This is a genomic window from Burkholderia sp. Ed8, assembly GCF_040761425.1.
GTDB lineage: Bacteria > Pseudomonadota > Gammaproteobacteria > Burkholderiales > Burkholderiaceae > Burkholderia > Burkholderia seminalis.
The window spans coordinates 171,125-227,544 of record NZ_CP142888.1 but is presented as its reverse complement, the minus strand read 5'-3'; the positions used below and the strand labels follow the sequence as shown (position 1 = coordinate 227,544).

The following is a 56,420-nucleotide window of genomic DNA, read 5'->3' as shown; positions in this document are numbered from 1 at the left end:
GTCCGCCGATTGGCCCGGAGCGAATGCTGCGGATCTACTTCCTGCGACAGTGGTACGGGCTGTCGGACGAAGGGCTGGAAGACGCGCTGTATGACAGCATCGCGCTGCGCGCCTTCGCGGGCATCGATCTGGCGGTCGAGAACGTGCCGGATGCGACCACGCTGTTGAAGTTCCGGCGCCTGCTGATCGAACACGAATTGACACGCAAGCTGTTCGACGAGATCGGCATCTCGCTGTGCGAGCGAGGACTGCTGATGAAGGAAGGCACGCTGGTTGATGCGACGATCATCGAAGCGCCGCCGTCGACCAAGAACGCCGAGAAGAGCCGTGACCCGGACATGCATCAAACGAAGAAAGGCAACGAATGGCACTTTGGGATGAAAGCCCACGTTGGCGTGGACGCCGATTCGGGTCTGATCCAAAGTGTGGTTGGCACGGCGGCGAACGTGTCGGATGTGTCGCAAGCGCATGCCCTGCTGCACGGGCATGAACAGGAAGCGTTCGCCGACGCGGGCTACATCGGAGTAGATAAGCGCGACGAAATGAAAGGCAAGACCGTGAAGTGGCACGTGGCGGCCAAGCGCGGAAAGATCAAAGCGATGCAGGAAGGGCCGCTGAAGGACTTGGTGGTCGCGGTCGAACGAACCAAGGCGCAGATCCGTTCGCGGGTCGAGCATCCGTTCCATATCGTCAAGAACCTGTTTCACCATCGCAAGACGCGGTACAAGGGCTTGGCCAAGAACACGGCGCAACTGTTCAGCCTGTTCGCTCTGGCGAATCTGGTGATTGCGCGCAATCTGTTGCGATCAGTTCAGGGGAGCAGTCCGTCATGTGTGTGAAAAACGCGAGCAAGAGGCTCGTCTACGAGACAAATTCACCGAAATGAGCATCGATTCGAATCGTTATCCTGAAGGTTCGACGCCGCTTCATCTGCAAGTCGAACGGGCAACACATTAATCAGCGTTTCCCTAGGGTCTGTTTACATTCGATGAAATGTGTTTACATCTTGTTTTTTGCACGATCAAGGCAAGATGGTCCGAACATTACTGAGCGACGAGGTATGGGCACGAATCGAGTATGTCCTGCCAGGCAAGGAAGGCGACCCGGGGCGAACGGCAGCCGACAATCGGTGGTTTGTCGAGGCCGTTCTCTGGATCGGCCGCACGGGTTGTCCGTGGCGCGACTTGCCGAAGGAATTCGGCCGATGGCATACGGTGTACATGCGCTTCTCCCGGTGGCGTCGCAAAGGCGTGTGGGAACGCGTGGCACATGCGGTATCCGACGAGACGGAAATCAAACGCGTGCTGATCGACTCGACCATCGTGCGAGCACACCAGCATTCGGCAGGCGCCCGAAAAAAGCGGCCCGCAAGCGCTCGGCCGCTCACGAGGAGGATTGACGACCAAGTTGCATCTGGCCGTTGATGAAGCCGGGCGGCCGCTGCGAATGATTGTCACGCAAGGACAGGTCTCGGACATTTCGTGTGCGCACGAATTGGTCGAGCATCTGCGCACGGGCGCCGTGATTGCTGACAAAGGTTACGACTCGGACGCCTTCGTGAACACCATCCGCGCTACGCGCGCGAAGGCCGTTATCCCGCCGCGTTCGAATCGAAAGACCAAACGTCGGTACAGCCGCGTGCTGTATCGAACTCGGAACATCGTCGAACGCTTCTTCAATCGCATCAAACATTTTCGTGGTGTCTCCACTCGTTACAACAAGCTCGCCGGTAACTATCTCGCCTTCGCGGTGCTTGCTTGCGCCTTTGGACCGCTGGTGAGAATGTGAACAGGACCTAGCAATATTTATTTTGTCTTCGTTGGGGCTGTCGAGAAGCGTGCTTCACGAGGAGGGAGCTCGTCACCTCGTACTTCCGTCAGGCAAGAATATAGCTCCGGACGGCGACCTCTTAGCCATCGCTGTCCGGTACTCATCTCGACCAATTGCAAATCGAGATCGGCCACCACCATCGCGTCTTCATATGCAGTCGTTTCGGCGATAATGCGGCCATAGGGATCAAGAATCATCGCATTCCCCGTCCGAACCTCGTCCTCGTCTTGTCCTACCCCATTGCTGAAGATCACGAAGATTCCGCTATCGTGCGCGCGCGCGGGTAACCATCGCATCAGCCACTCGCGACCATTCGGCCCTTGGAATTCCGCCACAAGAGCCTCGGGATTATGATGTCTGTCATGCCATTTCGACAGAGGAATTGGCTTCATGGCATGAGGGCTTCTGGAATGTGTGCCACCCGTCTGATGCGGGGCAATAAGAATCGTTGCGCCCAGTAGAGCTGTGGCACGGACGTTCTCGATGAGGTTATTATCCCAGCAGATGAGAATGCCGATTTTTATTCCCCACTGCGTATCGAATACCGTATACCGGTCTCCACTGCTGACGAGCTCATGTTCGAACGCATGCAATTTCCGGTGGCTATGTAATTCTCCATTGGGCATGCAGATTACATAGGTGTTGAAAAGCTGCCTGTCTTGCGCCACCTCCAGGAGTCCTATGCCGATTGCCATGTCGAATCTGGCCGCCATTTCTCGCACGGCCTGGACCGAAGGACCATCGACCGGTTCTGCCAAGGCGTCCAGTTCGGCCCGATCCAGCTTCGGTATGTGCCAGTATCCCGTAATGCACATTTCCGGGAAAACAGCTAAACGCGCACCTTGGGACGCTGCTGCCTTGACGAAGTTAGCAATTCGTTCAAGGTTATATGCTTTGTCGCTTGCGCGATGCTGGAATTGAATTGAAACAACGCGGAGCACCGATTCAGATATTATTTCCATTGACTAATTTCGGATATTCCTGCTCACTCATGTGAACGAACGCTGGCGTCGGTATTGGTGAGTGTGGCGGCAGATGAATGTATGCCTGCCAGGGTGAGTATGCCAATGGCGGTCGCAGCGGCGGCTCCCGTATAGAAGATCGCGCCCAGGCCGTAATGCTGGCCGAGCAGGCCGAGCAGGGGCGGAGCGGCAAGCAGGCCCGCGAATCCCATCGCCGAGACAGTGGCAATCTGCACCGCCGGGCGCGGAAGGGCGCCGGCCATACTGAAAAGTACCGGCACGACGTTGGCGAGTCCGGCACCGGCGATCGCGCAGCCCACAATCATGACGAACGGATCCTGGCTCACCGGCCCAGCCAGCAGCCCGGTCGCGGCAATCAGACCGCCTGCGCAGACCAGTGCTCGCGAGCTGAATTTGCGTCGAATGATGTCTCCCGCGAAACGCATGAGCGCCATGAAACCGGCGAAGACGGCGTAGCCCATCAGGGCGATTTCATTGCCGGCACCCAGTGTGTGCCGCATGTAGACTGCCGCCCAGTCGAGCACCACGCCCTCGCAGGCGAAGGCAAAAGTGGCGACCACGCCCAGGAGCAGAGCAGGACCGAACAGGGACAGCCGCGTCTTTCCGGAAGCCTGCTCACTGCTGTCCGCTTGCCTGTCGGCGAGAAGCCCGCGCTGGGCCCAAACAAACATCACGAATATCGCGACGGTGATCACCAGTGCCTCGACGGCCGGGCCGAACGCGCGCATCAGCAAGGCGCCGGCGCTCGCGGCCGAGAGGCCGCCCAGGCTCCACATCCCGTGGAACGAGGACATGTAGGGACGGCCGTAACGCTTTTCGACGTCACTGGCATGCGCGTTCATGGCCACATTCATGGTGCCGCCCGATGCGCCGAACAGCAACACGATGACGCCGAGCGCCACGACGCTCGGCGCCAACGGAATGAGGCCGGCGAGGGAGCAATACACGACGGCGCTGACGCGTATCGACCTGCCCACGCCGATGCGCTGGATTAGCCAGGCGCTGAATGCCATGGCCACAACGGTGCCGCCGCCGAGCATCAGCAGGATCAGGCTGAGCACGAAAGGGGCGAGACCCAACCGTTCCTTGAGACTCGGGATCTGCGTGGCCCACATGCCGATCAGCGCGCCGTTAACGAAGAACATGGCGGCCGTCGGATGCCATGCTTGCCAGTTCTGGCGCATACCCGCGATGGGTTCATGCATGACGTGCTCCTGCGAGGCCCGGGTGGATGACCGGCGTCGAAGGGGATCGGGTAGGTTTCACGGACATGCGCTCAATCTCATGGTGGTTGATATCGACGCAAGGAAGCCCTGACCAAGGCTTCGCAGGCGAACGCTTCCGGTGATGCGCCACGCTTGGCGTCATGATGCTTGCCGGGGCGATGCGCGCCCCGCATCACGAGGACGCAGTGGCGTGAGCGCAAGGTGACCTGCCGGTGAAGGTCTTCCATGATCATGGAAGACACCTGAGACCACCCGGCGGCCATCGATCAGCACCCCGCGAGGCCGGTGGCGGCAGATCGTGTCGAGAATTGCCGCGCAAACGGTGGTCGTGTCTCCATCATCGGCGACCGGGTGTCCGTCGTAGAGCAGCAGATCTGCGCGTTGTCCCACGGCGATTCTTCCCGTTCCGGAAAATGTCAGGGCCTGCGCTCCCTTCCACGTGAGCAGGTCGATGATGTCGCCAGCCCGTTCATTTTGCGAGCGATTCCCGATCGCGGTCAGGCAGGGCAGTGCACCACCCTGCCAACTGAGCGCTATCCGCATTCGGCGCATGTTGCTGGAGCATGCAACGTCGTCACGCTGCGCAAGCTGCCCCGCTGGTTCATGGGCTGGATAGACGATATATGAAGGGCTTTGCCGTAGTCGCTCCCGATCGCAAAACGACATCGGAACGGCCGGCACGATCAGCGTGTTCTCGTCCAGAATGTCGAGGCTGCTCAGCAAGCCGAGGCCGGTGCAACCATACGCATCCTTGAACGCTTCGGCCCACGGGGTGCCACCATCCACGCGAACCACGAATCGGCGGCAGTTTTTCCTGGCCAGATCGTACAGCCCGGTGAGCAGTTGGGTCGATGCCGCCAATTGGGAGCCGACCGCCGGATGGACCACGAATCTCGTGGTGTCGAAACGCCTTGCCGTTTGTTCGTAGTCGCGCAGGCATGCCGCGGTGTCCGATACGACGGGCCCGGGCTTCGGCCCGAGCCACAGATCCGTGTATTCGCGATAAAGGCTCGCGCGCACGCCAACCCGCGTCGCGACGGTGAGACTTTCCTCCACCCGGGCTCCGAACATGCCGACGGTAGTCACGCCGCTCGAGACGGCTTGAAGCAGGAGATCGCCGAGCCGGGTGGCGCGGCGATCGCCGTCGTTCGCCACCATCGCGGTCGCCGAACTGTCGTCGTGTGCGAGGTCGGCCGGAAGGCTGGCATTGACGAGACCCGGTAAGCACAGGAGCGCGCTGCCGTCGACGCGCTCGAAAACCGCCAGGCTTCCCGGCCGTGCGATGCCAACGATCATGCCGTCGCGGATCTCGATGTCTGCGCGCTTGAGCATGCGACTCGCGGTATCGTAGTAACGCACGTTCGAGATCACCGGAGCGACGGCTGCTGCGGTGTGCCAGTGTCCATTGTCGGTTGCGCGCAATTCGTTTTCCTCGTGTCGATGACGAACGCTAACCGGCCGCTACGGCCCAGACGGAATTGGGCGCGTTGCCGAGGCTGGAACCGCGTGCGAGCGCTGCGTGCCGGGCGAGAAGCCGCATCGGGACGGTGTGCACGACGGGTGCCAGTGGTCCGCGGTGTCGCCCGAGCCGCATGACTTCAAGATTGGCGTCGGCGGTCACGTCGCAATTCGCATCGGCGAACACGAACAGCTTGCCGTTGCGCGCGCTGACCTCCTGCAGATTGGCGTTCAGCTTTGCCAGAAGCCGGTCGTGAGGCGCGCTGACTACCACCGGCATGTTGGCGCTAACCAGCGCGAGCGGACCATGCTTGAGTTCGCCGGCCGGAAAGGCTTCGGCGTGGATGGACGCGATCTCCTTCATGTTCAGTGCACCTTCTACCGCCACTGGGTAGTGCATTCCCCGGCCGAGGAATAGCATGTCGCTGCTGGAGGCGAGACGTTGGGCCCAAACCTGGATGCGGGGTTCGAGTGCCAGTACCTCGTCGATGGCTTCCGGCAACTCGCGCAGTGTCTGCAAATGATTCCGCTCGTCCTGCGCGGCGAGCGTGCGGCGCGACCGGGCCAGCGCCAGCGCCAGCAGGTACAGGACGATCAGCTCGGTCGCGAAGACCTGCGGGAAGTGCAGATCGTTCCCGATCACCGTGTTGGCCTCGAAGGCCAGGGTGCATGCGCTCGCGAGTTCGGTGCTCGAGGCATCGCAGATAGCAAGGGAATTCGTCATCCCCATGCGTGCGGCATGTTCGATGGCGCCCAGGAGGTCAGCCAGGTCCCCGCTTCGTGACATGGCCACCACAAGGGCTCGTGGCCTGGCCACGCTGTCCCGATAGCGGAATTCGCTCGCAAGTTCGACGCTGACGGGCAGCGCCGCCAGACTCTCGATCCAGCCTTTGGCCAATAGCGCCAGATGATGACTGCCACCGCATGCAAGAATCAGAACGGAGTCGGCCGTCAGCAGGATACGGTGTGCATGCTCACCGAAGCGCTCCAGCAGGAGGTCACCTTCCAGGCTGTCGAGCGCGCCGGTGATCGCTCGCGGCAACGACAACGCATCAGCCGCCTCGGACGGGCTGTCGTCGTAAACCGATGCGTCCAAGGCGCCTAGATGGTTGCGAATCGTTCCGGGCATAACGGTTTCCTCGAGCAAGGCCACTGGGTCCCCGCTCGGACGAGCGAGCACGGGCGATGGAGCGTGTAGGGGCTTGGGCCGGCAGGCGGCTCGAATCCTCAGGTCTGCACGGTGGCGGTCCGACACTCCACGAACAGCCGGTGTTCTGGCTGACATGAAAGAATCGATCCGTCCGGGCCGTGGGTGTGCAATTCAACGCCCTCGAAATCAGGGATCGCAAGCTTTGCACCATGACGAATCAACTCCTCGCCACCGATGCCGATGCAGTAGGCGCCGGCTGTGACCGCCGAGGTAACTCCACTGACAGCATCCTCGAAGACCATGGTGCGAGCCGGTGGCACGCCGAGACGTTCGGCAGCGAGAAGGTAGGGGTCGGGGTTTGGTTTGCCACGAGCGACGTCGTCGCGCTCGACGATCACCGAAAAGTACGGCTTGGCATTTAGCATGTCGATCACGCGATCGATTTTGTAGCGCCAACCGCTCGTCACGACGCCGATCGTGACGCCGGCCGCGCCGAGGCGCGAGACGAGTTTCGCCACGCCGGGGATTGTCTCGTAGTCTGCGGTGTTCTCGACGTGGATAATGTGCGCCTGCACCCTCTCCTGGTCAGTTCGCGGCAAGTCGTGAAACAGCGCTCGGATGGTGTGTGGTCCGGGCTGCCCATGGATGTGCAGATGCATGTCTTCCTCTGTGATCTCGCGCCCATAAAACTGCGCGGCTTCACGCCATGCCCTTTCGATCACCGCCCTGGAATCGACCAGCACACCATCCATGTCGAACAGGACTGCCGAGATTCTCGCTGCGTAGTCGCTCATTTCGTTTCCCGGGTCAGTTGAAGCTCACTCTCCGCTGTTGAACGGGCGGCCGCAACTACCACTTGGCCAAGCGAGATACCACCGTCGTTGGTCGGCACTAACTGGTGGCAGTATGGTTTGAAGCCGCGCGACTCGAGCGAGGCCAGCGCGTTGACCAGCACGAACTCGTTGCTGAAGACGCCGCCGCTCATCACGATCTGATCGACCCCGAAGCGCTCGACAAGGCGCAAGCACATTTCGCCAATGATATCCACCACGGTCGAATGGAACCGTCGGCTGAGCTCCGCGAGATCGGCATTAGGCGCCAGCAACAGTTCGACCGCGTCGCGGACAATAGGGCGATAGTCGACCTCAAGACAGCCATCGCGTAACTCGATGGCGTAATTGAATGGCTTCGTGGTACGAAAATCCCGCAGCAGCAGCGCTTCCATCTCGATTGCCGCCTGAGCCTCATATTCGATTTTCGAACAGATGCCCAGCAGCGCGGACATACCGTCGAACAATCGGCCCATACTGGTGGCTGTGGCCGCGTTGATTCCGCGCGCGGCCATCTTCGCAAACACGTCGCGGCGTTGCTCGTCGAGCTCGAGCAGAGCGGGCACCTTGAGCTCGACGGCCTGTTCTCCGAAGGTCTCGACCAGAAGCGCGATGGCAACTCGAATCGGCTCCTTGACGGCCTGGTCGCCACCAAGCAGCAGAAACGGCCGCAGATGCCCCACGCGTTCGAAGCCGGTCGCGTCGCCGAGCAGGAATTCGCCGCCCCAAATGGTGCCGTCGGGCCCGTAGCCAGCGCCGTCGAAGACCACCCCGATGGTGGTGCCGGATAGACCGTTTTCTGCCATGCACGAGACCATATGTGCATGATGATGCTGAACTTGAACCACGCGCATCTCGGTTTGCTCAACCGCTGCCCGAGTCGAGCGGAACGCCGGGTGCATGTCGCACGCAAGCGTGTCGGCTCGTACCGAGAGCAGATCCTGCAGATGGACAGCGCAATCGGTATGAGACTTGAAGGTGGTGTCGTTCTTCAGATCCCCGATATGCTGGCTGATGAAGACCTGATTGCCCTTGCTGATCCCGACCGTCGTTTTTAGCTCGGCGCCGAGCGCCATCACCGAACCTACCGAATACGGCAGATGAATCGGATAGGGCGCGTAGCTGCGCGAACGGCGCATGAAGGACATCAGGGGCGCATCCCTGCCCTCGCGCACGATTACGCGAACCACCGAATCGTCCACGCGGGTGCGAATATCCCGGTCGTTCAGCACGAAAGCATCGACGATTTCCCGCAATTGTTCGAGCGCGGCGTCGTTCTCGTAGGCGATCGGATGTCCCGAGAGATTGCCGCTCGTCATGACCAACACCGGCAGAGCCGGGTCCTCGAGCAGAAGATGCTGCAAGGGCGTGGACGGCAACGTGACGCCAAGATTGGGGTTGCGTGGCGCGATCGCCTCCGGGAGCGTATCGGCGCATTTGCGCAACAGGACGATGGGGCGTTGCGGGCTTTCCAGCAGCGCCTGCTCGTGCGGGTTGACGAGGGCCCATCGCGCCGCAGCCTCGCAATCGGCAACCATCACGGCGAGCGGCTTCGCATCGCGCTGCTTGCGGCGACGCAACTCGCGTACCGCAGCTTCATTTCGGGCGTCCACCACGAGATGGAAGCCCCCGAGGCTCTTGATCGCCAGGATCGCCCCCTCGCGCAGCCTTGCAATGGCCTCACGCACCACGTCATCGGTCTCGACCGGCGTGCCGTCCCGTTCGGTCAGCTGCAGGTGCGGTCCGCAAACGGGGCAGGCATTCGGCTGGGCGTGATAGCGACGATCCTCGATATCCTCAAACTCGCGATGACAGTCCGGGCACAGGGTGAACGCGCGCATGGTGCTTTGGGCGCGGTCGTACGGCATGCCGTGGATGATCGAATAGCGTGGCCCGCAGTGCGTGCAGTTGATGAAGGCGTAGCGGTGGCGGCGGTTCCCGGGATCGCGCATCTCTCGCAGGCAATCGTCGCAGACGTTGGAGTCGGGCGGAACGATGGTGTCCATGTACGCCAGATCGACGCTCTTGCGGATCTCGAAACTCTCGTAGCGCGGGGCCGGTACGTCATGCGGCACCTGCCGCACGTCGGTGATCCGCGCGAGCGGAGGCGGACGGAAGATCAGCTCGTCGATGAAGCCGTCGATGGCCTGCCCGGATGCCTGCACCTCGAGCAGGACGCCTTTGGAATCGTTGAGCACCCAGCCGTTGGCGCCATGACTGCGGGCCAGCCGATGGACGAAAGGCCGGAAGCCGACGCCCTGCACGATGCCGCAGACCCGGTAGCGGCGGGTCTGCGGCGCGCCATGGAGCTCAGCAGAGTCGGGGGAGTTCCGCGCCATGGAGTTCCTCGATGGTGACCTGGGTTCCATCCACCTCGACCTGGCGGACCTCGGCTCCGGAGGCGGCCCCGACCTCGCCGATGATGGCCGCCTGCCGTCCCGCCGGATCCTCGCGCAGGATGGCCAGCACGTCGCCGGCCACGTCGGGCTCGACGAACAGGCAGAGGCAGCCCTCGTTGGCGAGATGGATCACGTCGATGCCGAGCATGTCGGCGGCCATGGCGGCTTCCGGCAGGATCGGCAGCGCGTTGCGCTCGAAGCGGATGTTGCAGCCGGTAGCGCGCGCGTGCTCGTGGAGGACGGCGCACAAGCCGCCGCGCGTGACGTCGCGCAGCGACGCGACCTTGCCGGCCGGCACGCCTTTCAGCACCGCATCGACCATGTGATTGAGCGGCGCGCAGTCGCTCAGCACGTTGCGCTCGAAGCCCAGGCCCTCGCGAATCGAGAGCAGGTGAATCGAATGGTTGCCGATATAACCGCTCAGCAGGATCTTCTGTCCCGGACGCACGTTCCGGATGGAAACCGGCGGCCGCTCCAGCACGCCCACCCCGGCCGTGTTGATGAACAGCCGGTCGGCATCGCCCTTGCGGACCACCTTGGTGTCGCCGGCGACGATCTTCACGCCAGCGGCGCGCGCCGTATCGCGTACCGACGCGATGACCGTCAGCAGCTCGTCCATCGGCATGCCGGTCTCGATGATGAGGCTGAGGGTGAGATAGAGCGGACGCGCGCCGCTCACCGCGAGGTCATTGACGGTGCCGCAGACGGCGATCTTGCCGATATCGCCATTGCCGAAGATGATCGGCGTCACGACGAAGGAATCGGTGGTGAAGGCGATCCGGTTGTTCGGCAGTTGCAGCAGCGCGCTGTCCTCCATGGCACCGAGGTAGACATCGCCGAGCGTTTCGGAAATGCGCTCCACCAGCTCCCGGCTCAGCTTCGCGCCGGTGCCGTGATCCAGCACCACCGTTTCGTTCGGGTCCGGCGCGGCGGCGACCGGCGAGCCGCCGGTGGCCGTTACGCGGTCGGTCAGCGTTTGGGCCGTATTCATGCGACGGCCTCCTCGCCGCGGCCCGGGAGATCGTCGTGCTCCTTCAGCCGGTCGAGGATCTCGGATGAGGGAGCGATGACGGCGCAATAGCTGGCGAGCCATTCGAGCGCGCGATCGGTGTCCTCCGGTTTCGGCGCGAACACGCCGTCGCGGGGCACCCAGATCTTGTAGCCGCGGAAGAAGGCGTCGGCTGCCGTGGTCTGGACGCAGACATGGGTCTGCAGCCCGGTGACGATCACCGTCTTCACGCCCCGCTCGCGCAGGGTTTCGTCGAGCTTGGTCTCGTAGAAGCCGCTGTCGCGGCCCTTGACCACCACCAGGTCGGACGGGTGAACCACGTCCTCGATCAGGCGGTTGCCCGGCGTCCCCGCGATCGCCGGGATTGCGCGTCCGCGGTAACGGCTCTGGACCTGCGGGTCGTTGGGATCGTGGATCAGCTGCAGATGCACGACGAGCTGTCCGGCAGCACGGATTCCGTCGAGGAACGTGTTGAACTGCTTAAGCAAGCGGCTCAGTTGTTCGGGATCGGTCGAGATCTTATGTGTAAATTCGTATTGCAAATCATTTGTGAGCACAGCGACGTTTGGCATGGTTCGATTACCTTTCTTTCGTGTTTCTGATAGGCGCCGGCTGATCTCGGCGAAGTGGTGCGACCAACTTCTGAAATCAGTGAAACAGATAGGGAAAAAGCCATTTACGCCAAGCTATTTCATATGCGTATGCAGCGAAATGGTCGCGTGCTTGCATCTGACAGGAACTGCGGTTTCATTCTTATTTTTCCGGGTTCAAAAAATCCGACGACGGCCAAGTTGCCGTGATCGTCGAGCAGACCACCCCGAAGGCTGCTTTTTCACAACCGACGCAATTTGATCATCCGGCAGTCATTTCGTAAAATGAAATTTTTGAAACAAACAAGTCGGAGATGGAATGGATATCAAATTGCTGCGCGCATTTATCCAATTGACCGAAGCCGGGCACTACGGCAAGGCAGCATCGAAGCTGTTCGTTACCCAATCCACGCTGTCGAAACAAATACGCACACTGGAAACCATGATTGGTGGGGCGTTATTTGAACGTGGGCAGCACGGTGCGAAGCTCACCCCACTGGGGAACCTGCTGCTGCAGGAAGCGCGGGCATTCTTGCGGATGAGCGACGAAATCGATTTCAAAATGCGCCGCGCCATTACTGGCATGACCGGTACACTCGATATCGGGTTTGGCATTTCGACGCTGATCACCGCACCGAGATGGATTGCCGGCTTCCGCGACACGACCCCGGATAGTCAGATCACACTCAACGACCTGCCTTCAAAGGAGCAGCACCAACGCCTGCTTGCCGGTCGGCTCGATATTGGCTTTTGCCGGATGCCGGAAGGAATCGATGGGTTACGCTTCAAGCGGTTACTTGATGAACGACTGGCATTGGTACTCCCTCGCGACGTAACGATCCCTTCCCGTGGCCGGATGTCGACATTGAATAGCCTCGGTTTCGTCGCGCTTTCACCACCACGCGGGCCGGGACTCGATGCACAGATTGGTCAATGGTGTGCTTCTGCCCATTTCAAGCCGCGGATCGTCCAACGTGCCGACGATATTCTGACCGTTCATTCCATCGTGGCTGCAGGACTGGGGGCCGCATTTCTGCCCTTGCGCGGAGTCGAGGTGCTAGGTAACCGAACACATCAGCAAGCCTTGACAGGTCCGGCGTCGAAGTGGCCAATAGGTATCTGCTGGCGGAGCGCTGATAGCAACCCGCTGTTGCTACGGTTTATTGACTATGTATCAAAACATCTATGAAAGAGAGCGGGACGTATCATGGAGATATGCTTATTTCCTTTCGACTAGTAAACATCGTGCCGGCCGTGAATTTAATCCCCCCCACATATGCGGCCGTACTCGACGGCCTGCGGCGCGTGTGCCATCGCCAGGTGGTACGCCACCGACACGGCGCGCCGTTTGAGGCGTTCGCCCAACTGGGTTTCATCACGTGGGTCCGGCAGCCGGTGCGTTTGTCCCAGCAGGTCTCGGAACGATCCCGATTCGTGCCTACGCCGGTCGATGTCGCGGAGCTGACCGATACCGGTCGTGCGGCGCTGGACTGGCTCGTCGCGCTCGAAGCCACCGCCCAATGGGAAACGTTACGCGCGCGCCCCTACGGCATGCGCGATGACCGAGGCACGCCGTGAACGCGCCGGCCGAACAACTGGTCTTGCCGTCGCCGCGCACCTATACGCGCACCGACTACGCGGCGCTGCGCGCCTACTTGCAGGGCGTGTCGCCCGGCGCGATCGCCGAGCGCTACTACGATCCCGAGTCCGGTCCCGGCGCGTCGGCCGACGCGCTCGAGCGGCACCTGCGCACCATGCGTGACGACCTGGTGCACCTCGCGCAACTGCACGGTTCGTCGGTACTGGCCGATCACCTCAAGACGTCGATCCGGCAGCACGGCAGCGCGAAACTGACCGCCGTGACCCTCAAGATGGTCGAGGATGCGTCGAAGCTCGCGGTCGCCCGGCCGCTGGCCACGCACCCGGTCGGCGGCTGGTTTCGGCCGATGATCGCCAGGCGGCTGACCGGGGAGGGTGTCGCGACGCTGGGCGACCTGATCGCGCTGTGCAATCGTCGCGGTGGCAGCTGGTGGCGCTCGGTGCCGCGCATCGGCCTGTTACGCGCGCGGATCCTGGTCGCCTGGCTGCGCCAGCACGCCGAGTCGCTGGGCGTCACGGTCGACGCCGACGTCGATGCGGACGAACCCTTCGCGGCGCCGGCCGACCAGCACGTGATGCTCGCGCCCGCCGGTGGTGAGGACCGGCCGGCCGGTACGCTCGCCCCGCTCGAACGCATCGCCTTGCCGCACACGCTGTCCGGCGCGCACGGCGTGAATCGCGCCGGCGGCCTGTGCTACCTGCAGGCGTCGCACGACCTCGATGCGATCCGCGCGTACCTGCATCGCTACAGCGATCGGCCGCAGGCGCTGCGCGCGTATACGCGTGAGCTCGAGCGACTGTTGTTGTGGGCAGTCACCGAACGCGGCACCGCACTGTCGTCGTTGACCGTCGAGGACTGCAATGCCTACAAGGCGTTCCTGGCCGCGCCAACCGATCGCTTCGTGGGGCCGCGCCAATCGCGCCAATCTCCGCGCTGGCGACCGTTCGCGCCGGGCGGGCTGACGCCGACCAGCCAGAAATACGCGGTGCTGGTGATCCGCGGCGCGTTCGACTGGCTCGTCCAGGTCCGCTATCTGGCCGGCAACCCGTGGGCGGCCGTGTCGGATCCGGCCACCGTCACGCCCGAGCACGCCATCCGCATCGAGCGCGCGTTGCCGCTCGCGCTATGGACCCAGGTGCGGCAGGGACTGATCGAGCAGACGCAGCGCTTCGGACCGGATGCGGCACGCTGGCGGGCGGCCGCCGCGGCGATCTTCCTGATGGGCGATTCGGGCCTGCGCATCACCGAGGCGACGCTCGCGCAGCGCGAGCGCCTGCGCTACGTGCAAGCGGATGGCGACGTACCGGCCGGCTGGTCCCTGCAGATCGTCGGCAAGGGCCGCAAGCAGCGCTCGGTGCCGGTCAGCGCCGCGTGCGTGGCCGCGCTGCGCGCGCACTGGGCCGATCGCGGACTCGACTTCGATGCACCGCCCGAGACCGCGCCGCTGATCAAGCCGATCGACATTCCGCCGACGCCGGCCGCGCAGCGCCGGCACGGCGACGAACACGGAGCCGCCGGATATTCGGCCAACGGTCTGCGCGGGCTGGTGAACTGGGCGTTTGCGCAGCTGCGCGAGCAGCTCGATCTCACCGACGACGAACGCCGGCACCTGGCGAGCGCGACGCCGCACGCGCTGCGCCACACGTTCGGCACGCAGGCGATCGCGGCGAACGTGCCGCCCGACGTCGCGCAGAAGGTGCTGGGCCATGCGTCGCTCGCGACCACGTCGATCTATGCGCAGGCCGAGACCAAGCGCGTGCGCCGCGAGCTGGCCGGGTACTTTGCGCAGATGCAGTCGCTCGACTTGCCGATCCCGCCGGCACCGGCGCTGGCGGCCGCCACCGCGATCACGTCGTCGCCCGACACGTCGACGGGCGTCGAGCCCCTACCGGATGCGAACCGGCAGCTCGCACACGTGCGCGTCGCGCTGCAGGTGCGCGCCTCGACCAACCGGCGCGCTGAACGCGCCCGCGATGCGCTCGAGCGCCGGATCCTGGAGTTGACCGATACCGCCGCAGTCGAACCCGGTGTCGTGCTGCTGATAATCCGCTACGACACGCTGCAGGCGCTCGACTGGCAGGTCGAATGCTGGCTCAACGACATCGCGGACCGGGCCGAGGACGGTGACATCACCTGCGCGCTCGACGCGCAGTGGGGCGATCGACGCTGGACCCATTCCGGCGAGCACGATGCACGAACCCGCGTGGTCGGCGCTGATACGCTCGACAAGCCAGGCGCGATCGTGACGCGCGGGCCCGGCACCTCGGGACCGCGGATCTGGCGCATGCGCGTGAGCCTGCTCGGCTTCAAGCCGGAGATCTGGCGGCGCATCGAGATCCTGGCCGATATCGATCTGGCCGAGCTGCACACGATCATGCAGGCGGCAATGGGGTGGGGCGACATGCACCGCTATGGGTTCGGGCTGTATGGTTTTCTGGATCGCATCGATCTCGACTGCGATCGCGCGCGCGGCGTGCGACTGCTCGACGTCGCTCAGCCCGGTGACACGCTCGGCTATACCTACGATATCGGCGACTACTGGCACCACGCGATCAAAATCGAGGCCGAGATCCAGTCCGCGGCCAAGACGCGCTATCCGCGCTGCACGGCCGGCCGCAATGCCTGTCCACCAGAAGATTGCGGCGGCCCGTCCGGCTACGCGCATCTGCTGCGCACGCTCGCCGGCCGGATGACCGGCGAGAAGCGCGAGCTGCTCGACTGGCTCGGTGGTCGGTTCGATCCCCATGCGTTTCGCGTGGCGGACGTGAATCAACGCTTGGCCGACCGTCACAGCGAATGGGAGTGAAGGGCGAGGCTGTGCTGTACGCCGATAGCGATGGATCCTTTGGGCGGTTTCCGAAATCGGTGTTCAGAGACCGAAACGCCGAACAGCGTTTCGGTTGGCGGTGCTGCGGGCCATGACGTTTGGGCGTGTGGCGACGCCCCGCTTGACCGCCAGTCGTCTTCTGGTTGACCATTCTGACGCAAGTCTTCGTACGTGCGACTGCCGCGGCAGGTCGGCCGCCTACGAAAGGCTTGCTCGAACAGGAGGGCTACCCCATGGGGCAAGCGAAGCTACGTGGCACGCGCGAGCAGCGTATCGCTCAGGCACGCGAGCGAGATGAGCAGGTGCCGAGCCTGTCGCGTACCTGCGGATCGACCAGCCGCGATGAGCTGCTGCACCGGATCATTCCGATCTACCAGCAGATGGATGTGCGTCTGGCCCAGTCACCCGTTGCGATCGACTGCCAGGCCGGGTGTTCCTACTGCTGCTATTACCACGTCCTGGTCACGCCCGCCGAAGCCCTCGCGCTCGCCGAATACATCTCAACCTTGCCAGACGACGCACGCATCGCGATTCAGGCAAGGCTGACGGCGACCGCCGCGCGCGTGGTGCCGCTCAGTCAGCGCGACTACATCACGACCAATATCCCGTGCGCGTTCCTCGACGCGGGACGCTGTTCGGTTTATGGGGCTCGACCGATCGCCTGTCGGGGCTTCCATTCGCGTGATGTTGCCGCGTGCCAACGCGCTTTCGACGATCCGCACTGCACGGATCTTCATCCGTACGATGCGGCTCGCCAACACGTTCACGTACGCACCAAGCATGATTTCGCGCTGGCGCATCTTGAAGCGGGTTGCGACGCCGCGGAATACGAAATGCACGGGGCCGTCTCGGCGGCCCTGACGGATCCGACGACATTCGCGCGTTGGCGTGCCGGCACCGTGAGTTTTCCTACGGTGCGCGATCGCACACCGGTCATGAGCGACAATGTGAGCCGAATGTTCTCGCTAGGACACCTGCCATCATGAAGCCCAACATTGAAGCCATTGACGACACCGTGCTCGCGTTGTTGTTCTTGACGCTGCACGACGGCAATCGTGCCTGGAAGAGTTTCGATTGGAGTACGCTGAATCGGCTACATGCGCGCGGATTGATCGCCGATCCTGTTAACCGAGCCAAGTCGGTTGTGCTGACGCAAGAGGGGCTGCGCGAATCAGCTCGTTTGTTCCGCCAACTATTTGAGCGTCCGGCAGACGCTGATACTCCCTCTGAATTTTCTTGATGACGCGTTCTTCGACTCGCGGCCGGCGTCCGCTCACCAAGGCCATGCTGTTGCCGCTCGCGACCGATCACGTCCGGCAGCTGCAGATCAAACACCATCTCGCCCTTGCGGCCCTGCGCGATGGGCACGGCGGCATCGAACCACTCGGCACGCTCCTCAGCGTGCTGTACCTCGCGTTTCATTTGCGCGACGTGGCGGGCGAAGTGGATGTCGCGTTCTATCGCGAAGTCGAGGTGATACTCGATGCGTACACGGCACGAGCGGAATCAGATAACTGGACGTTGCTGGACGCCGAGCGCGGTGCGCTCGAGCAGTTGCTCGCCGTGCATGACGCACAACTTGCCGGGGTGCCGATGCACCGCTATCTCGATGCCAGGGAAAAGGTTATCCGATTTGCCCGGGCGGACGGAAAATCACCGATTCCGCGGCAAGTGGTAGAGGCGAGCTGAATGAATATTTCGACCCGATCCGATTTGCCGATGAGGAGAAACGCATGTCGTTGATCGATCGCATGTTGTCGCGCACCGTTCCACCCACGGGTGAGGGGCGCCGGCATGTCTTGGTGCGTGTCTGGCTTGACGAACACGGGCGCGTGCGAGATCTGAAGGTCCGGCGCAGTTGTGGCGATCCTGCGCGTGACGAGCGGGCGCTCCATGCGATCGCCATCATGCGGTTCCCGCGCGGACAACTCGGTTCGGGTGGCGGCACCTCGCAACGGTGGCACGACCTCACGTATAACGGAGATTGAAGGATTTTGCGTAACGCGACCAACGTACCGCGATGCCCGCTCGCGTATCAGCGGTGCTCGGTGTGCTCCTGGATGCGTTGCTGACACACCTCGACCAGTGCATTTTTGACGATTCGTTTCGACGTCAATTGCCAGACCAGGCTTCGCACAAAATGGCATGCGTAACCGAGGTCGATCATTCGAGCCCAATCCCGGGCGATGGTGATTGCCTGGAATGCACAATACACAATAGACGTCACGACTACGGCGCCAGCGAGCGCCGACAGCGTAGCGACGGAAGCCCAACGAACGATACCCGTCGCCAATATCAAGGTCGAGATGAAATACGGCATGACGGCGCAGACGATGGCCAGGATCACGATCACAATCAGCCGTGCTCCAATGCTGGTCAGCGCGAGAATGGCATGACATTCCAGAATCGTCAGATTTTGAGCGAATTCTTCGCTACTCTGAACCCTTCTTAATCGGTCGTCTATCGAAGCGGGTCGATCTCGATCCTGCCAGGTCATGATGTGCATCTCCATTGTTGGCCGAGTCCACGGTATTCACGGTGTAAAGCGTATCGGCGGTCGTTCGTACGATTTGCCTTCACTCATCCGGCTGACTCGCTCGGTGGCCTCCATCAGCTGTAGATCGTCAACTACTTTGGCCGGTCGAGCGTCAATTACCTTGGCCGGTTGGATGGGGTAATTGTCGTTAGTCAGGTTTCTGTAATTGTCGTTTCCTCCTGTTCGGTTTCGGGTAATTGTCGCCGCCGCGGACGCTTGTTGTCGCTGGCATTGCGACGGCGGTAGCTTTCGACGTTCAGTTCAAAGATGGTGGAGTGATGCACCAGCCGGTCAATCGCGGCGACCGTCATCGACGGATCGGGGAACACGTCGTTCCAGCCCGAGAACGGCTGATTGGCCGTGATCAGCAGACTGCGACGCTCGTACCGCTCGGCAATCAGCTCGAACAGCACGCTCGTTTCGGCCTGGTCCTTGCGCACGTACGATAGGTCATCGAGGATGATCAGGTCGAAGCGGTCCAGCTTGCCGAGCATCGAGGGCAGTTGGAGATTTTGGCGAGCGGCCTGCAGCTTCTGCACGAGCTCGCTGGTGCGCGTGAACAGCACGCGGTAGCCGGCGTCGATGAGGGCATGGCCGATGGCGGAACCGAGATGCGTCTTGCCTCCGCCCGGTGGCCCGAACAATAGGATCGTGGCACCTTTCTCCAGCCACGAATCGCCGGTCGCGAGTGCCATCACGTGGGCCTTCGAGATCATCGGCACCATGCCGAAGTCGAAGCTGTCGAGCGTCTTGGTCGGATCGAGATGCGACTCGGCGCGATGGCGTTCGATGCGTCGTTTGACACGTTCGGCGAGTTCATGCTCAAGCAGCGCGCCGAGCAACCTCGCAGCCTGCCATCCCTCCTGGTCGGAGCGCTGGGTAAATTCAGGCCATAGACGAGCGATCGTTGGTAGCCGTAGCTCGTTGAGCATCAATCCGAGGCGTGCTGCATCATGGGACGCGGGTGCGTTCATGCCATCACCTCCGCGTCGAGTAACGTGTCGTAGAGCGATGCTGCCGGCATTTCGACGACGACCTCCGGACACTGGGCCTGCCGCGGCACGAACTCGTTGCGCAGCTGTTCGAGATCAGGCAACGTACCGGCGGCCAACAGCGTCTCCAGTCGCTCGGCAAGCTCGGCTTCGACGCCGTAATGCGCGGCCAGTTCGAGCAAGCCGACCATCGTCCTACAGGCATCGCGCGGCGTCATCCGGGTTTCGAGTTGTTCCCAGGCGCGACGATATGCTTCGCGAGGGAACAGGTCGTCACGGAATGCCAGTCCCTTGAACGCCTGGGGCTTGCGCTTGAGCTCGTCGACGAAGTGCCGGTAGTCGAGCGCGCGCCGACGGCTGTTGGCAGCATGGGAGCCGCGCGCAGCGCTGTGCACCAACGCCCCCGATAGATAGCAGTCGAGCCGATCGGCGTAAATCCGCACCTTCAACCGATGGCCGATCAGCCGCGACGGCGCGCTGTAGAGGATGCCGCGTACCGTGAAGGTGCCGCAGCGAGTCACGCGGGCTTCTTCCTCGACGAAGTCGGTGGTACGCCGTAACGGCAGATCCTGCAGATGCTCACGTTCGGCGTTGAATGCAGCGGCGTTGCGGCGGTTGCGCCGCATCACGACCTCGCGCACGAAGTTCTCGTAAGCCGAGCGATCGGCGAAGTCTCGATGCCCGCGCAACATCAGCGCCTGATCAATCGCTTCCTTCAGGTGGCGATGAGACGACTCCACGCTGCCGTTCTCGTGAGCCACGCCAACATTGTTGCGCGTACCAGTCATACCGTAATGCTCGAGCAGCGCGGCGTAGCGAGCGGTGAAGTCCTCTTCCTGCTGCAGGTTCTTGAACGCCGCCGACAGGCTGTCGGTGCGATGTTCACGCGGACAGCCGCCAGCCTGCCAGAGCGCATTCTGCAAGCCGCCAGACAGCGCTTCGAAGCTCTCGCCGCTTTCAACAACGCCAGCGTATTCCCAATGCGAGAACTCGAGCACGAAGTGATACAGCCGATGATCGAACGGCGCGCCGGCGATCGTGACACGGAGATCGCGCATGTCGGTAAAGTCCGACAGCCCCTGCACGCCGGGCAGATGCTCCTGAGGGAAGAAGACCTCTTTGCTCGGGCCCTCAATTGCGCGCCACTGGCTGACGCGTCGCTCCAGCGTTCGACGCATGCTATCCGGAAACCGATCGGGGTGAGCTTCCTGCAGCTTGGCCAGCAACGTAACAGCCTTCAGACGCGGTGCATGGCGCAGCAGTGGCACCACCTCCGTCTCCCAGACGTCAGCGAACGGATCGGATCGGGTGCGCCACGTTCTCGACGCTCTCTGCGACGGCAGCGGCGCACCGCGCTCGATTCGACGCGCCGTTCGAACGCTCATGCCAGCCATGGCCGCTGCGACTTCTTGGGTGTGATGTTTGCGCTTGTTCATATAGAGGCGGACCTGCTGGTCCGTAATGTAGGTTCCGGGCATGGCTGTTCTTCTTTTGGAAGACGATCAGCCATCCTAAAACCCCATCCGTCCGGCGCCGCCGGTGGGGAAGCGCCTACGGCGGCTACGCCGCCTTCGTCGTTTCCCCACCGGCCAAGGTAATTGTCGTCAAACCGGCCAAGATAATTGTCGCCGTCTAAGGCTTGCTGTTTCACTCGGATCAAGGCGGCCAATATGCAAGCCGGAAATTCCGTCAGCGCCTCTAGCGCTATCGGATACAGCAGAGCATGAGCCGTCGGGGCAATTGTTGGGACAACTCCCCGATGGAGAGGCTGTTCCGCAGCTTCAAGACCGAATGGCTACCGTCAGTGGGCTACATGTCGGCGCAGGAGGCACACCGGGATATCAGCTACTACCTGATGCACCGGTACAACTGGATACGGCCGCATCAGTTCAATGACCGACTGGCGCCGGCGGTTGCGGAAGAAAAACTTAACGCAGTGTCCGGGATTAGTTGACCACTACACTCGCCGTTCGTCCGCGCGCCGGAACCCGAAGCCGATCTCGAGTTCCACTGGCTGAAGCCGGAGCTCGTTGCCGAAGTGGCGTTTCTCGAGTGGACGCCGACCGGTCAGTTGCGTCATCCGTCGTTCCGCGGGCTGCGTCTCGACAAGCCTGCACCGAGCGTGACCCGCGAAGACCCGCACGAACCGAAACGCCCCCGCAACAGCAAGTGATTTCCCCCATGCAGAAAGACCGCTCGATCGGTGCGCCGGGATGGTCACGAGTGCATTGCGAATTCACGTCGGCTTGTATATGCTGTGGCATATGCTAACCTGATTGAAGAGGGGGCGTCCTGATGCCAACCCATGACACCCGCCACGCGCGCCTGTTTCGCAACGGGCGCAGCCAGGCCGTGCGGATCCCGCGCGAATTCGAGCTGCCGGTCTCGGAGGTCACCATCCACCGGGAAGGCCGCCGCTTGATCATTGAACCCGTGGAGGCCGCGCCCTTGCGTGCGCTGTTTGCCCAATGGACCCCGCTGGACGAGACCTTTCCGGACATCGAGGACCGTCCGCCTGAACCGGTCGACATCGAATGACGCTGTATCTGCTCGATACCAACATTTTGTCGAACGTGATCCGCGATCCGCGCGGCGCATGCGCCACGCGGATTGGAGAGACCCCACCTGAGCAAGTGTGCACCTCGATCGTCGTCGCCGCGGAACTGCGGTTCGGCGTCTGGAAGCGCGGCTCGTCAACGCTCGCGCAGCGCGTCGAGCAGCTGCTCGCAAGCCTGACCGTGTTGCCGCTGCAGCCCGACGCGGACCGGTGCTATGGGCGGTTGCGGGCCGAGCTCGAGAAGCAAGGCCAACTGATCGGCGCCAACGACATGCTGATCGCCGCTCACGCGCTGGCCGTCGACGCCGTGCTGGTCACGGACAACACGGCTGAATTCACCCGCGTCGCGGGGCTGCCGGTCGAAAACTGGCTGCGATCGGCGACGTAACGCGGCGTGGCGGCCGCCGGCGGCACGATGGGAGCCACCGGCCACAGTGCGCCTGAGAACAGAATAGGAGCGGGGATGAACGGATTCGGCGGTGCTGCGATTTTTGCCTTCGCGTTGACTGTTGGGTGCCTCGCACTCGGCTGGAGCCAACCTGCGGTGGCCACGTTCGCCGCGTGCATCATATGCACGGTCTACGCGTCCCGGGGCAAGCACTGAGCGCCGGCCGACCGGCGGGCGCATCCGAGATTCCGATGGACGTCCTGCGATACGCCGGCGCGGCGAAGGAGATGGCGAAGTGACACACCCGATGACGGCCGTCCAGCAGATGTTCCTTGAGTGGTGCATCGGCTACATGAAGTTCCAGATCGCCGACGTGATGTCGGTCGGTCTGATGTCCCTCGAGGCCGAGCGCTACGATGCGCTGTGGACCATGCTGCAAAAGGGGCGGTATGGCCTCCTCGGCGACGACATGATCGAGATCGGCCGGCGCCTGTTTCCGGACGCGCCGAGCGCACCGGAGGGTTCCGGGCTTAATACGGCCTACGAGCGCGTGTGTACAGCCCTGGACGATTGGTTGCCGAGCTTCATCATCCTGCCTGGCCAGGTGTCGTTCCTGCCGGACCCCGAACCGCCGGACGGTGATGCCGCTGCGTGAGCGGCGGGCCCGGGAAGTAAAGCGCGACACCCCATGACGGGAGCGGGCGGGCGATTCAGCATCACCCATAAGGTGCCGTTAAGAGATTCAAAAGGGTAGTGCTTGACGCTTTGGAAGTGGTCCGTGTAATCGCCGAAAACATCCCAGATGGAGAGCGAAATGCCGCTGAACAAAGATTACCTGCAGGGCGCGTACGACGCGTTCGTCAACAGCGCGATCCAACGGGTGGCCCGTTCGGGCAACCAAGTTTACCACTTCAATATCCCGGCGAACGAGCTGAAGGATGCGTTTGACCTCGAGCGCTTGCGCGACGAGACCGTCACGGAAGTGCGCAACTTCTTCGCGCGCAAGGGCGTGGACGCCGACTACGAACAGGGCGAGGGCTTCGACATCACGCTGGACCTGAATCGCGCGTCTTTGAAACCCGCCGATGCGCGCAACCTGGCGATCGCGCTTGAGGTCGAAAGCGGCCACTGACCATGCAGACCCGGCTGCGGCCGGGTTTTTGTGGCACGCGGGCAATGCCGATAACTCCTCTTGGCGGCATTGCCAAGAAACTAAAGTCTGACGATTCTTGACACCCTCTGCGCAAGGAAGCGGCTAGAGTGTAGCTGGGCGTGGCCGGGGAAGTTGCGCCCATAACCTCGTAGATAACTCCGTCTTGGACCCGGTTTCGGCCGGGTCTTTTTTATCCAAACTGACCTATCGACGCACATTCATTGTGCGTTGCCTCTGGCACGCGGGCCATTCCGATCATTATCCACCGGCATAACAGCAAAACCCCGCGACACGCGAACCCCGTTCCGGCCGGTTTTTTTCATGCCCCTGCCGGCGCATCGCAGAGCAGGGCAGAGAAGAAAAAGTGTCACATCTGATAACTATGCTTATCGGATAACGTATTGACCCACCAAAAGTCCTCGAAGCCGTGTTAACAGCAGTCTTCAGATTTGTCGATCTTTAACGTTGCAGCCCCTAAACCCCAGGGCTAAAATAGTGACGGCCTTCTGGCGTGTCCTCCTCGTATGCGCCAGTTGAATGTCCTGACGAGGGGTGTCAGGACATTTTTTTATTCAACCGTGCGGTTTCAGGCCAACCAATCCATGCAGGAGGGGCGTAATGGACAAGTCTTGCGTCATGGCCGAAATGGATTTTACATCCAGTGTGGATGAGGCCAGAGCTCGAGAGGTCGCCGAACTTGTTGTGCGGTCGCGAAACCTGTCCCCGCACTTTGTGCGTGTCGCGCATACGTATGCTGCGAGATGGCTTTACCTGCAAACGCGTTTCGCGGGCATGCGACGGCCGACGACGGAGGCGTCTCTGGGGCGTAAGCTGCTGGTGATTTTGCTGATCCGCAGGCTAAAGGAGGGTTGGCCGGGATTCGTAAAAAATCCGCCACATCTCGGATTAAGTTGCTGATTTAAAAGAGAAATCGATGGTCGGATCGAGGGGGAAAAATGGCCGCAACAGATCCAGCAGGTAGTCGCCGAGCCGGTTGATGTGATCGCGTCGGTATGGGGACAGCGCTTTGAGGACCTCGGCGTCGATCGGATGGCCCTTTTCCTGCAGTTCCTTCAGCTTGCGCGACATCCACTGCACGTTGTACAGGATCACCATGTTCGCCACGAGGTGGTTGTACTTGACGACCTTGCGTTGCTCGTGCCGGATGTTTTCCGCGATTACACCGTCGCCGCCGAACATCAGCCACTGCGCGAAGTCGTTGAATTGCTGTAAGCACGAGACCAGTACCGTCTGTGAACGCTCGGTGACGAGTGCCATGATGTCCTGTGAAGGACACGAATGACCAGTCGTGTCCACGATAGGAGTTGTGGACAGAGTGACTCAGACAGTCGAGATCCCGCCGAAACGGCAAACTCGCCGACATCCCACGGAATGGAAGCGGACCATCGTCGCGCTGACATTCGAGCCCGGCGCATCGGTCGCCCGTGTTGCTCGCGAGAACGGCATCAATGCCAATCAGGTGTGGGCATGGCGTCGCCTCCATGCGCAAGGCCTGCTAACGGACGATGCGATTCCAGACGCAATGCTGCCGGTTGTCGTCAACGAACCGTCTCAGCCGTCGATGGCGCTCGAGGTGCCGACTGCGACCGACAACATACCGTCCGGCTCGATCCAGATCCAGCATGGCAAGACGTCGATTCGCATCGAAGGCGCGCCAGACCCGGACGTGCTGCGTTCTGTTCTCGATCGCATTTTACGATGATCGGTCTGCCTCAAAACACGCGGATCTGGATCGCGGCGGGCGTCACCGATATGCGATGCGGCTTCAATTCGTTGGCCGCGAAGGTACAGACGGTGCTGGAGAAAGATCCGTTCTCTGGACACGTGTTCGTGTTCCGGGGCAAGCGCGGTGACCTGCTGAAGTGCTTGTATTGGAGCGACGGCGGGCTATGTTTATTGGCGAAGCGGCTCGAGAAGGGGCGTTTTGCGTGGCCGCGTGCTGACGCCGGCGTGGTCGCGCTCACAACCGCCCAACTGTCGCTCTTGCTCGAGGGTTTCGATTGGCGGCAGCCGGTCGAAGCCGCGCGCCCACGCAGCGCGCTGTAAACCATTGTTAACTGGTGCTCGCGTGATCATGGGCAGTCGGTAAACTGTCCTCATGGAATCGACCTCGACCGCGCTGCCCGACGACATCGACGCTTTGAAAGCGTTGCTGCGTGAGCGCGACGCCCAGGTCGCCGAGCTGCGGCAGCAACTCTCGTCGCGCTCACTTGAGATCGAGCACCTAAAGCTCACGATCGCGAAACTGCGCCGCATGCAGTTCGGCCGTAAATCGGAGAAGCTGGATCGTCAGATCGAGCAGCTCGAATTGCGGCTGGAGGATCTGCAGGCCGACGAAGGCGCCGCCGATGTAGCAGCCGCTCCCGAGGCAAAGCGGCCGCGCCGCGAAGGTCCGAGCCGCAAGCCGCTACCCGAACATCTTGAACGCGAAGAGCGCGTCCATCTGCCCGCCGATGATGACTGCCCCGATTGCGGTGGACAGCTCAAGCCGTTGGGCGAAGACGTCGCGGAGCAACTCGAATACGTGCGTGCGCACTTCCGTGTGATCCGTCATCGCCGCCCGAAGCTGGCCTGCGCGCGCTGCGATCGCATCGTGCAGGCTGCGGCGCCGAGCCGCCCGATCGATCGGGGCATCCCGGGTCCGGCGCTGCTCGCCCACATCGCCGTGTCGAAGTTCGCGTACCACCTTCCGCTGCACCGCCAGGCGGTGATGTACGCGCGTGACGGCGTCGAGATCGATCCCGGCGCGATGGGCTACTGGATGGGCAGCATCACGGCGCTGCTCGCACCGTTGGTCGACGCCGTGCGCCGCTACACGCTGGCCTGCGGTAAGGTGCATGCGGACGACACTCCGCTGCCGGTGCTGGCGCCGGGCAACGGTCGAACGAAGACAGGACGTCTCTGGGTCTACGTGCGCGATGATCGGCCGAGCGGCTCCGACGAACCGCCGGCGGCCTGGTTCGCCTACACGTCAGATCGCCGCGGTGAGCATCCGCAGCGACATCTCGCTGACTTCACTGGTGTGCTGCAGGCCGATGCGTTCGCGGGCTATGCCGAGCTATATCTCGACGGGCGCGTCCAGGAAGCCGCATGTATGGCTCACGCGCGCCGGAAGATCCACGACCTGCATGCGGTGCGCCCCAACGCCGTGACGGAGGAGGCGCTGCGCCGGATCGGCGCGCTCTACAAGATCGAAGAGCAGATCCGCGGCAAGCCGCCCGACGAACGGCGCAGTGTGCGCCAAGCGCGGGCGGTGCCGCTGCTCGACGACATGAAGCGTTGGTTCGAAGCGACGCTCGCCAACCTCTCTGCAAAATCTGACACGACCAAGGCGATTCGGTACGCGCTGAATCGCTGGCCAGCGCTCGTCTACTACTGCAGCGATGGGTGTGCGGAGATCGACAACCTGATTGCCGAGCGAGCATTGCGAGCCGTCGCTCTCGGACGGCGGAACTATCTGTTCGCCGGCGCCGACTCCGGTGGCGAACGTGCCGCCGCGATGTATAGCCTGATTGGCACGGCGCGCTTAAACGGCCTCGATCCCGAGGCGTATCTCGCCTACGTGCTCGAGCGCATCGCCGACTATCCGGCTAACCGCGTCGACGAGCTGCTGCCGTGGAACGTGGCGCCGTCGCTGCCGCCTACTGCTCGCGTCGACCCCATCCGATAGCGTCGCAGAGCTCCGCAGTCAACAACCTGCACTACGGTACTGCTCGGGCGCTTACGAATTGCTCGCTCTTGTTGGTTTGCGCGTGGATCGTGCGACGCAGTTCCGGATCGTCCAGATACTTGAGCAGAAACAACGTCCGGATCACGCGCCCGAGTTCGCGAAACGCGAAGTAGAGCTTGTTCTTGGTGCTCTCCGAGCCGAGGCGACGCAGGATCGTCGACGGTGTCATCTTGCCGGCTTTGATCGACACTGCGACGCGCATCATGTCGGTGTAGTGGCGCTCGATCAGGCTCCAGTCTATCGACTGCCGGCACAGACTGTCGATGTGCTCGTACTTGCGACGTTTGTCTGCCTTGTACAGGACGAGATCCTTGATGTTCCGCATGCGCGGCATCAACCCGATCCCCATGACATACGACAATCCGAACACGGGACCGCTTTGGGCTTGGGTATCGCCGTGGATCGTGTCCGGCTTGATATCGGCACCGTTCTCGATCAACCCGTCGAGGATGTAGACGGCCTCGTGAACTCCGCACGGAATGAAGTGACTGAACAGCGCGATGTACATGTCCGACACGTGATAGTAGCCGATTCCTCCGTAGCCGCCATAGCGGATATGGTACTCGGAGAGCAGATTCTGTTCGTACAGACTCCATTTTGTGCCATCGGCGGATGCGCGCTTGCCACTCCCCCAATACTTTGGCAGTGCAAACTGGTTGTATGCGTTGACGACTTTCACGATCGCCTTGTCGAGCCGTTCCTCGGTAATGTGCTTCAGGTTTAACCAGGCGACCTGCTTACGGCTGATGCCTTTCACGGACCGAGCGGTCTGACTGGGTCCGAGATTGCAGCCGTAGCAGAACAGTGTGCTGATGAAGCGCTTGCGCGGGTCATCGATCTTCGGGTCGAAGCCAGACAACGGGCCGAACAGCTTGTGGAGATTGAGCCATTGCTCGGTTTCGGTGAGAAGATCCAGGATGCTGACTTCGGGCATTGACGCCTTGATCGCCTGATCGATCAACGCGATATTGGGCGGCTCGGAGTCCTTGGCAGGCTTGTGGATGATCAGTCCGTCGTTGCCGATTTCAATGCTGTCGTTTTCGGGAAAACTCGCATCGGTATGGTCCAGCGCCGCGCTCAATTGTTCACGCAGGTTCTTCACGAATGTCTTCGCGTCCGCAGGCAAGCCAACCGTCTCGCAGTATCGAGGCAAAGCTTGCCGCAACTCTTCGTCTGTGACCTGATGAATACGGTAATCATCGTACTGATCGCTTCCTTCGACATACAGGTCGCCGGAATTGAGTTCGCGCATGATCTGGTGAAGCACACATAGCTCGAAGAATCGTCGATGCAGCATGCGGCTATCGCGGCCGTGCGGGAAAACCGCGCGCATCCACTTCTCCGGCATCCAGTCCAGCGGCAGGTTCGCGAGATCGTTCTCCGTGAGCAGCAGAAACTCACGTCGGACGTCGCGGAAACCATGCAGCCAGGCGAGCGAAATAAGCACCGATCGATCCTGAGAACTCGAGCGCAGTGGCAACACGACCAGGCACTGGAACAGCAGCGAGCGCTGATTCTTGTACGGCGCGAGCATGAACGGCAGGTCGAAGTTTCCCGCATAGGCTACGTGGTCGTTGCACTGCACGAGTACAGCGGCGGGATCGCCGAGTGCCGCCCGAATTCGCGGCAGGCGTTGGCGTTCTGGAACCTCATCATCCTGAAGGATCTGCAACACATCGCGGAATTGTCCGACCAGACCATCGACGGCTTCCGCGTGGTCCAGCCGATATTTCTGCAACTTCGTCTTCGCATACACTTCGTACTTACGCATGATCTTGATGAAGATCTCGGCAACGTCGTCCAGTGCTTTCTGAAGCTGGGCCTGAACGAACAGTACGGCAAGCGCATAGCGTTTGTTGATCTTGAGCGATCGTAGCTCCGCGACGTCGAGCGCGCGCGCCTCGGTGACGAGCTGTTCTCGCTTGCTGATCGACAGTAATGTCGGTGCGTTCGGCAATCCATCAGCAAGATCCCGAATCCCGTTGATGTGCTTCAGAAAGCTGGCGACTGCGCGCGTGGTTGGCTTCTTCGGTTCGCGCTTCAGATCCTCCCAGCCGGATCGGCCATTCGTGACGACCAGCAGTGCATCGAGCCGAGCCCGCAGGGCATCATCGAGTCGGCCGGCGATCTCCCGGAAGATCGCGTCATTGACAGCGTTTCGGTTCTGCGTGGCGATTCGTTGCAGCGTCGCAAGGGGCGGTAACTCGTAGCGGCGCCGAATAAGTTCTTCGATCAGGACGTTGACGATGTCGGGCAATTCCGTTTTCGTTTGCGCTTCCTCACGAGCGAGTTCGCCGAGCCATGTCGTGTCATCGTCGTCGAACGCGTGAATGCCGAGGTAGATGCGAAGCAACTTCTGATGCCTGATTCGCGTGCCCGACTGGTCGTAACGTGTCACCGCTGTCCGCGGCAGTGGACGCGCGCGAAGTGCCGCGCGAACATGGTCGAGGATGACGGACGGTACATCTGACAACATTGGAAAATAGCCGAGTCGCTGTAGCAACTTCAGCTGCACCGCAAACAAGACGGCGGTAGATTCCTGACGAACCTGTCGGCGGACGTAGCGCATCTCCTCGGCCGACGGGGTGAATGCAGCGAGTTCTGCCGTGCTTGGCACGGCAGGCAAGACCGGATAGACGGAATCGTGGGCGATTGTCATGACGATTCTCGCCGGGGGAAGATTGCCTCGATCTGGCGCGTGCGCTGTATGTCGTCGTCATCCAGGTAGACCGATGTCGTGGTAATCGAGGCGTGACGGAGGTTGTCGCGCACGGTCGTGAGCGTCGCGCCATTAGCCAGAGCGTGTGTCGCGTGCGTATGCCTCAGCCAGTGCGGCGTCGCGCGCCGCAGCTTATCGGCGAGCGCGGGGTGATCGGCGTCGATAGCGTCGGCTGCGGTTCGAAAGAACCGGCGCAACACATCTCTCAGGCGCGGCGTGGTGATGCCGCCGGGCTCGTCGAGATGTCCGAGCAGCGGCGTGTCCGGCGCCCATCGTGCGGGGTTCACGGCCAGATCGCGCTGCATCAGGTACTGATCCAGCGCGAAGCGTGCGAGCGGCGGCAGCACGACCTTCCCGATTTTCGCCCCCTTGCCGGTCAGGTGAAGCCATCGCTCGCCACGCGGGCCGCTCTCAATGCCGCCAAGCGTGACGCTGACCAGTTCAGCCGCACGTAAGCCGGTTGCATAACCGAAGTCGAGCAGGAACCGCAGGCGCCGTGCTGCGGGAACCGTCCAGCCGGAGGACCATTCGAGTCCGTCGGCAATCGTCCGGATCAGCGCCCACTCGCCGGCCGTGAAGGCGCGCGCGGTATCCAGTTCGCCACCGCGCTGGGCGCCCCGGACCTTGAGGCCCGCGAACGGATTTGCGAGGACGTAGCGCTGCTCGACCAGCCAGCGAAACATTGCTCCGAGCACCGACAGTGCATAGGCGACGGAATCCGGTGACAGGGCTCCGGTAAAGGGACGCCACTCGGTCGACGATCGCGGCCGCGCCGGTGCGACCCAGCGGGCGCGCGGCGCGGGATGTCGAAGGAAGGTCCGATAGGCGGTCGCGTCCTCGTTTGTCAGCGAAGACAATGCCTTGCCGCGCTCGACAATCGCCCAGAGCAGTAGGCGCTCGGCCTCTCGGCGGTAGGCGCGCCGCGTCTCGATGGCTTCATGTCGTTCGAGCCAGGCGTTGATCGCCTGATAGTCGTTGTCGGCCGCGAGTGCACACATCGGTTTCGGTGCGCGGAAGAGACCGCGCGAGCCGTCCACGTCATGAGGTACGCGAATGTTTTCCCACGGCATCACGAGTTCTGGCTTTGTCGGTACGATCAAGGCACGGGCGCGTTCAGTCAATTCCGGGTGTGCGGCAAAGAAGGCCTCGATCCGACGGGCGCTGCGCTCACCGAGTCCGGGAACCGCAATCCACCAGCGCCGACGACGGGGAATCCGGACGGTCAGGTCGGCAAGTGTTCGAATCCCGTGCCGATGCAGCCACGGTATGACGCGAGGCGATAGCCAAGCATCCACCGGATCGCTCACCTGCGGTTGCGGGACCGGGAGTGTCGGCATGATGTCGAGCGCGCGGGTCGCGGCTTTGCGATGGTGGATCCGCTCGCTGGCTGCACATTGAAACGGCCGCGCCAGATCAGCGAGATGACGGCTGAGGGCAAAGCTGGCAAGCTGCCGGCGAATCTGGCCGATCACACCGCGCGCCGACTGGCCCCCTTCGAGAGCCTGCGGGCAATATCGCTCGACCGCCTCGCGTGAGCCCATACCCGCGTACCACGCGCGCACCGCGGACAGGGACGCAACGTCGGGCAAGGATGGTGGCGATAGGACGTTCGGCATCCGAAAATTATAAGCGGCTGGATGACAGCGATGTGATGGTCAAGTGTGACGCGTTTCACGAAATGGCAGTTTTACTAGAAAATGTATCCATATCGATAATAAAGGTTAGCGATAGGGTCGCACAGAAATTCATCACCATATCGCCTGGCGAATCGATCAACAGGTCCGGCCGTCGAGTTAAAATGCGGGGCATCATTCGCCTTCCGCGGAAACTCTCCCATGACCAAGACATCGCGGTCCGTCAGTATTGCGCACGATCACGACAAGTCAGCCCTGTCGAAAGGGCAGAAGACATTCAATTCGCTGATCAAGCAGATCGAGAAACGACGCAAGCGACTTCGTGCCTGGGAGGCGACTACCCCTCTGTTCCAGCAGAAGTTTGTCAACGAGCTTCTGCCGCTCGAGCAGACTTCGTGTGCGCTTCAGCTTCGGATGGTGTATCGCCTTGACGAAGTCTATGAGCAACTCACGAAGGCAGAGCGCCGGAAGGTCGCACTTGTCATCGTTGAGTTAGAAAACCATCTACGACAAATACAGCCCCACCACCTACGAGCGCCAGATCGCTGCCGAGGTCGGCGGGATGAAGTCCATGATCGAAGCAGTGTTCGGTGTCGACCTGGGAGATGATCTTGACTTGAAGTCTCCAGAGGATCTGCTGAAACGTGCCGAGGCCCATCTCCAGAATGCACAAGCGGAATGGAATACAAAGAATGCGGAGAGGGAGGCTCGCCGCGAGAAACGTAAAAAATCCGCTCGCCAGCAAGCTGCCGAAGCACGGGCGCAAGAGACACGGACACAGATTAGCCTGTCTATTCGCGAGGTGTACCGCAAGCTCGCCAGCGCATTGCATCCGGACCGGGAAACAGACCCCATCGAACGAGAGCGAAAAACGCAGCTCATGCAGCGTGTCAACGAGGCCTATCAGAAACACAACCTTCTGCAACTCCTGGAGTTGCAGCTCGAGCTTGAACATATCGATCAGCGCGCCCTCGACAACATGAGCGACGAGCGATTGAAGCACTACAACACAATCCTGAAGGAACAAGTTCGCGAGCTCGATCAGGAGATCGCTCACGTCGAGATGCCTTTCGGCAGGCCTATGGAGTCGATCCGTTCGAACCCGTGTCACCCGATACGGTGTTGCGAAATATCGCAATCGATCTCAAGGCGCTTCGGGTGAACATCAATACGCTCGAGCAAGATCTCGCCGCATTCGTCGATATCAAACAAGTGAAGCTCTGGCTAAAACACTGCAAGATCGCACCTGCCGAGCCAGAGTTCGAGTTCATGCTGTTTTGAGATTGTGGAGGAATCCTATGCTTTGGTATCGGTTGCTGAAAAATCGTGCGGGCATCCTGCTGACCGGCGATCATGACTCTTTGCACGAGCTGTACGAAATCGTTCACGACGTCAACGAACGTTCGCCTCTGCTTCGCGAGGAGGACGGTCCATTTTTGGGCTTGGCCTACGACGTGCGCAAAGCATACGAACAACAGCGTGAAATCCTGCAGCCGCCGAAGGGCCATGAAGAAATTGGCGTCCGCTACGGCGTCGAGATCCTTTGGCCCGTCCTTCTCGTCCAGCACCGGATGCTACGAGTTTCGCTCGGATACCTCGACCACTCCAGGCGGCATCAGGCGATCACCTATGCACTTGAGGCGGTCATCGAGGCAGGATTGCGAGAGGATTTCGCGACGGAAGGACAGACCATCGTCGACTACTGGCTACAGATCGATCCTACATCGGACATCTTTCAGAAGCTCGACAGCCGTGGCGCACTGTTTTGCTCCTGGACCAAGGCAGAACGAAAGCGGCGCTTCGCCTCGCTACTGCTGAGTTTTCACTTCATGTATGAGTATTCGTCGGGCCTGCCGGATCGTCGGCCGCCCCCCCGACGCCATATCACCGCAGGAGTTGGCGCGATGGCAGGGTGTCGAATGGCCCGATCCAAACTGGTAGCAGGCAATCTCGGCGGTTAGTCGCCCGAAAATCGTTATTCGAGGCATCCTTTTTCTCAATGTACTCAATTACTTATCCGGAGATGTGGCGGATTTTTTACGAATCCCGGCCAACCCTCTCACGCGAGCGGTGGCCGGCGTCGAAGCGGCACGTGTGGCCATGGCGGCAACTGCATCTCGTCAAATTGGCGCTGATTTGTCGACTGCGTCCGCCGGCTCGGCGCAGGCGGCCGCCCCATCCCGAGTGTTCATCGTGCACGGTCACGATCAAGCGGCGAAATTCGAAGTGCAGGCGCTTCTTGCCAAGCTCGGTCTCGAAGGCGTTATTCTCGACGAGCAGGCCGGTCGTGGCGCCACGATCATCGAGAAGTTTGAGCGGGAGGCTGGCACGGCCATGTTCGCCGTGGTGCTGCTCACCCCCGACGACAAGGGCGGTGTGTCAGCAGCAGCCGTGGACGACCTCAAGCCCCGCGCGCGCCAGAATGTGATCCTCGAACTCGGCTATTTCGCGGCAAAGCTCGGACGAGGGCGTGTCTGTGCATTGCGTCGGGGGAACGTCGAAATCCCGTCCGATTTCAGTGGCGTGCAGTATCTGGACTACGACGCCGGCGGAGCCTGGAAAACCTCGCTCGCAAAGGAAATGCGCGCGGCTGGCCTGCCGGTTGACTCGAATCGGCTCTAATAGTGATCTCGCCGGACTGGAAAGAGCGGCGCGACGCGAGGGAATGGGGCTCCTTTTTCGTGAAATGAGCGCTGGAGGCGATCTGAGGCGGCCAACGTGCATATCAACTGACACATCGCAATGCGCGCGGAGGGGCTCGACGGAAGAGTGGCCCTTAGGACCGCAGCGATGGGGAGTTGCTGTGCCATACCGTCCCGTGGAGGTCGACGGTAAGCGAGTTGTCTAGGACGGGGTAGACGGCCTGCCCGTCACCGGCCCGAAGAAGTGGGCCCGCTGGGAGGCGGCGGAGCGAGGAGTGGAACGCCGCGGTGATTCGATGGCGTGAGTGAGCCGGCGAGTATCCCGTATAATTTTTAGGGTCGTGGCGACTCGCCCAGCCGGTCGTATGGACGACTCAAATGCCAACGAAATCGCAAAGAAAAAGCCCCGCACTCGGCGGGGCTTTTAAGAACTGGGGGCTTGAGCCGCTTGAATTAAGCCATCAGAGATGACCGGCACCAATTGGGTCGCGCCCCACTAGACTGTAGACCAGCACTGCTGCTGGCCGAGCACATACCTTAGGCGAAATGTTCAACCTTGTCAATGACCCTGAAAGCATCGCCTTGGCGAGGCTCATCGAATTTTTCTCCGATCGGAAGCACTGGTACCGCTCGCTGTGGGGCATCGGCACCACGTTGTCGATGGACGAGCTATTCGAGGCATGCACCGTAATGCGGCACGGCCATTTGAGTGAGGGCTCGGTTAAGCGCATCGCGTCATCGCTACAGAAACGCGTGGGTATGCACCCCGGTTTCACTGCTGACGAGAAGCAGTTCTTGCGCGAGCAGGTTCAACAGGTGCCGCGTGCAGAAGGCGTCGCCCACTTCGCGATACGTGAACTGGCACAGCGCGTGTCGGGTGACTATCTGGCTCGATGGGCTGGCGCGGTCGCGCAGGGCGACTTTCGTGCAGAGCATTTCGCCCGCCATGTGGCTGCCCACCTACTCGATACGGGTTTCTCCGCGCAATATCTCCGCACCGTTATCGCCGACAAGGAGGCTGCCTCGGAATCGGTAACCTTAGCCGAGCTGTGTGAGGAGTTGCAGGGGATCGTGCGCACAAATGCCCCGCGCGAGTTCGAGGTCTTGCTCGCATTCAAAAGTGCGCCGCGGGTGCGTCGGGGACTACCCGACGTCTGGCTGACCGGCGCGTCAATCACCGCGTGGTTATCGGAAAATGGGTTTGACACTACCGGTGTGCGTGCCGCCGCAGCCATGGTGATCACCGTGCGGGCGCGCGACACAATTGGTGCAGCGCAGGCGGCTCGCAATGAAGCCGATCGCTATTCGGCCCGCGCGATGCTCGCGACGGGCCAAGCGTTGGACTACCTACCGAACTTGTGGGTCCGTGGCAGTGTCGAGACAGCGCCGCTGACCGCCAGCGCGCGCGGCGTCGCGGTCCGAGAGTTGTTTCGCGAGGATCGCGTCTTTGCCACGGATGTCAGCCAGGACGTGGACGCCGCCTTGGAACTGCTAGCTCATCTGGAAGGCAGTTCGCCACCAGCTGCCGTGGCGGGCGGTTGGGGCGCAATCGAGGGCTTGCTCGCAGATCCCAATGATCGGGCCTCGGCGGCCGACAACCTCGCGACGCTGGTTACGTGCTCGTTCCCGCGTGCCGAATTGACGGCACTGTCGCATCGGATGGAGCGGATCATGCCCGGCGACTTTTCCGCGCTCGTAGGGGTCGACGTCAATCGCGAGCGATGTCGCATCTTGGCCACGATGATCCTCGAGGAGCGCATTCCAGTGCTACCGAGCGTAGCGGATCGGGCCGCTGTTGCTCGGATGAAGAAGTTGCTCGCTAATCCGCGTGTGGAACTCCAGACGATCAAGGACATGATCAGTGAGTCATTCCACCGCCTGTATCGTCAGCGCAATTTGATTTTGCATGGTGGGCGCCTGGACAGCGTCGCACTCACCGCGAGTCTACGTACCGTAGCGAAGCTTGCGGGCGCCGGCATGGACCGGATTACTCATGGCCACTACGTCCAGCGTCTCCGGCCGCTTGAACTCGTCGCGAAAGCAAACTTGGCCTTAGCAACGGTCAGTCGGGACGTTCCATTGGGATGCGTCGATCTACTCGAAGCGAACTGAGAGCCGCGCAATACAAAGACTCGTCAAAGTGTGCGCGGCTGATGACCCACGGTTGCGACGAATATTGTCGAGAGCCAAACAAAAGCCATACGACCGTGCGACGCTCGCGAGGCGCGGGCGTGGCCCGAGGCGCCCTGACGCGCCCCTGACGTGTACGCAGGTTGACCCGACATGACGCTACCCCCGCTTGACTACACCGTACCCGCCAATGTGAAGCACGAGTTGCTCGATCCCGACCAAACCGTGCGGGACCACTACGCGCGCGACCTCGATCCGGAAGTCGATCTGCTGGCCGAGGCACTGGCCACTGCCTTTGACGGCTATCCCGCCATCCTCAATGCCGCTGCGCGGACGCAGGTGCCGCGAACCGAATTGGTCGCCGGCTTTGCGTTCGGCGTGATCGACGACATCGTGGTGTCGACGAAGCTGCTGCTGGCCGGCAAGGGGCCGGCGTCTGGCAACACCATGCGGCAGGCGATCGAGGGCGTGGCGATGGCCGTGCTGTGCTCGACCGACACGCCGTTGGTTCTCAAAAAGGCCGGCAAGGCACCGCCGTGCATCGCGTGCTACTGGCAGAAGCTCGACCAGGGTGACCCCTGCACGCAAGGGCACCATGCGCTCAAGCAACTGGACTGGAACGCCCAGACGCTGCAGGTCAGCGGCGAGGCAATTAAGTCGTTGCGCGCCGCGCAACAGCACTATCACCAGTTCAGCCATTGTGGGCCGGTGACCCTTGGTTTGCGCCACATGCTGAACGGTGCTGCCATGACCTGGTTGGGCGGCCAGTTCGATCCCGCGAAGCTCGATTGGTATCGCACCGAGATGCGCGAGCGCATCGCCCTCGCGCGGGTGTTGCCCGAAATCTTCAGCTATCTACTCAAGCGCGTAGCGCCGACTCGTCGTGTCTAGTCAGGAGCGCGTGATGGATACCCGCATTGTCGAATTGATTGCCGCGAACCAGCTAGGCGCGATCGCACTCGACACCTCGGTGTTTGATGCGCAACAGCGCAACCTCGAGGGCGGCTTGCTGCGCCGTGTCGAGCAGTTCCGTCGCAGTGACCGCGTCCGGGTGCTGATGCCAGACGTGGTGCTACGTGAGGTCGAGGCCCATTTGAGGCGCGATGCGGCCGATGCCCGTAACGGCTTGGCGCGCGCGGTGCGGATGGCGACCCGGGCGGGGGTGCTGTCAAGTGACGCGCTCAAGCAGCTTCAGATCATCGAGTATCTGATGGACGAGCCGGTGACCGCGGCGAGCCAGCGAATGGCAGAGTGGGTGGCGGGCACCCGCGCCGAGGTGCTCGACATCGCCGCTCGCGTCGACATGCGCTCCCTGTTCGACCGGTACTTTGCCGCACAGCCGCCGTTTGCCGAGTCGAGCAAGAAGAAGCACGAGTTCCCCGACGCGGTGGCGCTGCTGGCGCTGGAGCATTGGGCCGCCGAGCACGACACGGCGGTGCTGGTGGTATCGACAGATTCCGACTGGCAGCGCTTCTGTTCGGCGCATCCGCGGCTGCTCTGGACGAATAATTTGGCCGGTGCGCTGGCTGCGTTTCAGGACGAAAGCGCGCAGTTTGCGGCCCGCCGGCTGGCCGAGACCTTGGCTGTGGGCCTGGACGAGAAGCTGCAGAATGCGTTATTGGCGGCCGGTCGGTCCTTCGCGCGTCACATCGGAGTGGGGATCGACGGGCGCTCGGCACTCGACTTTACGTGGACCCGTGACATCCATGTTGACGCACTCCAGTGGCCCGCGACGGACGGCCTGCTTGACGAATGCGAAGCAATTGAGCACAGCAACGGCAAGGTGGTGGTGCGGATCAAGGGCGTGCTGCAGACCAAGGTCGTGATGCACTTCAATTTTTCGGCCGTGTCGGCCGCCGGTGATGCGACCGTTCCCGTCGGAAACAACATGACGCTGTTTGAGGAGGAGATTCCTTGCGGCATTCTCGTCACGGTCGACAGCAACACGTCCAATCGAGTTACGGTACGCGACATTGAATTTCTGCCGGCTACCCATAGGCTGGCGATCGGGGAGATCGCGCCGGAGTGGATCGACCCGCTATATGAGTGGACCGACCCGATCAATGACATAGGCCTTCCCGATGAAATTCCTTGATATCCGTGCTGGCGACGCCAGGGCGAGGCACGCCGCACCTTCAGTTTTGCGTGAGCGGATCGTCGAGCACATTTTTGTGGGCGAGGCCATGCGCCGACTCTGGCAGCTCGGCGTCCTTAACGTCGAGATCCTGCGCGTGGAGTTCGACGCGAGCGGGTATGACCTCGTCATGTGCGGTGGCAGCGTGATACGGCATGTCCAGTTCAAGGTGTCGTTGGTCGATGGCGCACGTGCGCAGGTGGTCATCAACCAAGGGTTGGCACACGCGCGGAGCTGGTGCGTGGTATGGCTCGGCGTCACGGAGATCTCGAAATCTCCGAGTACCGTTGGTTCGGCGCGGAGCCGGGTCGTCCGTTACCCGACATCACCAATCACGCGACAGCGCGTCAAGTGCGTGCCAATGCACAAGGCATCAAGGCGGAACGAGCGAATCAGCGAGTTCTCAGGAAAAGCGAGTTCGAGAGGCTCGCCGATCTGGACGAGACGCTACACCGCTTGTTTGGACGACTTTAAACCCGCCGTCGGCTTTTTGCCGGCGAGGAGATCGAATGCAGACGCGCACGAAATTGCACGACGAGATAGTCGAGGTTTTGACGCTCGCTGGCCGACCGCTGTCCACGCGGACAATTGCTGACGCAGTGAATCGGCGAGGGCGCTACGTGCGGCACGATGGTGCGCCGGTGCCGCCGAGCCAGATCCACGGTCGCACGCACGCCTATCCTCACCTGCTTGCCTTCGTCGACGGACTAATTTCGCTCGCTCCTTCATCCGCCGGAGTGCGCGTGCCGGGAAAATCGATCGTCAGGGATTACCGCGCATTAGGCCGATTTTTCCGTTCACTCGATGTCAACGAGGTTACGCTGCATTTCACGGACATCGAGGAGATCCTGGAAGCGCCGTTGCCCCCCGTCGCGCGACGGAGGGACACGTTCTGGCAGAACTCGGACCCGTTCCTCCCGAAGCCCGACTGTAGTGGTCTAATGAACCCGGACACTGATTTAGGCGAGAATGCTCGCCATGAAGAGGTGTCTAATGACCAAGCGACGTCGTACGTTTTCCCCGGAGTTCAAACAGCAAGCCGCGTGTCTGGTGCTCGACCAGGGCTATAGCCATATGGAGGCGAGTCGCTCGGTCGGCGTCGGCGAGACGGTACTGCGCCGCTGGGTGCACCAGCTTCAAATGGAGCGTCAGGGTGTCACGCCGCAGGGCAAGGCAATCACGCCGGATCAGCAACGCATTCAGGAACTCGAGGCGCGTATCGAACGCCTCGAGCGTGAGAAGGCCATTTTAAAAAAGGCTACCGCGCTCTTGATGTCGGAAGGCATAGAACGTACGAAGTAATTGATCAGATCTGCGCAGGCGAATCAGTCGAACTGATGTGCGCGGTATTCGACGTATCGCGGTCCTGTCTGTATGCGTACCGGGAGCGTGCCCAGCGCGTAGATGCCGAGCGTATGGCGTTGCGCCACCGGGTGCACGAACTGTTCGTCGAGAGTCGAAGCTCTGCTGGCAGCCGCAGCATCATGGGCATGATGCGCGAGGAAGGCACGGCGATTGGCCGCTTCAAGGTAAGTCGCTTGATGGAAGAGCTGGGGTTGATCTGCAAGCAGCCCGGCAGCCATGCGTACAAGCAAGCTACGGTCGAGCGGATCGATATTCCGAACCATCTCAACCGTCAGTTCGAGGTTGATGCGCCGAATCAGGTCTGGTGTGGCGACATCACGTATGTCTGGGCGCAAGGCCGTTGGCATTACCTGGCCGCCGTACTTGATTTGTTCACGCGCCGAGTCGTCGGCTGGGCGTTCTCGACACGCCCGGATGCCGATCTGGTCGTGCAGGCGCTGGACATGGCCTATGAGCAGCGTGGTCGGCCACAAGGGTTGCTATTCCACTCGGATCAGGGCGGTCAGTATGCGAGTCGGAAATTCCGTCAGCGCCTGTGGCGCTATCGGATACAGCAGAGCATGAGCCGTCGCGGAAACTGTTGGGACAATTCTCCGATGGAGAGGCTGTTCCGCAGCTTCAAGACAGAATGGCTGCCGTCAGTGGGTTACATGTCGGCGCAGGAAGCACACCGGGATATCAGCCACTACCTGATGCATCGGTACAACTGGATACGGCCGCATCAGTTCAATGACGGACTGGCGCCGGCTGTTGCGGAAGAAAAACTTAACGCAGTGTCCGGGGTTGGTTGACCACTACAGACGGTCACAAATGGGCGCACGCGTGGATGAAGGCTGGCTGGCAGAAGCGCTCCGTCAACCGTCAGGCCGAGATCGTGGTGTTTGAGAGGGTTGGGGGCTCCACGCCGCTCAGCAAGCTCGACGAGCTGCGTCCCGATCGTCTCGAACTGATTTACGACATCCTCGAACGCATCCCAATCGCAATTGACGAATGGCACATGAACGCGAACTGCCGGGCCGTGAAAAACTTCAAGGCGAATCCGCGCTTCTGCTACAACTGGTCGTTCGGCTCGCGGGAAGAAGGGTATGCCGTTTGTCTCTGGCATGAAAATTTGAAGGAATCGGCGGGCGGCGATGTGTTTTCAGACACGAACTACCGAGCTGGCGCGCAGGAGCGACGAGCACGTGCAGGTGTGCTCGCTGCGTCGAATCGAGAGCGATTGCGACTCATCGGCCAGGCCGACCGTGGGATGGCCCTCGATCGCGCGGTGTGCGATGCGTTCCACCTAGGTCAGCCCCTTCACGTCATAATCTGCGCTCGCGGCGAGCCGGTCGATGGTGCCACAATGGAATTCCCGAAGGGCACCTCGAGCGTAAAGTCGCGGGAACTCGATTCGCTCACTTGGTTGGTCGAGTCTTATGACGACGTAACTGGCGCCTGTCGTATTGTGCGCGGCCCGGCGCGCGCGACGGCCGTTGGGACCATAGGTGAGGCCGCTCGATCCGATGAGTGGATCGCGCGATATTTCGCGCGATTGATTCGCCCCGAGCAAGCCGCCTTTCGACAGGCGGTACTCGATGCGTACGACGGAAGGTGCGCCATCTCAGGCTGCGATATCAAGGAAGCGCTGGAGGCTGCCCACCTGCGCGGTCGCGATTGGCGCGCAGGACACAATGACGCCTCCGACGGTATTTTGCTCCGACGCGATCTGCATGCCCTGTACGACCGAGGCCTGCTTGAGGTGGCCGACGGTATCGCGCGCTTCAGCCGCGACGTCGTTCACCACTATGCGCATCTGGAGGGGCAGTCTGTAACTGTATGCCGCGACACCTGGCGGGATGGGGCAGAGTGAGCAGTTCGATGTGCGACGCGTAGCGCAGCGAGGCTGATCCGGACGTTGGTCCGTCGGCATTGCGGCCGACCTACGACACAGTCAACGCGGCGCTGGCGGCGTTTGTCGACTGACCTGTCGCACTCGCTCGCGAGTTGATCAACGCGACGTTCGGGCTGTGCTGAGATAGGCTGCGAGCTTTTCTCGCGTCGGTGGACGCGTACCCGCAGGTCTTGGCTGAAAGAAGTTGATCTGAAGCGGTCAATCCATCTTGCCTAACCCTTTGCGATTCAAAAATTGTATTCAAAATAAACGGGAGAAATCATTGAGAAAGGTCCGTCGACCGGGGGTGCCATATCTCGAAAGGACTAAGCACGTAACGTTTCGCGATCAGCTGGGTTTTTATCGAGATTTGCTTGATGCGGTACTCAAAACTGGTGCGGTATCATTGCCGATTCCAGCGATCCTGATCTATAATTATTTACGCTCTATTGGTCACAAGGATCTCTTTGGGGCGTCCGTTCTTTCACTCGCTGGATTGTCCGCACTTTTGCAAGCATTCTTGCTTATATGGGTTGCCATCACGGCTTCGATTATTGCGCCGTCCGGGATTGTCGTAGGGTTTCTAGATCGAAACTCAGAACGTGCGCCAACTAAGGCGTTACCCAACTTCATTCTATTGAGCTCGTTGATTTGGTCGCTATGCTACGCTGGGACGGCGTACCTTGCTGGAGATGCTACTTATCCATCTTGGATTTATTGGATTGGTGCCGGAATCGCTGTGGTAACGATTTGGATCATACTCACGATTATGGCCTGGTGGAGCCCGAGTTGGTTGCCAATCATTCCAGACAATGAGATAGATTGGTCGCTACGCTTAACGAAGCCGAAGCGAAAAGTTGTGCGATTTATTCAATCCATTTCGACGCATCGTGTTGGAATGTGTATAGGACTTACGACGCCGATAGTGTTCGCGGGTGTGTACGCGGTAACAGCAATATCGGTGGTATCTCTATTCGCGGGTTCATGGCACTTGCCACAGCGTGGCTTCAAGGCGGCGATGGTGTTTTTTCTGATCATCTTTGCTAGCTTTTTTCCTGGCGCGGTTTACTTGCGCGTAAGAGCGTCTAAGAAGTCACCCGGCAAGGCATTAAAAATTGCGCTGATCGCGACGGTAGCTCTGACATATATTGCGCTATTGAACGGTGTATCGGCGCAGCCAATCGCGCTTGCGGCAATGAGAGCTATGGCGATTATCGATAATACTCCCAGAACATATGAAATTCTGAAAGCTGACGAACGCAAAATTTACTCGGCGTTGGGGTATAAAGCGATGACGGGTGATCGATTCGTGCAGGCGTTTATCCATTATCAGTTCGCTGATATCAGGTTTGTTTGCCCGGAGCCCGTTGATTTCGGCGAACGCAAAGCGATCCCGAGTAACGAGCACCGGTCAAATGATGGCTCGGCTCCATCGGCCGTTTCAGACGACGCAGCACCCCGCGCCGACGCCGCTGGATGCTTGGTGCCAACCAAGGACGAAATTCGCGTGGTGGATCTTCCGAACAGCTTCAGGCTCCCGCTCGATCCGCTCGCGACGCCGATCACATCCGAGAGGCCGAAGCTTCGCGTAAAGAGCGGACCTCGAACCGCCCATCGTGCCCGTCCGCCTGTTTCAGCCTGCGTCGCGCACCGGTGATTTTTGCCAGATTGGCGTTTCTCGGCGACACTTTCGTCCGACCCTTGTTCGGCGCGGCCAGGCACGGTGCTGACCGAAATCGGCCCGCGCGCGCTGGCGATCGCCGGACGCCATCCCCGTGCGGCCCGTTACGGGTCGGTAGCGCGCGACACACGCTTGAGTCGAGCACCCAGGAGGACGAAATGCAACTGAATCTCACCGAGGCTACCGAGAGGATGCGGCGCTATCCGCAGCAGGTCTGGTCCGAGGACCCCAGCTGCGCTGGCCGGTACACCGCGCTGTTCGCGGGCCACGACGCCTACCTGCAGCTCGAGGGGGCAGCTGGTACCTGTATTACCAGGGCATCCGCTCCGAGCCGTTGGCCAGTTTCGCGGCGGCCCAGCACAGCGCGCCCGCGTTCGCGCGCGCTGTGCTTGCGCAGCTAGCCAGCCTGATTGTTGATTGAACCGAGCGTGGCCGCCAGTGGGCGGTGCACGCGGATAGCTTGTGGGAGAGGGGATGGCAGCAGAAGTACAGCCGGTGAACTGGTGGGCGGTCGCCGCCTCGAGCGCCGTGATCGGCGCGGTGGTCAACAACGCGATCTCGCTCTGGACGCGGCACCGTGACCGCGAGCGCGAGGCGGCCGCCACCGCCACCCGCCAGGCGTATGCGCGGCTCGATCTCGCCTTGGCGCTCGAGGCCTTTGCGCAGCGCGCCAGCGCCTACGTCTATGCAGTCCACGCCGCGCTCGAGGACCACCGCGCGCTGGAGCACGATGCCTTTGAGCGCGTCGACCAGCTGCGCTTGCAGTTTGAATTCCCGCCCGCGCTCATGTGGGCGGACCTGCCGATCGAGCTCGTCGCCGAGGTGCGCGAGCTGCCGTCCGCGCTGAAGGTCAGCCGCGAGTGGATCCTGGCTGCGTTTGCCAACTGGGCCGACACCGCCGACGCCTACGAATTGGAAGCCCAGCAGGCAATGCACTACGGCAGGCGCGCCGGCGAGTTGGCCAACCAGATCCGGCGCGACATCGGTGTCGCGCCGTCGGTGCTGGCAACCGATTACCTGATGCACTTCGAGCGGGCCGTCGAGGAGGTCAAGCAGGCTTACGCACGGACTGGCGGACAGTTCACGGTGCTGCCGGAACTTGAGGCACGGTTCAAGCGGGACTTGCCGGACGGGTCGACGCTGGAGGAGGCCTGACATGGAACCGGTTAACTCGTGTACGCGCCGGCCGCTGGATGACCGCCTGCGTTGCCGGCTGACTGCCGTCGACGGGCGGCGTTACTGGCGTGCCGGCTGGCACATCCTGCTCGCCGGTGCGCTATTTGCACTCATCGATGTTCTCGAGGGCCGGGGCATCGCGTGGCGCACGGCGGCGCAACACGGGGATCCCGTTGCGCGTGCCGGGCGCGAATGGGTGCGCACGTTTGTCGGTCATCGCGATGCGCTGTCCGTGCTCGAGCATGCGATGACGGGATTCGGCGCAGCCTTGCTGGGCGTCGTGGCCCTGCAACTGTATTACGCGCAACTGGCCGTCGAAACACGCCGGAGAACGGTTGGCCCACTCGGGCGCGCCATCGCGCTGTTGGTGGCAGGCACGCTGGGCATCGGCATGGGCCAGGTAAGTCACACCGGTACGCAAATCAGGATAGGGGTGTTCATGGCGGGCGCCGTGTGGGTCACCTTCGTCTTTCGCGACTTGTGGCGCCAACTGGCCTGTGATGCGCCGCAGTGGAACATTGGCTGGGTGGGTGGTGTGGTGTGGGTGTTCGACGACGTTGCGTGGAAGATGTATCACGCTTCCGTCACGCGGGACCCACCGGCGATCGTGGTGGCGCAACTGGCCGCGGGCTTGGTGCTGCTGGTCCTCACCTGCTGGGCTGTCGGGTGGCTGACGCGGCGGATCCGATGGCTGCACCCCATACCAAACGGAGGACGGTGACGTGCGCGTGCCCATGACTTCCACCCGCCGACGAGATTACTCATGTCGATCACCAACAGGCACCGCACCACGCACGACGATCGCGCCACGCGCGCGCCAATCCCACCCGAACACCGCTCGCCGAGCTCCGCGCGCCTGCGGGAGTACGTGCGGCGGTACCGCGGCACGCTGTCGGCCTACGTTGTGCAGGCGCTGCTTGACGCCGCGCACGAGCTCGAGGCGAGCGAGGACGCGTTCGCCGTCGTCGTCGAACAGAATCACGCGCTGCAGCGCCGGCTCGCGCAGACCGAATCGAACCTGCGCACGGCGCTGGCGTTGCGCGCGCCATCCGCGAGCGCTTGGGCACGGGGTCGATGGCGACCGTGCTGAAGTTCTTTCAAGCGTGGCAGGACGCGCAGGTTCGGCCCGCTGAGGCGCCGGTCGTACTGCCTCAAGCGCTACAGCGAGGCCTGCTGGAATTTGTTGCGTCAGAAGTGGAGCGGAATAAGGGCGAGTTGCGGGCGGACCTGGAAATTGCGACCCAAGCCAATGCTGACCTCATCCTTGAATCCGAGCGGCAAACGGCGCTCGTCGAGAACCTCTCGGCAACACTCGAGAGCGCCTACGCGGAGAAGGCGGTGCTTTCCGGGCGCCTTGAGCAGGTCGAAGCGGAGCGAGATGAGGCTCGTCATGAGGCGGCGGTCGAGCGTGCGGCGGCGGAAACCGCCCGTACAGACCTGGCCAAGGCGTTGCTTCGACTGGAGGCAATGCCCCGCTTGGAGGATGATCTCAAGACCGTTCGAGAGGCCTTGGAGAAAGAGCGCGCCGCACGAGTGAAAGCCGAGCAAGCATCTGCGGTCGCGGCCACAAAATCGGACGCTGCGTGTGAAGCACAACAGTCGCTTGAGCGTACTCTTGAGGAGTCCCGCCAGCGTGGTCGAGAAAGGGAAGCCGAGTTGGTTGAAGTGCGAGCTGAGCTGAAAGAGGCGCGAGCTGCGAACGAGCTTTTGCGGAACGAACAACGTGTCGCTCTCGGTCGGCCGCGGGCGCGCGCGTCATTGTCAGCGCCACGCGTCGAGCGGAAGTCAACGGAAGGAAAGAAGTGATTCCGAAGTCGAGATTCGCCGTCGCAATAGAGGCAGAGTCACCAGAATTCCACGCCTCGGGAGGCGGCTCGCTTGTACGCCGCTGCGTGAAAATCCTGTAGGTCGAACGCTCGGCGAAAAGTGTCCAAGGGGCAAATGGCCGCGGCTTCGACAACAAATCGAGCGGGAGCGAAGCGATCCGAATCGGTTGAGGAGCGTCGCACCCATCCGTGCTTGTCCCACGCGTCTATCAGGCCGCTATTCGCAAGCAATCGGTCGAATGCGTCGACTCGTTCGAGGAAGCAGGCTCGCGTGTTTTCGTCCGAGAAGACATTGGTTGCGACGGTCGCGAGGGCAAGTTCGTAGGGGCCAGGATCAGCTCCATAGAACGAAATCAGCATTCCGCGTATGTCCGAAACTCTGCGAGCGTCGACCAACACCTCGCCGTCGTAGATCGCGCCGGCCAGTTCGAAGGCGGTACAGAACAAGCGTGGTATCAACAAAGGGACGATCACGATGGCCTCCGGTGCCGTAGCGAGTACGGTATAGGCGAACGCGGCTCTTACGGCAAGCAGTCCCGATTTATTGTCCGTTCGCGTAATCCCGACTCGTTCCAGAGGGCGTTGCACCGAGCGTCCAGCATAGTCGATCGTAGTGAAATTTGCGTTATCCTGCTGCGGTGATCGTGTGAGCCAAACAACTCTTCATGCTGATTCGCAAACAAGGACGGATAGTCACGCTGGTACGCAATGAGCCGTCGAAAGGGGCTGCCGCAATCGGGAGATCTCACGACTGCAGTCGAGGTGTTCGGCGTGTAGTCGGGGCATTTCGCATCGACGAACCAGTGCCGGCGGAATTGCTGGCGGCATTGGCCCGAGACGAGCGTAAGGCGCTCGCTTGTTGGTTGACCACCTATAGAGAGGAGCAGGTCCGCGTACGCGCTTTACCGGTACTGGCGGGAGCTCACGCGCAATTTGAGGCGATCATCGCTGCACTTGAGGTTGCGGCGGACGCGCTGTCGGTCGAGGAGGCAGACCGCCTTTGGTCTCAATTGAAGGCGATTGAGCGCACATTGAAGCGGGCGGGGCATGCACGGCCACGCAGGGCTCGCCGCGCGCCGGCAGCGCCTCCAGGGCAACGAGATTTCTTCGGTGAGATCGAAGCGATCGAAAGCCGAGCCGTGCGACAGGAATCTGTCGCTCTCGAGTAGAAGTGATGGAACGCAAGTGCTTTGCTGGCGGAGGAAGACCGAGACCTTTCCGGTTTCGAAGCTGGAGTTCTTCGCGATGATTTACAGCAACGACATTTGGAATGGCGGCGCTTCGGGAGTCGCGACGATCCTTTCCGTTGCGGACGCAACCCACTGCCCATTCGGGGGGGCGAGCACTGCTTCCCCCGCGCTCAGGTGGTCCCCATGATGCTTGCGTAGCCAGGCGACGCCAAGCACGTCGGGCGAGTACACGACGCCCGGGGCAATTTGAACAAGCTCGATCATGGGCAACCATCCTAAGCGGCTTGAACGTCAAAGTGGGCAGCGGCGTAGCGAGCGCTGCAGTTCCACACCTCTACGCCGGGGGATGCGGACAAAATCTTGGACTACTTTGGAGGTAGTCCATGTATTCATACGAAGAGCGTGTTCGGGCGGTCGAGCTGTACCTGAAGCTCGGGAAGCGCATCAAGGCAACCATCCGCCAGTTGGGTTACCCGACGAAGAATTCTCTCAAGGCGTGGTGTGACGAATTCGAAAAGAGTGGCGATCTGCAGAAGGGGTATGTTCGCGTCAAGCCGAAGTACTCTGAGGAGCAAAAGAACTCGGCACTCGAACATTACGTCAACCATGGGCGCTGCATTACCTTCACCCTCAGGGCATTGGGCTATCCCTGTCGCGAGATATTGTCGAAGTGGGTTCGTGAGCGCTATCCGGAAACCATGAAATGCGTGGTTAGCAAGGCGGGCAGACCGGCCGTGTCATTGGCGTCCAAGCAGGCCGCAGTGTACGAACTGTGCACACGGGAAGGAAGTGCACAGGCGGTGGCGCGAAAGCTGGACGTCGACAGGGTGACACTGTACAACTGGAAGAACCAGTTACTCGGCCGAGAGGCTCCTGCATCCATGAAACGCGACAAGGGCTCACCCGCAGAGACGAATCGGGACGAACTGGAGCGACAGGTCGAAGAGCTCCGGCGCGACATTCGCAACCTGCAGCTTGAACACGACCTGTTGAAGAAGGCGAATGAACTCCTAAAAAAAGACCTGGGCGTCGACCTGCCGCTCCTGAGCAACCGGGAGAAGACGACGCTGGTTGACGCCCTGATAGAAGAATACGGTTTGACTGAACTGCTTGTGCGGTTGGACTTGGCGCGCAGCTCCTATTTCTACCATCGGTCGCCCATACGGGCCGCCGACAAATATGCCGAAGTCCGCCGCACCGTTGCAGAGATATTCGAGGACAATCACCGATCATACGGCTATCGTCGGGTGCAGGCAGCGCTCAGCAGGCAACGGGTGTTTCTATCGGAGAAAGTCGTGCGTCGCCTCATGAAACAAGGCGGCCTCTACGCAGCCAGGCCCAAGCGGCGCCGGTATCGTTCTTATGTTGGGGAAATTAGTCCGGCCCCAGATAACATCATCAATCGCGATTTCCACGCCACCGCCCCCAACGAAAAGTGGCTGACGGATATCTCCGAGTTCCACATCCCTGCGGGGAAGGTATATCTATCACCCATGATCGACTGCTTCGATGGCATGGTCGTCAGTTGGTCGATTGGTACGAGCCCTGACGCAGAACTCGTGAATACCATGCTGGATGCCGCTATCGAGACTGTGACCGAGGGCGATGAGAAGCCCATTGTGCATTCCGACCGAGGTGGTCACTATCGCTGGCCTGGTTGGCTGTCCCGGATTGCGAACGCCAGCCTCATTCGTTCCATGTCGCGCAAAGCCTGCTCACCAGACAATGCGGCCTGCGAAGGCTTCTTCGGAAGGCTGAAGACCGAAATGTTTTACCCTGGCAATTGGCGTTCGACGACCATCGCAGAATTCGTTGAGGCACTGGATGCCTATATCCGCTGGTATAACGAAAAACGGATCAAGGGCTCCCTCGGCTATCTCAGCCCCATCGAGTACCGTGAAAGCCTTGGGTTAACAACGTAAATCAGTCCAAGAAAATAGCCGCATCCCCCTCCTTGTGCTTCCGGCTGGAGCGAGAGTTAGCCGGGTCGGATTTGCACCGACAAGTCTGACGTGCCTTTGCAAGGCACACATAACAACGTCATCGAGCGGGACATCAGGCCGTTTGCTACTGCGAGGAAATCGTGGTTGTTCAGCGACACGGTCGCCGGCGCGAAGGCCAGCGCGGTGGTCTACAGCTTGATGCTGACATGCCGCGCCTGCGGCGTCGAGCCACACGCCTGGCTGCTGCACGTGCTGGCCGAATTGCCGCAACGTGCTCCGGACGCTGACATCAGCGACCTGCTGCCGTTCAACTACGCGAAACAGCAATCTGAGGCGAGCGTGGGCTGACGCAGCGAACGCGCCTCGATCGTCGCGAGGGCGCGCACTACCGAGACCCAGACGCGGACATCGCCGGTCGACCCTGACCATCGCGATGCGGCTCTGCTCGACCGTCAGTTGCAAATGATTCTCCATTCGGTGTGCTAAATCTACCGCTTACCGGGGTGACTTTGATTTCCGTGCTCTTTTCCGGTTAGGCGCCTTTAGGCCTGGCAGGGCCTTGCCTTGCAGCCCCAAATAATTACTCCGACAAAACAATGGGTTAGTGTCTACCCTCCGCTAACGAAGCAGAGAGCGTCTCCAGGTGTGGCCGCATACAAGATGGGCGTCCCTCGACCGGCGGTCCTAGTTCATCTCGTCGTTAGGCGCTCCGGTTGGTTGACGGATTGGGTTGCCGGCCGCGATGCTCGGCAAGATCCGCTTTGCGTACAGTGCCACCGGAAAGTTGAAGGGGCCGCGCAAGTTAATGCCCTCGATATGAGTGGGAGCAATTATCCGGAGTTGCTCGGTCGCGATCAGCTGCCAATGGCTAGCCTTGATTCCATATTTCTACTATTATCGAATCATGGAAACAAATCGGACTATTGCCGCTCTTGCGGCGCTCGCACACGAGTCCCGGCTTGCCGTGTTCCGCGCACTCGTGCAGGCAGGGCCGGAAGGCATGCCTGCCGGGCAGATTGCCACGTTGCTGGACGTGCCGCCGTCGTCCCTGTCCTTTCATCTGAAGGAACTGGCGCATGCGCAACTCGTCACCAGCCGCCAGGAAGGCCGCTTCGTCTTCTACTGCGCGAACTTCGCCACGATGAACGGCCTGCTGGCTTACCTCACGGAGAACTGCTGCGGCGGCAATCCGTGCTCGCCGGTGTCCGCATGCCCGACGTCGGGCGCCCGCCAATCCTGATTCGCATTCGCATGCCTCCGCCCATGACGACGAACATCCTGATCCTCTGCACCCACAACTCGGCGCGCAGCGTGCTTGCCGAGGGCATGCTCAATCACTGGGCTGCGAAGCTCGGCAAGGACGTGCGTGCCTACAGCGCCGGAAGTGCGCCGAGCGGTCGCCTCAATCCGTTCGCGCTGGAAGCGTTGACGAACGCCGGCATCGACGTCGACGGATACCGCAGCAAGAGCTGGGACGAGTTCGTCGGCGACGGTGTGCCTGAAATGCTCGTCGTCATCACGGTGTGCGACAGCGCGGCAGCAGAGACTTGCCCATACTGGCCCGGCAGCCCCGTCAAAGTGCACTGGGGCTACGCCGATCCGTCGAATGCGGCGGGTGGCGACGACGGAAAGCGCCTCGCATTCGAACTCACACGCCAAGCGATCGGCTATCGGATGCTGCAGTTGCTGGCACTGCCGCTGGATCGAATGAACGACGCCGAACTACAGACGGCGCTAATCGAGATCTCGCAAAACTGATCATTTGCATGGCGGTCTGCCGAACCGAGCGGTCGCCCACGACTTCACGATTGAACGCCGTCCCATGAACACGTCCAACGTCGTCCCGCCGGGAAAGGTCGTCGCAAAGCCTTCCATCAATTTCTTCGAGCGCTACCTGACGGTGTGGGTCGCGCTGTGCATCGTCGCCGGCATCGCGCTCGGCCAGGTGCTGCCGGGCCTGTTCCAGCAGATCGGCCGGATCGAGTACGCGCAGGTCAACCTGCCCGTCGGGCTGCTGATCTGGGTGATGATCATCCCGATGCTGGTCAAGGTCGACTTCGGCGCGTTGCATGAAGTGCGTCGGCACGTCAAAGGCATCGGCGTCACGCTCGTCGTGAACTGGCTCGTCAAGCCATTCTCGATGGCGTTCCTCGGCTGGCTGTTCATCCGCCATCTGTTTGCGCCGATGCTGCCGGCGGACCAGCTCGACAGCTACATCGCAGGACTGATCCTGCTGGCCGCCGCACCTTGCACGGCGATGGTGTTCGTCTGGAGCCGGCTGACCGGCGGCGATCCGCTGTTCACACTGTCGCAGGTCGCGTTGAACGACAGCATCATGGTGATCGCGTTCGCGCCGCTGGTGGGCCTGCTGTTGGGGATGTCGACGATCACAGTGCCGTGGGCGACGCTGCTCACGTCGGTCGTGCTCTACATCGTCATCCCGGTGATCCTCGCGCAGATCTGGCGCAAGGTGTTGCTGGCGAGGGGGCAGGCGGCGTTCTATGCGGCCATGGCGAAGATCGGCCCGTGGTCGATCGCAGCGCTGCTGGCCACGCTCGTGCTGCTATTCGCGTTCCAGGGCGAAGCGATCCTGACGCAGCCGCTGGTGATCGCGCTGCTCGCCGTGCCGATCCTGATCCAGGTGTTCTTCAATTCGGCGCTCGCGTACTGGCTCAATCGTGCGGTCGGCGAGAAACACGATATCGCATGTCCATCGGCGCTGATCGGTGCGTCGAACTTCTTCGAGCTGGCGGTCGCGGCCGCGATCAGCCTGTTCGGCTTCCACTCCGGTGCGGCGCTTGCGACCGTCGTGGGCGTGCTCATCGAAGTGCCGGTCATGCTGCTCGTCGTGCGCATCGTCAACCAGTCGAAGGGCTGGTACGAGTGCCGCACTTGATACGAACGGAGGAATCTCGACATGACTGCCATCACGATCTATCACAACCCCGACTGCGGCACGTCTCGCAACACGCTGGCCTTGATCCGCAACAGCGGCGAGGAACCCGCCGTTATCGAATACCTCGAGACACCGCCGCCGCGCGAAACGTTGGTCAAGCTGTTGGCCGACGCGGGCCTGACCGTGCGCGAGGTGCTGCGTGAGAAGGGCACGCCTTATGCGGAACTTGGCCTAGGCGATCCGAAGTGGACCGATGGGCAGTTGCTCGACTTCATCGAGCAGTACCCGATTCTGATGAATCGGCCCGTCGTGGTCACACCGATCGGCACGAAGCTGTGTCGGCCGTCGGAAGCCGTCCTGGACATCTTGCCGAACCCGCAGAAAGGACCGTTCACCAAGGAAGACGGCGAGGTCGTGATCTATGCGGAGGGCGAGCGTGTCTGAGCAACTGAAAGACCTGCCGCAGCTCGACGCAGCGCTGTTCCGCGTGCCGAATGCCGCTCGACTGCGGCCTGCATCGCCGTCGACACACCCACCTCGGCTCCTGCTGCTGTACGGGTCGCTGCGCGAGCGTTCGTTCAGCCGCCTGCTGGTCGAGGAAGCCGGCCGGCTGCTCACGGCGATGGGTGCAGAGGTGCGCGTGTTCAATCCGAGTGGCCTGCCACTGCCCGATGACGCGCCCGAGCATCACCCGAAGGTGGTCGAGCTTCGCGAACTGGTGATGTGGTCGGAAGGGATGGCGTGGTGCTCGCCGGAGCGGCACGGCGCGATGACCGGGATCATGAAGTCGCAGATCGACTGGATTCCGCTGTCGGTTGGCGCGGTCCGGCCCACGCAAGGCAAGACGCTGGCGGTGATGCAGGTGAGCGGCGGCTCGCAGTCGTTCAACGCCGTGAACCAGATGCGTGTGCTGGGGCGCTGGATGCGCATGCTGACCATCCCTAACCAGTCGTCGGTCGCCAAGGCGTTCGCCGAATTCGACGAAGCCGGGCGAATGAAACCGTCGTCCTATTACGATCGCGTTGTCGACGTCATGGAAGAGTTGGTGAAGTTCACCTTGCTGACCCGAGACATCGGCCCGTACCTGGTCGACCGATACAGCGAGCGGGAGGAAAGCGCCGAGGCGCTGTCGAATCGCGTGAATCAGCGGAGCATCTAGATCCCGGTCAAAGGAGTGACAAATGGAGATCCGTCCCGCCACGGTCGACGACCTAGCGTCGATTGAAGCCCTGCTGCATCAGTGCGGTCTGCCTGTCATCGGTGTGAGCGATCATTTGCAGGATTTTGTGGTCGCGATGGACGGTTCGACGATGTGCGGGTGCGGTGGCATCGAGCGCTACGACGACGCTGCGCTTTTGCGCTCCATCGCGGTGGCGGAGCATGCCCGGGATGCTGGATTGGGGCAGCGTATCGTGTCGCGGCTGGTCGCCGCGTGTCATTTGCTGCAAGTCCGGTCGCTGGTGCTCCTCACAACGACGGCGGAAGACTATTTCGCCCGTCTTGGTTTCGTGTGCGTCGCGCGCGATGACGTACCGCACCTGGTGCGGACGTCGAGCCAATTCCAGGGGGTATGTCCGGGCTCGGCCGTTTCGATGCTGCGGGTTCTGTAGTCTTCGAGACAGGCGCCGGCCGATCGACGCGACGCTTCAGGGGGATTGAATGGCCCCGCCCCGCGTGGCGAAGGCAGGGCGCCTTGCCGCGGCGAGCGGACCCAGGCGCCGATCGATCACCACCTGAATCGATCGCCCGCCAACCTGGAATGTGCGCCCCAACCGTCGGGGTGATATGTAACGCTAGGGATGTAGACCGGGGTGGGCGTCGGATTGCTTGCCACCGGACGACTGACGTTGGGTATGAGGCTTGGCCACGCCCAAGGGTTGCCCACATGCAGTATATTCCGCGCCGGGACAACGACGTGGCTGGCCGTTCCCGCACGTGAGCTTATCGGATGACCGGGCTGTACGACGACCAGGGCGACCAGCAGCGGTATCGAGATGCCGTCCACTTCTCCTCACCGATTCAGGTTGATGGGGTCAATCCACGCAGCGACCGGAGCAGCGACCGATGAAAGCACTTTGCACTACCCGTCACGCGCGCCTATATTTTAGGTCACGTGATGACATGATTCCAGAAAACTCCCGGTGTTCACGGAGTTCGTGATGGCAGCAAGCAATCGAAAGGCCGGCGCAAGCGCCACGAAACACGACCTCGAGCAGCTATCCGAATTTCGCTACCGGCTGCGGCGTTTCCTGCGTTTCTCGGAGGAAATCCTGCGGGCCGAGGGGCTGACGCCGTTGCAATACACGCTGATGTTGCACACCTGTGCGTTTCCGGACCGCTCGTGGGCGACAGTCGGCGAGATTGCCGAGCGGCTGCAGGCGTCCTCGCATGGCACGGTGGCGCTCATCACACGCTGCGAAGCAGCAGGGTTGGTTCGGCGCCAGACGAGCGAGCAGGATCGGAGGCAAGCGGAGATCCATCTGACGGAAAAAGGGGCGGAATGCTTGCGCAAGGTTGCGGCCTTGCACAAGTCGGAAATTCAGTCGTTCGGCTGGGCTTTCCAGGACGTCACCGATATCAACTGAACGCGCGACAGCAACGTGCGCGGATTCGCCGGGACGGCCGATATGTGTCGGTCGTCGCGACAACGGGCAGGGCGGGAGAACGAACACACACGCAGCAGGGGGAGGTCGTTTGCAAGGAGTGGCATATGAGCACGACCTCGAGCCTCAATCTGGAAGGCAAGCTCCGGCGTGACGCCGGAATCATCGGGCTGTTGTTCGCCAGCACGACCAGCATGGTCGGTTCCGGCTGGTTGTTCGGCGCCTATCACGCATCGCGCATCGCCGGCCCGCTGAGCATCGGCAGTTGGGTGCTCGGCGCGATCATCATCATGCTGATCGCACTGTGTTTCGCCGAGCTCGCGGCGATGTTTCCGCGCAGCGGCGCACTGGTGCACATGAGCCATGCGAGTCATGGCGTCGGGCTGGGCCGTATCTGGTGCGGTCTCCTGTTTCTGGCATACGTGCCGGTTCCGGCGGTCGAGGCGGAGGCGATCGTCACGTACGCGAACAACTATCTCCCCTGGTTCATCCAGCCCGGAAGCGCAGGCTTGCTGACGGCTGTCGGCTTCGTCGCATGCGCTGGCCTGCTCGGCATCATGGCATTGCTAAACCTGATGGTGATCCGCTGGCTGCTCAGCGTGAACTCGACCATTACGTGGTGGAAGATACTCGTGCCGCTTCTGACGATTGCAGGCTTGCTGGGCGCGAGCACGCACTGGGGCGTGATGCACGCGGCGCCCGGCAGCTACCATGTGTCCGGCATGTTCACCGCGCTGCCGGCCGCCGGCATCGTCTTCAGCTATCTGGGCTTTCGAACGGCGATCGACCTGGGCGGCGAAAGCGCCAATCCGCATCGAAACATTCCGCTGGCCGTGATCGGCGCGGTCCTTCTGGCAGCCGTCATCTACATCCTGCTGCAGGTCGCGTTCATCTACGCGCTTGCGCCGGCCGACCTTGCCGCCGGTTGGAACAACCTCAGCTTCAAGGGCGAAATGGGGCCGTTCGCAGGGCTCGCAACGACCCTCGGCATGGGATGGATGGCCACGCTGCTGTACATCGATGCCTACGTGTCGCCAGGGGGCACCGGCCTGATATACGTCACCGGCGGCTCGCGCATCCTGTTCGCGGCCGGAGAGCTGGACGCGGGCCCGCGCATGCTGACGCGGTTGAATGCCAACAGGATTCCCTGGGTTGCCGTACTGATCATGTGGGCGGTCGGTGTGCTGTTCCTGATGCCGTTCCCGGCGTGGCAGCAGATGGTGAGCTATATCACGTCGATCACCGTGCTCACGTACGGGCTGGGGCCGATCGCGCTGCTCGTCCTGCGACGTAACGTACCGGAACTGCAGCGGCCGTTCCGCATGAGCG

54 protein-coding genes and 6 pseudogenes (2 of these 60 running past the window's edge) are annotated in these 56,420 nt (G+C 61.6%); 43 read left to right on the top strand and 17 right to left on the bottom strand.

From position 1 onward, the window contains the following. Together VXM69_RS34050 and VXM69_RS34045 are read left to right on the top strand one after the other, a co-directional pair. Window positions 1–839, top strand: partial view of an IS5 family transposase gene (locus VXM69_RS34050; RefSeq protein WP_175907917.1) — the 3' portion only. 154 nt of this gene lie to the left of the window's left edge; 839 of the gene's 993 nt are visible here — the last part of the coding sequence; its start codon lies off the left edge, out of view; its stop codon occupies window positions 837–839. 192 nt (window positions 840–1,031) lie between these two features. After that, window positions 1,032–1,788 (top strand): annotated as a pseudogene (locus tag VXM69_RS34045) (IS5 family transposase). A gap of 17 nt (window positions 1,789–1,805) precedes the next feature. Here the strand turns inward: VXM69_RS34045 and VXM69_RS34040 are convergent. The 8 genes from VXM69_RS34040 to VXM69_RS34005 form a co-directional block, all read right to left on the bottom strand. After that, window positions 1,806–2,792 carry a nitrilase family protein gene (locus VXM69_RS34040; RefSeq protein WP_175907756.1) on the bottom strand — a complete coding sequence of 329 codons (987 nt, stop codon included), beginning with the start codon at window positions 2,790–2,792 and terminating at the stop codon, window positions 1,806–1,808. Window positions 2,793–2,815: 23 nt separating this feature from the next. Continuing rightward, complete coding sequence (locus VXM69_RS34035; protein WP_175907754.1) at window positions 2,816–4,018, bottom strand: MFS transporter; 1,203 nt, start codon at window positions 4,016–4,018, stop codon at window positions 2,816–2,818. Window positions 4,019–4,177: 159 nt separating this feature from the next. Continuing rightward, complete coding sequence (locus VXM69_RS34030; RefSeq protein WP_175907752.1) at window positions 4,178–5,461, bottom strand: amidohydrolase family protein; 1,284 nt, start codon at window positions 5,459–5,461, stop codon at window positions 4,178–4,180. 28 nt (window positions 5,462–5,489) lie between these two features. Continuing rightward, a complete protein-coding gene (locus tag VXM69_RS34025; protein WP_175907745.1) occupies window positions 5,490–6,626 on the bottom strand; it encodes an SIS domain-containing protein in 1,137 nt (378 codons plus the stop codon). A gap of 98 nt (window positions 6,627–6,724) precedes the next feature. Beyond that, window positions 6,725–7,441: an HAD family phosphatase gene (locus VXM69_RS34020; protein WP_175907743.1), complete on the bottom strand. Its 717-nt coding sequence runs from the start codon at window positions 7,439–7,441 to the stop codon at window positions 6,725–6,727. Continuing rightward, window positions 7,438–9,816, bottom strand: a complete 2,379-nt coding sequence (hypF, locus tag VXM69_RS34015) for a carbamoyltransferase HypF (RefSeq protein ID WP_175907741.1) — start codon at window positions 9,814–9,816, stop codon at window positions 7,438–7,440. The genes VXM69_RS34020 and hypF overlap by 4 nt, the downstream gene beginning before the upstream one ends. Continuing rightward, window positions 9,788–10,867: a hydrogenase expression/formation protein HypE gene (gene hypE, locus VXM69_RS34010; RefSeq protein ID WP_175907739.1), complete on the bottom strand. Its 1,080-nt coding sequence runs from the start codon at window positions 10,865–10,867 to the stop codon at window positions 9,788–9,790. Before hypE ends, hypF begins: the two co-directional genes overlap by 29 nt. After that, entirely contained in the window at window positions 10,864–11,457 is a 594-nt protein-coding gene (locus VXM69_RS34005; protein WP_175907737.1) for a cysteine hydrolase family protein, read from the bottom strand. Before VXM69_RS34005 ends, hypE begins: the two co-directional genes overlap by 4 nt. A 337-nt stretch (window positions 11,458–11,794) precedes the next feature. On the opposite strand from VXM69_RS34005, the gene VXM69_RS34000 reads away from it, so the two are divergent. The 7 genes from VXM69_RS34000 (at window position 11,795) to VXM69_RS33970 (ending at window position 17,890) form a co-directional block, all read left to right on the top strand. Further along, window positions 11,795–12,664 carry a LysR family transcriptional regulator gene (locus VXM69_RS34000; protein ID WP_175907735.1) on the top strand — a complete coding sequence of 290 codons (870 nt, stop codon included), beginning with the start codon at window positions 11,795–11,797 and terminating at the stop codon, window positions 12,662–12,664. Window positions 12,665–12,690: 26 nt separating this feature from the next. Continuing rightward, window positions 12,691–13,053 carry a hypothetical protein gene (locus tag VXM69_RS33995; RefSeq protein WP_175907732.1) on the top strand — a complete coding sequence of 121 codons (363 nt, stop codon included), beginning with the start codon at window positions 12,691–12,693 and terminating at the stop codon, window positions 13,051–13,053. Then, window positions 13,050–15,881, top strand: a complete 2,832-nt coding sequence (locus VXM69_RS33990) for a phage integrase family protein (RefSeq protein WP_341773972.1) — start codon at window positions 13,050–13,052, stop codon at window positions 15,879–15,881. Before VXM69_RS33995 ends, VXM69_RS33990 begins: the two co-directional genes overlap by 4 nt. Window positions 15,882–16,135: 254 nt before the next feature. Continuing rightward, on the top strand, window positions 16,136–16,888 hold the full coding sequence (locus VXM69_RS33985; protein WP_175907730.1) for a YkgJ family cysteine cluster protein: 753 nt from the start codon (window positions 16,136–16,138) through the stop codon (window positions 16,886–16,888). Further along, window positions 16,885–17,142, top strand: a complete 258-nt coding sequence (locus tag VXM69_RS33980) for a DUF6429 family protein (protein WP_175907728.1) — start codon at window positions 16,885–16,887, stop codon at window positions 17,140–17,142. The genes VXM69_RS33985 and VXM69_RS33980 overlap by 4 nt, the downstream gene beginning before the upstream one ends. Then, window positions 17,142–17,591, top strand: coding sequence for a hypothetical protein (locus tag VXM69_RS33975; RefSeq protein ID WP_175907727.1), 450 nt, complete (start codon window positions 17,142–17,144; stop codon window positions 17,589–17,591). Before VXM69_RS33980 ends, VXM69_RS33975 begins: the two co-directional genes overlap by 1 nt. Window positions 17,592–17,635: 44 nt before the next feature. Beyond that, window positions 17,636–17,890 (top strand): energy transducer TonB, encoded by a 255-nt coding sequence (locus VXM69_RS33970; protein WP_175907725.1) that lies wholly within the window; start codon window positions 17,636–17,638, stop codon window positions 17,888–17,890. Between the two features lie 47 nt (window positions 17,891–17,937). Here the strand turns inward: VXM69_RS33970 and VXM69_RS33965 are convergent, their stop codons facing one another. The 3 genes from VXM69_RS33965 to istA all read right to left on the bottom strand — a co-directional run bounded on the left by VXM69_RS33965 (window position 17,938) and on the right by istA (window position 20,908). Continuing rightward, window positions 17,938–18,399, bottom strand: coding sequence for a hypothetical protein (locus VXM69_RS33965; protein ID WP_175907723.1), 462 nt, complete (start codon window positions 18,397–18,399; stop codon window positions 17,938–17,940). Between the two features lie 191 nt (window positions 18,400–18,590). Further along, window positions 18,591–19,412, bottom strand: coding sequence for an IS21-like element helper ATPase IstB (gene istB, locus VXM69_RS33960; protein WP_175907721.1), 822 nt, complete (start codon window positions 19,410–19,412; stop codon window positions 18,591–18,593). Further along, complete coding sequence (gene istA / locus VXM69_RS33955) at window positions 19,409–20,908, bottom strand: IS21 family transposase (protein ID WP_367190397.1); 1,500 nt, start codon at window positions 20,906–20,908, stop codon at window positions 19,409–19,411. Before istA ends, istB begins: the two co-directional genes overlap by 4 nt. A 158-nt stretch (window positions 20,909–21,066) precedes the next feature. Between istA and VXM69_RS33950 the strand changes: the two are divergent. The 6 genes and pseudogenes from VXM69_RS33950 to VXM69_RS33925 all read left to right on the top strand — a co-directional run. Beyond that, a pseudogene (locus tag VXM69_RS33950) lies at window positions 21,067–21,384 on the top strand (integrase core domain-containing protein); the annotation flags it as partial. A gap of 60 nt (window positions 21,385–21,444) precedes the next feature. Beyond that, entirely contained in the window at window positions 21,445–21,603 is a 159-nt protein-coding gene (locus VXM69_RS33945) for a hypothetical protein (protein WP_244135750.1), read from the top strand. 122 nt (window positions 21,604–21,725) lie between these two features. Continuing rightward, window positions 21,726–21,968, top strand: coding sequence for an antitoxin (locus VXM69_RS33940; RefSeq protein ID WP_175907261.1), 243 nt, complete (start codon window positions 21,726–21,728; stop codon window positions 21,966–21,968). Further along, complete coding sequence (locus VXM69_RS33935) at window positions 21,965–22,375, top strand: type II toxin-antitoxin system VapC family toxin (protein ID WP_011695140.1); 411 nt, start codon at window positions 21,965–21,967, stop codon at window positions 22,373–22,375. Before VXM69_RS33940 ends, VXM69_RS33935 begins: the two co-directional genes overlap by 4 nt. 295 nt (window positions 22,376–22,670) lie before the next feature. Further along, window positions 22,671–23,030, top strand: coding sequence for a hypothetical protein (locus VXM69_RS33930; RefSeq protein WP_244135745.1), 360 nt, complete (start codon window positions 22,671–22,673; stop codon window positions 23,028–23,030). Between the two features lie 147 nt (window positions 23,031–23,177). Continuing rightward, window positions 23,178–23,507, top strand: coding sequence for a hypothetical protein (locus VXM69_RS33925; RefSeq protein WP_175907253.1), 330 nt, complete (start codon window positions 23,178–23,180; stop codon window positions 23,505–23,507). Window positions 23,508–24,434: 927 nt separating this feature from the next. On the opposite strand, the pseudogene VXM69_RS33920 reads toward VXM69_RS33925, so the two are convergent. Continuing rightward, window positions 24,435–24,758 (bottom strand): annotated as a pseudogene (locus VXM69_RS33920) (Tn3 family transposase); the annotation flags it as partial. Window positions 24,759–24,837: 79 nt separating this feature from the next. On the opposite strand from VXM69_RS33920, the gene VXM69_RS33915 reads away from it, so the two are divergent. From VXM69_RS33915 to VXM69_RS33905, 3 genes are read left to right on the top strand one after another with little or no spacing between them, the layout of a single operon-like run. Then, window positions 24,838–25,251, top strand: coding sequence for a transposase (locus VXM69_RS33915; RefSeq protein WP_080298168.1), 414 nt, complete (start codon window positions 24,838–24,840; stop codon window positions 25,249–25,251). Continuing rightward, entirely contained in the window at window positions 25,248–25,595 is a 348-nt protein-coding gene (gene tnpB, locus VXM69_RS33910) for an IS66 family insertion sequence element accessory protein TnpB (RefSeq protein WP_038785480.1), read from the top strand. Before VXM69_RS33915 ends, tnpB begins: the two co-directional genes overlap by 4 nt. 52 nt (window positions 25,596–25,647) lie before the next feature. Beyond that, complete coding sequence (locus VXM69_RS33905) at window positions 25,648–27,219, top strand: IS66 family transposase (protein WP_367188812.1); 1,572 nt, start codon at window positions 25,648–25,650, stop codon at window positions 27,217–27,219. 55 nt (window positions 27,220–27,274) lie between these two features. Here the strand turns inward: VXM69_RS33905 and VXM69_RS33900 are convergent. Further along, a pseudogene (locus tag VXM69_RS33900) lies at window positions 27,275–29,938 on the bottom strand (Tn3 family transposase); the annotation flags it as partial. After that, complete coding sequence (locus VXM69_RS33895) at window positions 29,935–31,614, bottom strand: phage integrase family protein (protein ID WP_175907411.1); 1,680 nt, start codon at window positions 31,612–31,614, stop codon at window positions 29,935–29,937. The gene VXM69_RS33895 and the pseudogene VXM69_RS33900, both read right to left, overlap by 4 nt. Window positions 31,615–32,194: 580 nt before the next feature. Here VXM69_RS33895 and VXM69_RS33890 point away from each other — a divergent pair. From VXM69_RS33890 to VXM69_RS33820, 15 genes are all read left to right on the top strand, one after another. Then, window positions 32,195–32,794, top strand: coding sequence for a J domain-containing protein (locus VXM69_RS33890; RefSeq protein WP_367190396.1), 600 nt, complete (start codon window positions 32,195–32,197; stop codon window positions 32,792–32,794). Further along, the gene (locus VXM69_RS33885) at window positions 32,791–32,913 is read left to right on the top strand and encodes a hypothetical protein (RefSeq protein ID WP_341773969.1); all 123 of its coding nucleotides are present in this window, start codon (window positions 32,791–32,793) and stop codon (window positions 32,911–32,913) included. The genes VXM69_RS33890 and VXM69_RS33885 overlap by 4 nt, the downstream gene beginning before the upstream one ends. Window positions 32,914–32,930: 17 nt before the next feature. Continuing rightward, entirely contained in the window at window positions 32,931–33,593 is a 663-nt protein-coding gene (locus tag VXM69_RS33880) for a hypothetical protein (protein ID WP_367190395.1), read from the top strand. Window positions 33,594–33,732: 139 nt separating this feature from the next. Then, window positions 33,733–34,254 carry a TIR domain-containing protein gene (locus tag VXM69_RS33875; RefSeq protein WP_175907407.1) on the top strand — a complete coding sequence of 174 codons (522 nt, stop codon included), beginning with the start codon at window positions 33,733–33,735 and terminating at the stop codon, window positions 34,252–34,254. Between the two features lie 566 nt (window positions 34,255–34,820). Then, entirely contained in the window at window positions 34,821–36,386 is a 1,566-nt protein-coding gene (locus VXM69_RS33870; RefSeq protein WP_175907405.1) for an integrase, read from the top strand. A 171-nt stretch (window positions 36,387–36,557) separates the two neighbouring features. Next, window positions 36,558–37,295 carry a hypothetical protein gene (locus VXM69_RS33865; protein WP_175907403.1) on the top strand — a complete coding sequence of 246 codons (738 nt, stop codon included), beginning with the start codon at window positions 36,558–36,560 and terminating at the stop codon, window positions 37,293–37,295. 13 nt (window positions 37,296–37,308) lie between these two features. Next, window positions 37,309–38,499, top strand: a complete 1,191-nt coding sequence (locus VXM69_RS33860) for a PIN domain-containing protein (protein ID WP_175907400.1) — start codon at window positions 37,309–37,311, stop codon at window positions 38,497–38,499. Continuing rightward, window positions 38,486–39,133 carry a hypothetical protein gene (locus VXM69_RS33855; protein ID WP_244135755.1) on the top strand — a complete coding sequence of 216 codons (648 nt, stop codon included), beginning with the start codon at window positions 38,486–38,488 and terminating at the stop codon, window positions 39,131–39,133. Before VXM69_RS33860 ends, VXM69_RS33855 begins: the two co-directional genes overlap by 14 nt. 398 nt (window positions 39,134–39,531) lie before the next feature. After that, a protein-coding gene (locus tag VXM69_RS33850; protein WP_175907396.1) for an IS3 family transposase occupies window positions 39,532–40,694 on the top strand; the annotation gives its coding sequence in 2 pieces (ribosomal slippage) (window positions 39,532–39,787 and window positions 39,787–40,694; 1,164 coding nt in all). Window positions 40,695–40,729: 35 nt separating this feature from the next. Continuing rightward, window positions 40,730–41,755 (top strand): HNH endonuclease, encoded by a 1,026-nt coding sequence (locus VXM69_RS33845; protein ID WP_367190394.1) that lies wholly within the window; start codon window positions 40,730–40,732, stop codon window positions 41,753–41,755. A 328-nt stretch (window positions 41,756–42,083) separates the two neighbouring features. Beyond that, a complete protein-coding gene (locus VXM69_RS33840; protein WP_175907395.1) occupies window positions 42,084–43,433 on the top strand; it encodes a hypothetical protein in 1,350 nt (449 codons plus the stop codon). A gap of 498 nt (window positions 43,434–43,931) precedes the next feature. After that, window positions 43,932–44,612, top strand: a complete 681-nt coding sequence (locus VXM69_RS33835; protein ID WP_175907392.1) for a hypothetical protein — start codon at window positions 43,932–43,934, stop codon at window positions 44,610–44,612. Between the two features lies 1 nt (window position 44,613). Beyond that, complete coding sequence (locus VXM69_RS33830) at window positions 44,614–45,354, top strand: hypothetical protein (protein ID WP_175907390.1); 741 nt, start codon at window positions 44,614–44,616, stop codon at window positions 45,352–45,354. Between the two features lie 42 nt (window positions 45,355–45,396). Further along, window positions 45,397–45,723, top strand: a complete 327-nt coding sequence (locus tag VXM69_RS33825) for a hypothetical protein (RefSeq protein WP_244135753.1) — start codon at window positions 45,397–45,399, stop codon at window positions 45,721–45,723. After that, window positions 45,708–46,439, top strand: coding sequence for a hypothetical protein (locus tag VXM69_RS33820; protein WP_175907388.1), 732 nt, complete (start codon window positions 45,708–45,710; stop codon window positions 46,437–46,439). The genes VXM69_RS33825 and VXM69_RS33820 overlap by 16 nt, the downstream gene beginning before the upstream one ends. 38 nt (window positions 46,440–46,477) lie before the next feature. On the opposite strand, the gene VXM69_RS33815 is transcribed toward VXM69_RS33820, so the two are convergent. Both VXM69_RS33815 and VXM69_RS33810 read right to left on the bottom strand, forming a co-directional pair. Next, complete coding sequence (locus VXM69_RS33815; protein WP_175907386.1) at window positions 46,478–46,933, bottom strand: hypothetical protein; 456 nt, start codon at window positions 46,931–46,933, stop codon at window positions 46,478–46,480. Between the two features lie 776 nt (window positions 46,934–47,709). Continuing rightward, window positions 47,710–47,913, bottom strand: coding sequence for a hypothetical protein (locus VXM69_RS33810; RefSeq protein ID WP_367190393.1), 204 nt, complete (start codon window positions 47,911–47,913; stop codon window positions 47,710–47,712). Window positions 47,914–48,032: 119 nt separating this feature from the next. Between VXM69_RS33810 and VXM69_RS33805 the strand changes: the two genes are divergently transcribed. Both VXM69_RS33805 and VXM69_RS33800 read left to right on the top strand, forming a co-directional pair. Then, window positions 48,033–49,571 carry an IS3 family transposase gene (locus VXM69_RS33805; protein ID WP_175907384.1) on the top strand — a complete coding sequence of 513 codons (1,539 nt, stop codon included), beginning with the start codon at window positions 48,033–48,035 and terminating at the stop codon, window positions 49,569–49,571. 111 nt (window positions 49,572–49,682) lie between these two features. Continuing rightward, window positions 49,683–49,940: pseudogene (locus VXM69_RS33800) on the top strand (transposase domain-containing protein); the annotation flags it as partial. A gap of 336 nt (window positions 49,941–50,276) precedes the next feature. Here VXM69_RS33800 and VXM69_RS33795 read toward each other — a convergent pair. Next, window positions 50,277–50,471 (bottom strand): annotated as a pseudogene (locus tag VXM69_RS33795) (hypothetical protein); the annotation flags it as partial. Between the two features lie 25 nt (window positions 50,472–50,496). On the opposite strand from VXM69_RS33795, the gene VXM69_RS33790 reads away from it, so the two are divergent. The 8 genes from VXM69_RS33790 to VXM69_RS33755 all read left to right on the top strand — a co-directional run. Further along, entirely contained in the window at window positions 50,497–50,832 is a 336-nt protein-coding gene (locus VXM69_RS33790; protein WP_175907415.1) for a helix-turn-helix transcriptional regulator, read from the top strand. Between the two features lie 23 nt (window positions 50,833–50,855). Continuing rightward, on the top strand, window positions 50,856–51,350 hold the full coding sequence (locus VXM69_RS33785; protein WP_175907382.1) for an arsenate reductase ArsC: 495 nt from the start codon (window positions 50,856–50,858) through the stop codon (window positions 51,348–51,350). Window positions 51,351–51,414: 64 nt separating this feature from the next. Next, window positions 51,415–52,488 carry an ACR3 family arsenite efflux transporter gene (gene arsB, locus VXM69_RS33780; protein ID WP_175907380.1) on the top strand — a complete coding sequence of 358 codons (1,074 nt, stop codon included), beginning with the start codon at window positions 51,415–51,417 and terminating at the stop codon, window positions 52,486–52,488. Between the two features lie 21 nt (window positions 52,489–52,509). Beyond that, window positions 52,510–52,932, top strand: coding sequence for an arsenate reductase (glutaredoxin) (gene arsC, locus VXM69_RS33775; protein ID WP_175907378.1), 423 nt, complete (start codon window positions 52,510–52,512; stop codon window positions 52,930–52,932). Beyond that, window positions 52,910–53,647: an arsenical resistance protein ArsH gene (arsH, locus tag VXM69_RS33770; protein WP_175907376.1), complete on the top strand. Its 738-nt coding sequence runs from the start codon at window positions 52,910–52,912 to the stop codon at window positions 53,645–53,647. Before arsC ends, arsH begins: the two co-directional genes overlap by 23 nt. Before the next feature lie 22 nt (window positions 53,648–53,669). Beyond that, window positions 53,670–54,098, top strand: a complete 429-nt coding sequence (gene arsN2 / locus VXM69_RS33765; RefSeq protein WP_175907368.1) for an arsenic resistance N-acetyltransferase ArsN2 — start codon at window positions 53,670–53,672, stop codon at window positions 54,096–54,098. Window positions 54,099–54,647: 549 nt separating this feature from the next. Beyond that, window positions 54,648–55,073: a MarR family transcriptional regulator gene (locus VXM69_RS33760; protein WP_175907366.1), complete on the top strand. Its 426-nt coding sequence runs from the start codon at window positions 54,648–54,650 to the stop codon at window positions 55,071–55,073. A 125-nt stretch (window positions 55,074–55,198) separates the two neighbouring features. After that, window positions 55,199–56,420 carry the 5' portion of an APC family permease gene (locus VXM69_RS33755; protein ID WP_175907364.1) on the top strand. Its footprint extends 380 nt past the window's final position, so 1,222 of the gene's 1,602 nt are visible here — the first part of the coding sequence; it begins with the start codon at window positions 55,199–55,201; its stop codon lies beyond the right edge, outside the window.

Bases quoted from the DNA above. Each gene is read 5' to 3' on its own strand.
- VXM69_RS33980 (WP_175907728.1), top strand. From the start codon at position 16,885: ATGAAGCCCAACATTGAAGCCATTGACGACACCGTGCTCGCGTTGTTG.
- VXM69_RS33875 (WP_175907407.1), top strand. From the start codon at position 33,733: ATGGCGGCAACTGCATCTCGTCAAATTGGCGCTGATTTGTCGACTGCG.
- VXM69_RS33760 (WP_175907366.1), top strand. From the start codon at position 54,648: ATGGCAGCAAGCAATCGAAAGGCCGGCGCAAGCGCCACGAAACACGAC.
- VXM69_RS33820 (WP_175907388.1), top strand. From the start codon at position 45,708: ATGGCGACCGTGCTGAAGTTCTTTCAAGCGTGGCAGGACGCGCAGGTT.
- VXM69_RS33845 (WP_367190394.1), top strand. From the start codon at position 40,730: ATGAAGGCTGGCTGGCAGAAGCGCTCCGTCAACCGTCAGGCCGAGATC.
- VXM69_RS34000 (WP_175907735.1), top strand. From the start codon at position 11,795: ATGGATATCAAATTGCTGCGCGCATTTATCCAATTGACCGAAGCCGGG.
- VXM69_RS33935 (WP_011695140.1), top strand. From the start codon at position 21,965: ATGACGCTGTATCTGCTCGATACCAACATTTTGTCGAACGTGATCCGC.
- VXM69_RS33925 (WP_175907253.1), top strand. From the start codon at position 23,178: ATGGAGAGCGAAATGCCGCTGAACAAAGATTACCTGCAGGGCGCGTAC.
- istA (WP_367190397.1), bottom strand. From the start codon at position 20,908: ATGCCCGGAACCTACATTACGGACCAGCAGGTCCGCCTCTATATGAAC.
- VXM69_RS33975 (WP_175907727.1), top strand. From the start codon at position 17,142: ATGACGCGTTCTTCGACTCGCGGCCGGCGTCCGCTCACCAAGGCCATG.
- VXM69_RS34040 (WP_175907756.1), bottom strand. From the start codon at position 2,792: ATGGAAATAATATCTGAATCGGTGCTCCGCGTTGTTTCAATTCAATTC.
- VXM69_RS34005 (WP_175907737.1), bottom strand. From the start codon at position 11,457: ATGCCAAACGTCGCTGTGCTCACAAATGATTTGCAATACGAATTTACA.
- VXM69_RS33825 (WP_244135753.1), top strand. From the start codon at position 45,397: ATGTCGATCACCAACAGGCACCGCACCACGCACGACGATCGCGCCACG.
- VXM69_RS33895 (WP_175907411.1), bottom strand. From the start codon at position 31,614: ATGCCGAACGTCCTATCGCCACCATCCTTGCCCGACGTTGCGTCCCTG.
- VXM69_RS33995 (WP_175907732.1), top strand. From the start codon at position 12,691: ATGCTTATTTCCTTTCGACTAGTAAACATCGTGCCGGCCGTGAATTTA.
- VXM69_RS33855 (WP_244135755.1), top strand. From the start codon at position 38,486: ATGAAATTCCTTGATATCCGTGCTGGCGACGCCAGGGCGAGGCACGCC.
- VXM69_RS33785 (WP_175907382.1), top strand. From the start codon at position 50,856: ATGACGACGAACATCCTGATCCTCTGCACCCACAACTCGGCGCGCAGC.
- hypE (WP_175907739.1), bottom strand. From the start codon at position 10,867: ATGAATACGGCCCAAACGCTGACCGACCGCGTAACGGCCACCGGCGGC.
- arsN2 (WP_175907368.1), top strand. From the start codon at position 53,670: ATGGAGATCCGTCCCGCCACGGTCGACGACCTAGCGTCGATTGAAGCC.
- VXM69_RS33905 (WP_367188812.1), top strand. From the start codon at position 25,648: ATGGAATCGACCTCGACCGCGCTGCCCGACGACATCGACGCTTTGAAA.
- VXM69_RS33790 (WP_175907415.1), top strand. From the start codon at position 50,497: ATGGAAACAAATCGGACTATTGCCGCTCTTGCGGCGCTCGCACACGAG.
- VXM69_RS33810 (WP_367190393.1), bottom strand. From the start codon at position 47,913: ATGATCGAGCTTGTTCAAATTGCCCCGGGCGTCGTGTACTCGCCCGAC.
- VXM69_RS33985 (WP_175907730.1), top strand. From the start codon at position 16,136: ATGGGGCAAGCGAAGCTACGTGGCACGCGCGAGCAGCGTATCGCTCAG.
- VXM69_RS33970 (WP_175907725.1), top strand. From the start codon at position 17,636: ATGTCGTTGATCGATCGCATGTTGTCGCGCACCGTTCCACCCACGGGT.
- hypF (WP_175907741.1), bottom strand. From the start codon at position 9,816: ATGGCGCGGAACTCCCCCGACTCTGCTGAGCTCCATGGCGCGCCGCAG.
- VXM69_RS33940 (WP_175907261.1), top strand. From the start codon at position 21,726: ATGCCAACCCATGACACCCGCCACGCGCGCCTGTTTCGCAACGGGCGC.
- VXM69_RS33830 (WP_175907390.1), top strand. From the start codon at position 44,614: ATGGAACCGGTTAACTCGTGTACGCGCCGGCCGCTGGATGACCGCCTG.
- VXM69_RS33835 (WP_175907392.1), top strand. From the start codon at position 43,932: ATGGCAGCAGAAGTACAGCCGGTGAACTGGTGGGCGGTCGCCGCCTCG.
- arsH (WP_175907376.1), top strand. From the start codon at position 52,910: ATGCGGAGGGCGAGCGTGTCTGAGCAACTGAAAGACCTGCCGCAGCTC.
- VXM69_RS34035 (WP_175907754.1), bottom strand. From the start codon at position 4,018: ATGCATGAACCCATCGCGGGTATGCGCCAGAACTGGCAAGCATGGCAT.
- VXM69_RS34025 (WP_175907745.1), bottom strand. From the start codon at position 6,626: ATGCCCGGAACGATTCGCAACCATCTAGGCGCCTTGGACGCATCGGTT.
- VXM69_RS33965 (WP_175907723.1), bottom strand. From the start codon at position 18,399: ATGACCTGGCAGGATCGAGATCGACCCGCTTCGATAGACGACCGATTA.
- VXM69_RS33870 (WP_175907405.1), top strand. From the start codon at position 34,821: ATGTTCAACCTTGTCAATGACCCTGAAAGCATCGCCTTGGCGAGGCTC.
- arsC (WP_175907378.1), top strand. From the start codon at position 52,510: ATGACTGCCATCACGATCTATCACAACCCCGACTGCGGCACGTCTCGC.
- VXM69_RS34020 (WP_175907743.1), bottom strand. From the start codon at position 7,441: ATGAGCGACTACGCAGCGAGAATCTCGGCAGTCCTGTTCGACATGGAT.
- VXM69_RS33860 (WP_175907400.1), top strand. From the start codon at position 37,309: ATGGATACCCGCATTGTCGAATTGATTGCCGCGAACCAGCTAGGCGCG.
- VXM69_RS33805 (WP_175907384.1), top strand. From the start codon at position 48,033: ATGTATTCATACGAAGAGCGTGTTCGGGCGGTCGAGCTGTACCTGAAG.
- arsB (WP_175907380.1), top strand. From the start codon at position 51,415: ATGAACACGTCCAACGTCGTCCCGCCGGGAAAGGTCGTCGCAAAGCCT.
- VXM69_RS33880 (WP_367190395.1), top strand. From the start codon at position 32,931: ATGCTTTGGTATCGGTTGCTGAAAAATCGTGCGGGCATCCTGCTGACC.
- VXM69_RS33865 (WP_175907403.1), top strand. From the start codon at position 36,558: ATGACGCTACCCCCGCTTGACTACACCGTACCCGCCAATGTGAAGCAC.
- istB (WP_175907721.1), bottom strand. From the start codon at position 19,412: ATGAACGCACCCGCGTCCCATGATGCAGCACGCCTCGGATTGATGCTC.
- tnpB (WP_038785480.1), top strand. From the start codon at position 25,248: ATGATCGGTCTGCCTCAAAACACGCGGATCTGGATCGCGGCGGGCGTC.
- VXM69_RS33890 (WP_367190396.1), top strand. From the start codon at position 32,195: ATGAAGTCCATGATCGAAGCAGTGTTCGGTGTCGACCTGGGAGATGAT.